Source organism: Methylobacterium sp. WL7 (assembly GCF_008040085.1).
Classification (GTDB): domain Bacteria; phylum Pseudomonadota; class Alphaproteobacteria; order Rhizobiales; family Beijerinckiaceae; genus Methylobacterium; species Methylobacterium mesophilicum.
Map to the genome: position 1 here is coordinate 1 of NZ_VRVG01000024.1, position 54,897 is coordinate 54,897.

Genomic DNA, 54,897 nt, shown 5'->3' on the forward strand with positions numbered 1-54,897 from the left:
GCCCCTCCCCCGCGCCGCCCGCGGCCCAGCCTCAAGCCGCCCAACGGCCGGCTTCGAGCGCCCGGGCCGAGCGCCGTCGGCGGTCCTATGCCGCCTGCAACCGCGCCTCTCACCAGCGCGCCCTGCGCGGCGGCAAGCGCCGCCGGTTCCTGATCCGCTGCCGGCTCGGCTACGAGCGCACGCATGGCCAGCCCGCGCAGCAGAATCCCGGCCAGCCGGCCCAGCCGGGCCGGAAGCCGTGACCGGTCGTCCCGGGCCGGATGCGGCGCGGCGATGAAGCTCATCGTCTTCGACGTCGACGGCACCCTGGTCGACAGCCAGCATCTGATCGTCGCCGCCCAGGGGCTCGCCTTCGCGGAGAACGGCCTTCCCGCCCCGGGCCGGCGCGAGGCGCTCTCGGTCGTCGGGCTGTCGCTGCCGCAGGCGTTCCGGCGCCTCGTCGGCGAGGACGGGCCGATCGCGGACCTCTCCGAGAGCTACAAGCAGGCCTACAATCGCCTGCGGGTCGACCCCGCCTACGAAGAGCCGCTGTTTCCCGGGATGGGCGACCTGCTGGCGCGTCTGCATGCCCGCGACGACGTGCTGATCGGGCTTGCCACCGGCAAGTCCCGGCGCGGGGTGGATCGCCTGATCGCCCATCACGGCTGGGCCGACTGGTTCGCCACCACGCAGAGCGCGGACGACGCGCCCTCCAAGCCCGACCCGACCATGCTGCAGCAGGCGATGGCGGAGGCCGGCTGCACCCCGGACGCTACCATCATGGTCGGCGACACGACCTTCGACATCGGCATGGGCGTCGCGGCCGGTGCCGTGGCGGTCGGGGTCGGCTGGGGCTACCACCCGGCCGGCGCCCTCTACGGGGCCGGGGCGGTCACGGTGGTGTCGAGCGCGGGCGCGCTGGAGGGGTTGTTCTCCGGGGGTGAGACTTAGCTTGCAACGAGGCTCGCCGACGTCCTGGAAAGCACCTATCTGGCATCCATGAGCGATGTGACGAACGAGTGGCTCGGCGAACCGGGCGACGGGGAACGCCCCGACCCGGTACGCGCGGCCCGCGGCCATGCCAAACCCGCCCTGCCCCGCCGGTTCTACAAGGAGGCTGGCTTCGCCGAAGGCCCGGACGGGTTCCGGTTGACCCTCGACGGCCGTCCGGCCAACACGCCCGCCCGCAACCCGCTGAGCCTGCCGACTCGGGCGCTGGCTGAGAAGGTCGCGGCCGAATGGGCCGCGCAGGACACGGTGATCGATCCGGCCAGAATGCCGCTGACACGGCTCGCCAATACCAGCATCGACGGTGTGGCCCCCCGGCACGCGGCCGTGGTTGAGGATCTCTGCGCCTATGCGGGCACCGACCTGATCGCCTATCGCGCCGGAGATCCGGAGCGCTTGGTCTCGGCCCAGGCTGCCGCGTGGGACCCTGTGCTCGACTGGGCTCGCGAGACCTTCGGAGCCCGGGTGATCCTCAGCGAGGGCGTGATGCATGTCGCGCAGCCGCCCGACACGGTCCGGTCGCTGTCCGATGCGGTCGCGGCGGTGGAAAGCCCGTTCCGGCTGGCCGGACTGCACACGCTGACTACGCTGACCGGCTCGCTGCTGATCGCGCTCGCGGTCCTGCGCGGCCGCCTCAGCCCGGCCGAGGCCTGGGATGCGGCCCATCTGGACGAGACCTACCAGGCGGACGTCTGGGGCCGGGATGCCGAGGCCGAGGCGCGGCTGGCGATCCGCCGGGCGGAGTTCGAGGCTGCGGCCGAGCTGATCGTTAGCGTCTGAGCCGGATCTGGGCGGATTGCGCAGATGCACTTGCGCAACATTCCTAGGCGCATTGGTGGGAGATCGTGTCGCCGGCTGACAGGCGGCGAGGATTGACTTAGGGTCCGGCTATTCCAGCCGTCGGACCAACCCATGCGCGCCGATCCTTGCCACGACAGTCGTTTCGAAGACGCGTTGGCTGCGCTCCTGGCCGACAGACAGTCTTCCGACGACGCCGCGGCGGGCCAGGCGCTGTTCGCGGCCCTGTCACGGTTGGAGCGGCAGGCGCTGATTGCCGGCGCCGCTGATACCACTCTGCACAGGATCGCCGAGGCCAGGTTTCTGGTCGGCATCCTGCGCGACGCGATGCGCCCGTCGCGGATCGCGCCGCTGCGGAGCCTTCTGCGGCTGGCGGCGGAGACTCGACGGCTGGCGGAGACCGATCTCGATCCCGTTTAAGGCTGGGCTCGAGTCGGGCGGCTGGCTTCGCCATCCCAGAGAAATGTTATTCGCGCGCGAATTTCGAAGTTTCCCAGGCGTTCGATCCCCCGCCCTGTCATCCCGGGGCCGCGAAGCGGAGCCCGGGATCCATAACCACCAACAGCTCAAGCACTTGCAATGCCGGCGGCGCTGGATCCCGGACTCGCCTGCGGCGCCCCGGGATGACAGAGTGATGGACGCGGTTTGCGTAGCAATACGGGTCTGAGGTGGGTCTCTGGAAACGCAGCAGCGGTCTCGAAAAGTCTCACCCCGCCGGCTGCGCCAGCGCTTCCCGGACCTTCCCCTCAAGCGAGGCGGGCTTGGCCGACGGCGCGAACCGGGCGATCACCGCGCCGTTCCGCGCGACCAGGAATTTTGTAAAATTCCACTTGATTGCCTTGGTGCCGAACAGCCCCGAGCGCTCCTGCTTCAGGTGGTCGAACAGCGGCTCGGCCTCCGGGCCGTTCACCGCGACCTTGCCGAGCACAGGGAAGCTGACGTCGTAGGTCAGCGAGCAGAAGCTCGCGATCTCGGCCGCGTCCCCCGGCTCCTGGGCGCCGAACTGGTTGCAGGGGAAGCCGAGCACCGTCAGGCCTTCGGCGCGATGGGCCCGCCACAGGGCCTCGAGCCCGGCATATTGCGGGGTGAAGCCGCATCGCGAGGCGGTGTTGACGATGAGCAGTACCTCGCCCCGATGCCGCGCGAGGGGATAAGGGCTGCCGTCCGCCGCCGGCACGGTGAAATCGTGAATCGTCGTCATGCCCGATCAGTCGGGCAAATGGCGGGATGCCGCAAGGGCGTTACGCGGCCTTCACCTTCTGCACGTCGAAGCTCGGACCCTGCGGGGTCATCCGGTCGTGCGAGACGATCCGCTCGTCCGGCCCCACCACCCCGAGGCTCACGTCGCGGTCGGGCAGGACGACAGTGGTGGTCTTGTTGACGTGTACCAGCACGTGGCGCCGGAGGGGCACCGAGGCCGCCGCCCAGCGCTTGAGCTGGCCGTAATAGGGCTCCCGGCGCCAGACATTCGCCTGGCCGGGATCGACCTGCACGTTCATGTTGCGGGACAGCGGGTCCAGGGTGAGCACCATCTTGGCGCGGTCGGGCTTCCATTCTGGGCCGAGCCAGCTCTCGGTCATCCAGAGGCAGTGGAACGCCCGGCAATGGTCGGGGCGCGTCGCGTGGATCGCACAGCCCTGGCCGGCCTTGGTGTGGCGGCACCACTGGCCCGCGACGCTCTCCACCGCCGGCACGTCGTAGACCTTGCAGCACAGGGTGCAGGCGCCGCAGGCGCGGCCGGGGGCCGGCTGCGCCACGAAGGTTTCCGGCGCGAGGGTGGGAGAAGGACCGGAAGTGAGCATGAATCGTGCGTCGCGCGGGTCAAACACGGGGGCATGCATCCGGCAAAGGCCGGGCGCAGGGCCGCAGGACTACCTGCACGGGCATCGGGTCGGTAGTGTGGCGGATCCCCTGGGCATGAGGACGGTGCGAACGATGCTCTCGAATCTCGCGACCCGCGACGTCGAAACCCTGCTCCACCCCTACACCAACCTGTCGGCTCACCGGCATACCGGCCCGCTGGTGCTGGAGCGCGGCGACGGCGTCCACGTCTACGACACGGAGGGCCGATCCTACATCGAGGGCATGTCGGGGCTGTGGTGCACGGCGCTCGGCTACTCGAACGCGGAACTGGTCGAGGCGGCCCGGATCCAGATGGGCCGGCTGCCCTTCACCCACCTGTTCTCCGGCCGCAGCCACGATCCGGGGATCGAGCTGGCCGAGACCCTGAAGGAGCTGATGCCGGTCCCGACCTCGAAGATCTTTTTTACGTCGTCCGGGTCCGAGGCCAACGATACCCAGGTCAAGTTGACCTGGTACTACAACAACGCGTTGGGCCGCCCGAACAAGAAAAAAATCATCGCGCGGCAGAAGGGCTATCACGGCGTCACCGTCGCCAGCGCCTCGATGACCGGGCTGACCGCGAACCATGCCGACTGGGATCTGCCGCTGCCGGGTTTCCTGCATGTGTCCTGCCCGCATTTCTATCGGGGCGCCGAGCCCGGCGAGACCGAAGAGGCCTACTCGGCCCGGCTCGCCGTCGAGCTGGAAGAGACGATCCTGCGCGAGGGGCCCGAGACGGTGGCCGCCTTCATCGCCGAGCCGGTTATGGGCGCCGGCGGGGCGATCGTGCCGCCGCGCGGCTATTTCGCGGCGGTCCAGGCGGTGCTGACGAAGTACGACGTGCGGATGATCGCCGACGAGGTGATCTGCGGCTTCGGCCGGCTCGGCACCTGGTTCGGCAGCGAGGCGCTGGGGATCCGGCCTGATTCGATCTCCTTCGCCAAGGCCCTGACGTCGGCCTACATGCCGCTCGGCGGCGTCAGCATCGACGAGCCGCTCTACGAGGCGATGATCGGCCAGAGCGAGAAACTCGGCACCTTCGGGCACGGCACCACCTATTCCGGCCATCCCGTGGCGGCCGCGGTGGCGCTGAAGGCGATCGAGATCTACCGGCGCGACCGGGTGATCGAGGGCGCGGCCGAGAAGGCGCCGCACTTCCAGCGCCGGCTCGCGGCGCTGGCCGAGCACGACATCGTCGGCGAGGCCGGCGGCATCGGGCTGATTGGCGGGCTGGAGATCGTCGCCGACAAGGCCAGCAAGCGCCAGTACGAGCCGAAGGCGGGCGTGGCTGCCCGCTGCGTCGCCTTTGCGCAGGGCGAGGGCCTGATCGTGCGGGCGCTCACCGGTGACCGGGTCGCCGTCTGCCCGCCGCTGATCATCAGCCCCGACGAGATCGACGCGCTGTTCGATCGCTTGAGCCGGGCGCTCGACCGCACCCGCGACTGGATCCGTGCCGAGGGGCTGGAGGCAATGCTGGGCTGAGGAGAGCCGGGCCGCGACACGCGCCCCTCTCTCCTGCACGGGCTACGATGTTCACACAACGCGTTGAGCGAGGCTCGACGCGCCCCCTCTCCCGTGCGGGAGAGGGCTGGGGTGAGGGACCAGGTTTTTCCGGAGAGGTCGCATCCCTCACCCTGTCCCTCTCCCGCACGGGAGAGGGGACCTGCGCCTCACCTGCCCGCGTGTTGCCCAGCCCGATGGGTGAGTCCAGTAGCCCGCAGAGGGAAGAGGGAAAGCGCGTGTTGGCCTTGGAGAGACTACGATCGAAACCTGTTTCGATCGTAGTCACCTCACACCGGGTCGCGCTGCGCCTCCGCCTGCGCGGTGGTCTGGATGCCGGTCGCGGTCAGCGGCGTGATCCGCAGGGTGGTGATCCGGTTCTTGGACTTCCGGATCACCTGGAAGCGGAAGCCGTGGAAGTTGAAGGCCGTGCCCTGGTCGGGGATGGTCCGTGCCTCGTGGATGACCAGGCCCGCGATGGTGGTGGCCTCGTCGTCGGGCAGGTTCCAGTCCATCGCCCGGTTGAGGTCGCGGATCGGGACGCCGCCATCGACGTTGACCGAGCCGTCGCCCTGCGGTCGCACGCCCGAGACGGTGACATCGTGCTCGTCGGCGATCTCGCCCACGATCTCCTCCAGGATGTCCTCAAGGGTGACGAGGCCCATCACCTCGCCGTACTCGTCGACCACCAGGGCGAAGTGGGTCTTCTTGGTGAGGAACGCCTTGAGCTGGGCGCGCAGCGACGTGGTGCCCGGAACGAACCAGGTCTCAAGCGCCAGGGCCTCGACCTTCAGGCCAGAGGCGTCGCCACCCGCCGCGTCCAGCGCCCGCAGCAGATCCTTGGCGTGGAGCACGCCCACGATGTTCTCGAGCGTGCCGCGCCAGAGGGGCATGCGGGTATAGGGTGAGGCCAGCACCGCCCGGACGATGTCCTCGGAGGGCTGGTCGGCGTCGATCGCCCGCATCTTGGTGCGGTGGACCATCACGTCCGAGACCGACAGGTTCGACAGGTCGAGCAGGCCGCCGAGCATGTCGCGCTCGGCCTTGGCGACGCCGCCCTCCCGGTGCATCAGCGCCACCTGCCCGCGCAACTCCTCGGAAGCGGTGAGGATCGACTGGTGCTCGCCGATGGTGATGCCGAACGGCTTCAGCATCAGCCGAACCAGGTGCTCGATGGAGATCGCCGCCGGGCCCATGATGGCGACCGCGAAGGCCACCGGCCTCGCCATCAGGAGGGCCGCCTTGTCGGGCTTGGAGATGGCGAGCGTCTTCGGCAGCACCTCGGCGAAGACGATGACCAGCACCGACATGCCGACGGTCGCGTAGATCACGCCGTTCTTGCCGAACAGGGCGGTGAGCACGCTGGTGGTGAAGGCCGAGGCGCCGATCGCCACGATGTTGTAGCCGATCAGCATCGCGCCGATGAAGCGCTCTCGGATCGCCAGGATGCGGTTCACGATCGCCGCCCGCGGGTCGCCCGCCTGTTCGAGGGCGTGCATCCGCGCCCGGGAGGCGGCCGTGAAGGCTGTCTCGGCGCCCGCGAAGAAGGCCGAGAGCAGCAGTGAGATCACCACGATGCTCGCGGCGAACCACAGGTCGATATGGGTGTCCATCGGTTCCAAGAGGCACGACTCGGGCAGCGGGAAGGCCGCCCATATAGCGTCTCGTTCGGGTTATTGCGCGCCGATCCGGCGCACCGTCCACGTCGCCCAGTAGACCGGCCGCCCGTACAGGGTCGAGGCATCGCGCCCTGAGGCCGTCGGCGCCAGGCGGTCGAGCCAGGTCAGGAGTCCGGCCTTGCCCGGGTAGATCGCCGGGGTGTCGAGGTTGCCCTGCGCGTCCGTCATCCAGAAATGCGCGCTGCGGTCGTAGCGGCCGGTGCCGTCGCCCCCTGAGCGCAGCCCGAGATAAGCCGGCGAGCGGCCGGCCTCCACCGGGTCGGCGTAGAGGGTGAGCGCCCCGATCCCGTCGAGGTCCATGTCGGGCGTGTATTGCAGGCAGATATCGGCCACGGGGCCCCCCGGGGCGTTGGCCGGCCGTTGGCAGGTGTAGGACACCGCCCAGCGCTGCATACCCTTGGCGCGCGCCACCCGCACGACGCTCCCGGGCGGCAGCGGCGCGGCGAGTTTCTTCGCAGCCGACCAGACCTTCGCGGCCGAGAGGTCCTGCGATGTGCGCAAGTAGAGCGCGGTGCGGCGCTTCTCGGGGGCGAGCCCGCAATCCTCGGGCAGCACGTCCGTGTAGACGTAGTGGTAGGTGCGGTCGACGATGCTGATCGAGCCGGCGAGCCCGTGGGTCTCGAAGGCCGGTGCCGGGCAGGACGAGGCGATCGGCTTGCCGGCCTCGTCGGCCACCGGGGCGGGGGTTGGCGGCGTGCCGCGGCCGCCCGGGGTGAACGGCGTCCAGGCCAGCCCGTAGCCGTCCGGGCTGCGCGTGCGGATCTCGAAGGTCTGGAAGTCGAGGGTGCGGGCCGCGATCTGCACCCGCCGCCGGATGTCGGCCGGCTGGTCGGCGGTCTCGTCCCGCTCGGACTTGCGGCGTCCGCGCCGCCGGCCCGCCGGCTCGGGGTCCGGAGCGCCGCCGACATTCACCCGCTCCTGCCCGAGCAGAAAGACGTAGCTGTAGGCTTCCCCGGCCCAATCGCGGCCCGAGACCGCGATCGGGTCGCGGGGGCCGATGCCCTCTGCGGTGGGAAGCGGCTCGGACCAGCCGCGGCCTCGCGCACGCTCCTCGGGGAGATCGACCCAGAACCGGTCGGCCGAAGGCGGCAGCGTCGTGGCCAGCGCCTCCGGGCTGCGCCCGGTGCGGAGCGACCCGCCGTCGCGACTGTCGGTGGCGCGCCGCTCCGGGCAGGGCTCGTCCCGGCGGCGCGACGCCAGCGGGCTCTGGCCCTGGAAGATCATCTGCAGCGGCCCAGGCGCCTCCGCGCGCGGCAGCCGCAGGATCTGGACCCCGCGCACGAACGCGCAGGGCGCGGGCGCGATCAGCACGCCCTCGGCCTCGGCCCCGTCGCGGCAGATCTCCAGCCCGCCGCCCCCGGTGACGTAGCAGCTCGGCGCGCTGGCCTCTGCGGCCCGAGCCTCGGCTGGACGCGGTGCTGCGGTGAAGCCGAGCGCCAGGGCGCCGAGCAGCGCCGCCGCCCGCGCCGGCAGGCACCGGGGCTTGTCGAGGTTGTTTGACTGACAATCCACGGTATCGACAGGCGTCGTCGCGGCGGCGTTCAAAGATGTCACGTCTATCGCCGCTGTCGTTCGGGTTGTTGGAAAGGTTCGGCAGCCTCTAGCCTATGGTCCGGCAAGCGGAAAGTGGCGCGGACCACGCATGCCCAGGCCGGCGACGCACCTGTCGCGTTCGGCGGAGCGAACCCGGCGGCCACTCGCCCGTTGTCGCGGCTTGAGGGCGGAAACGTCCGACCCCGTTAGAGTCCGGAGACCAGCGCATGGATATCGCCGTCGAGACCGTCACCGACATCGTTCTGCGGCTGCGCGCCATCGAGGTGAAGGAGGGCAACACGGATCCGGATTCGGGTTCGAACCCGATCGACGACGGCTCCACCGACGTGCTCACCTCGGGCACCGACGACGCAACGGAATCCGAGGTCCGCGGCGCCATCGCGGGCCTCGACGACGACGCCCGGGCCGAGCTGCTCGCCCTGCTGTATGTCGGCCGCGGCGACATGGAGCCGGAGGAGTGGGGCGAGGCGGTCCGCTTCGCCCGCGAGCGCGAGGCCGCCGGCGAAGGCGCGGTGAAAGAGTTGCTGAGCGCGCCCGATGCCGGCGACCTGCTGGAGGAAGGCCTCGACGCGATGGGGCTGACCCCCGAATTGCCGCAGGCCTGAGCCGCTCATCGGAGACCGGCCCCATGGCTTCCCGGGTCCGCCGCGGCGCCACCAAGGCTCTGCGGGTCCTAACCCGTCCGGTCCGCCGCGCCCAAGGGCACGGCGGCACCGGCCTCGGCGGGCTCGTCGTCGAGCCCTACCGCGGCTACGGCTCGCGCGACGAGATCTTCATGATCGGCCGGGTGTTCCGGCAATCGCCCGGGATCCCCGGAGAGGACCCGGATTCCGTCAGGGCGCAGTGGCGCGACCTGCGCCGGCGCATTGCCCGGCGCACGGTGGCGGGCGCTGCGATCACAGCCCGGTTCGGCGGGGACGCGACCCGGGTCGAGACCGACCGCGACGGCTATTTCCGCCTGCGCCTTCACCCCCGCGACCTGCCCGGCCAGCCCGGCGCCTGGCACCCGGTGGACCTCGTCCTGGAGGATACGACGCCGATTCCCGCCGAGGGCGCGGTGTTCATCCCGCCCGACGGCTGCCGCTGCGTGGTGATCAGCGACATCGACGATACGGTGATGCACACCGGCGTCGCCAACAAGCTGAAGATGCTCTGGCGGCTGTTCGTGGAGGATGCCGACAGCCGGGTCGCGTTTCCGGGCGTCGCCGCCCTGTACCGGGCCCTGCACGCGGGCGCCGGCGGGTCCGAGGGCAACCCGATGCTCTACGTGTCCCGCGCCCCCTGGGGCCTCTACGAGATGCTGTCCGAGTTCTTCCAGCGGCACGGCATTCCGGTGGGACCGGTGCTGTTCCTGCGGGAATGGGGCCTGTCCTGGACGCACCCGCTTCCGCGCCGGGCCACCGATCACAAGCAGGCGCTGATCCGCCACATGCTGTCGCTCTACCGCGACCTGCCGTTCGTGCTCATCGGCGACAGCGGCCAGCACGATCCGGAGGTCTACGCCCAGATCGTCGAGGAGCATCCCGGGCGGGTGCTCGCCGTCTACATCCGCAACGTCTCCAACGACGCCGCCCGGGTGGAAGAGATCGTTCGCCTCGCCGGGGCCGTGGCCCGGGCGGGCTCCAGCCTCGTGCTCGCCGCCGACAGCGTCGCCATGGCCGAGCACGCGGCCGGGATCGGGCTGATCACCGCGGACGCGGTGGCCCGGGTCGCCGACGAGCATGCCGGCGCCGACACCCCGCCGCGCCGCGAGACCGCAAGGATCACCGCCGAACCCGGCGAGACCACCAGCGAGACAGCGATCTCGCCCGACGCCGTTGCGGATGCCCTGGTCGGCGACGGAACCGTGCCGGCCACCGTCGTGGTCGAGCCGGAACGCCCGGCCTCCCTGCCCCGAGCGGCGCTGTGATGGTTTGGGGGCGATCAGGCGATCTCTCGGGCTTGCGGCAGCCCTCACCGTCATTGTGAGCATCGCAACCTGGTGCGGCGGTCGATCCCGGAATGTGCTGCGGCTCCGGTGCTGCCGGGCATGACTGAAGAGATCCGCGGCTCTGCCCGATCAACGGCGACTGCATCGGCCTGCCGACCGCAATCGTGATCGGCGGGATGCCCCACCTGTTCCCGTCGAACATGGTGCGAACGCATCGCGGGTTGCGCGCGGCCGGGATCGAGGCCGGTCTTCAACGGTTCGAGAGCCTATCGCACGCGCAGTACCTCGCGGCCCCGGGCACCCCGGAGACCAAAGCGGTGTTCGGCGAGATCACCCGGTTCCTGAACGCGCATCTGGCCCGCTGAGAGCCCGGGGCTCGGCACCTTGTGGTGAGGGACGCTCTCCCCATGTTGCAATGCAGCATTTCAGAGAACGCGCTTCTCGTTCCGAGCGGGCCTCCTAAGTTGGAGCGCTCGCGTGCCGGCCCCCACTCGTCTCGATCTCCGGAGCCCATCCGTGCAAACCTACACCCTCGCGATCGCCGATGGCGTGCTGTTCGCCTGCCTGCCCGACGAGGCCGACATCTCGGCTGCGATCACCGAGGCCGCGGCCACCAATTATGGCTTCGGCCTGAGCCTCGACATCGTCCGCGGGGCGACGCTCACGAACGCCAAGGCGCCGGAGGACGAGGTCGTCTGGCAGGAAGGCTCGGACAGCGAGCTGCTGGACGAACAGGGGCGCCGCTACCGCTACGCGGTCCGCCGCCACTCCTGATCGTCACTGCACCAGCACGGCCTGGCTGCAGAGGGTGCCGTCCATCTCGACATCCGCGTAGCCGATCCGCACGCCGAGGCTGCGCAAAACCTGATCGAGCACCAGGTCGAGGGGCGCGGCGGCGAGGCTGAGCGTCGCGGCGAGGGAGGTCTGGAGCAGCGGGGTCAGCCCGAAGCCGTTCAGGTTGAGGCTGAGATTGCCCAGCAGGCTGCCGGTCAGCGATTGGGCGACGTTACCCGACGAGACCGTGCGCGTGGTGTGATTGGCGATATCGGCCTCCGTGAAGGTCAGCGTCTGGGTCGTCGCGCCGATATTGGTCACCGTCCGGCCGCCGATGTTGATCAGCGGCAGCCCGATCAGTACGGCCGGCTGCGACAGGTCCGGGCTTGTGGTGCCCCCGTTGATCGAGGCGCGGTTCACCGCCGCGATCGCCAGGGTCGCGACGCCGGTCTGCACCTCGATGGTGGCCTGGCGTCCGCCGCCTGACCCTGAGCAGGTGAGCGTGCGCAGCGTCCCTTGAGCGGACGCCACCTCGGCATAGACCGGCAGGTAGATGGTTCCGAGCCCGAGCGGGGCCGAGACCGTAGCCTCGATCAGCAGCCGGGTCTGGGCGGTCTTCACCGTGGCGTTCGGGCTTCCCGGCCGGACCCAGCCGGAACTGCGGCGGCGTTCACCAATCGCCAGGGTCAGCCGGGTCGAGAGCAGTCCCGGCACGGTGGCGCCGAGATCGATCGCCACCTGGTTCTGCCCGTTGGCCAGGGACGCTGTGGCGGCCAGGAGATCCATCACCTGCACTGACGGGCCTGCCAGGCCGCGTCCGGGGGCCAAGGCCGCCACGTCGCCCAGCGCATCGACCTGGCCGACCGGCACGAGGTTGCCGGCGTTCGGCAGCGCGTTGAGGATGCTCGAGAGGGCCGCCACGGTAGCGGAACTGCCCTGCGCGGCGACCCGTATCGCCATCAGGATCTGCCCGACGCTGGCGTTGGCCTTCACGATGTCGGTGTAGTTGGCCGCCTGTAGGTTGAGGCTCGCCGCCAGCGCGTCGAGGACGCGCAGGCCGTCAACCTTGGCGCTGGCCAACGCGTTGTAATCGCTGACGCCCAGCGACAGCTTGGCCCCCAGCAGGGCCCCGAGGACGGCGTTGGCGATCCCGCCGCTCAGACCCGCGGTGCCCGAGCCGATCGTGAACGCCGCGAATTGCGCGCTGGCCGCCGTGCCGGTGACCCGGATCGGCACGCTGCCGGGCAGCCCGATCGCCCGGCCGAAGGTCACCGGGACCGTGGTCGACAGGCCGACCCGCACGGCGTTGGCCGGGCTCGCTCCGGGGTTGAACCGGCTACCGGGGGCGACGTTGGGGGCGCTGGCGTCGTAACCGCCGGTCGCCACCGTCGCCTGCGCGGTCCCGTAGCCGTTGTCGCCCAGCGAGCGGCGCGCCACCGTGTCCGCCTTGGCCGGGTCGACGGCGGCGAGCATCGCGGCGATGTCGGCCGCGCCCTGCGCCTTGCGGCGAGCCTGGAACACCTGGCCGAGATCGATCCCCACGGCGCCGGCGCCCATCAGGAGGGAGCTGCCGAGCGCCACGAGGATCACCACGTTGCCGCCCCGGGCCTGGCCGAAGCGCCGCGCCCGTGCGACCGCCCACCATAGTCGGCTCACAGGCCGCCCTTCCGGACGCTGATGCTGCTGCGCAGGACGCTGGGCAGCATCGGGATCAGCTTTGAGAAGACGTTGATCCCCAGGGTGTTGGCGTCCAGCGTGACGGTGACCGTGTAGATCGTTGCGTCGCTCGGATCGGGCCCGACCTGCACGGCGACGCTTCCCGGGCGGAACATCGCGCCGCCGCTAAGGCTGCGGTTCACCATGGTCTGCGCCAGGGTTGCGCGCTCGACATCGGTGACGCCCGCGATGGAGGCGCGGGCCGCCTCGGCCGCGATCTGACGCAGGTTGTGGATGGCGCCCAGGCAGATTCCGAAGGCGGTGATGCCGGCAAACAGCATCAGCAGCAGCGGCGCGACGAGGGCGAACTCCACCGCCGAGCTGCCGCTCCTGCAGGCTAAACCGGACCGACCGCCACACCGAAGCCTTTGGAGCAAGCCCATCGAAACGCCCTCCGGGTGCCGAGCCGCCGCGGCGGCTGCACAACCCATGGTCGCATCGATCCTCTAATCAAAGGTTGTGGTCATCGTCCGAATTCCAGTGTTTCCGGGCGAATACGGACGATTAAATTTCTACCGTCGGTCGCAGCGTTCCAATTCCCGACGGGTCGAACGTCGCGCTCTTGATGATGACGTGAACGGGGCGTCCGGGGGTCAAGCCCAGTTCGCGGACCGCCGCCGCCGTGACCCGCGCGGCCACCAGCGCGCCGTTGCAATCGATCTCCACCGCGACGTCGGCGCCGCTCGGGGTCACGGTCGCGACTTGGCCGGAGAGGATATTGCGGGCGCTCAGGCCTCGAGGCCGCTCGGTCGCCACCAGCACGTCGCGGGCCGGGATCCGTACGCGCAGCCGCGTTCCGGGCGGACGCATCGCCAGGCCCGGCACCAGCAGCTGCCCGGCCGTGCCGGTCAGGCGGGTCAGCCCGGTTTCCGGATCGGCCCCCGCCACGACCATGTCGAGGAGCGCGCCGGCTTCCGCCTCGTGGACCGGCACCAGATCGGACCGGCGCAGGATCGCCTCGGCGGGGCCGGCCGCCGCCACGCGCCCGGCTTCCAGCACGATCACCGTGGTCGCGAGCCGCGCCACCTCGGCCACCGCGTGGCTGACGTAGACGACCGGCACGCCGGCCTCGTCACGCAGGCGCTCGATGTACGGAAGGATCTCGGCCTTCCGGGCCTCGTCCAGGGCCGCCAGCGGCTCGTCCATCAGCAGCAGGCGCGGCTTGGCGAGCAGCGCCCGCCCGATCGCGACCCGCTGGCGCTCGCCCCCCGACAGGCCGACGGGGCGGCGGTCGAGGAGATGGCCGATCCCCAGCATCTCGGTCACCGCGGCAAAGCCGGCCGGGTCGGCGGGCCGGCGCGCGAAGATGCGGCCGTAGCCGAGATTGCTCCGCACGCTCAGATGCGGGAACAGCCGGGCGTCCTGGAACACCACCCCGACACGGCGCCGGTGCGGCGGCAGGAAGACGCCCGCCGCGGTGTCGACGAGCGTCGCCCCGCCGGCGACGATCCGACCACGATCCGGCCGGGCCAGCCCGGCGATCAGGTCGATCAGCGTCGTCTTTCCCGATCCCGAACGCCCGAACAGGGCGGTCAGTCCCGGGCCCGCGGCGAAGGCCGCATCCAGCGCGAAGGCGCCGCGCCGGAGCTGTACGTCGACGGTGATACTCATAGCCCGTACCTCCCGCGGCACGGGCGGCGGCGCAGCGCGTTGGCACCGGCTACGGAGCTTGCACGATGATCACGGTCCACCACCTCGAGAACAGCCGTTCGCAGCGCGTGCTGTGGCTGCTGGAGGAACTCGGCCTCCCCTACACGGTGAAGCGCTACGATCGAGATCCGCAGACCATGCGGGCGCCTCCGGACCTCATCGCCCTCCATCCGCTCGGCAAGGCGCCGATCATCACGGAGGAGGAAACGGTGGTGGCCGAGACCGGCGCCATCGTCACCTACCTGACCGACCGGGCCGGCGGCGCTCTGGTGCCCGCCCAGGGAACGCCCGAGCGCGGGCGCTACACCTACTGGCTGCACTACGCCGAGGGCTCGGCCATGCCACCGCTGCTGCTCAAGCTGGTGTTCGGTCGCTTGGCTCCGCAGAGCCCCTGGGCCTTGCGGCCCCTGGTCCGCGGGATCGCCGACACGGTGCTCAAGAGCTTCGTCGATCCGGATCTGCGGCGGCACGCGGCGTTCTGGGATGGGGAACTCGCCGACAGGCCGTTCTTCTGCGGCGGGGAGTTCACCGCGGCCGACATCATGATGAGCTTCCCGCTGGAGGCCTTCGCAGCCCGCGGGACCGGGACCGGGCCGCGGGTCACGGCCTGGCTCGCGCGGATCCATGCTCGCCCGGCCTACCGAGCGGCGCTGGAGCGGGGCGGCCCCTATGCGTACGCCTGAGCGGCGGTTGCACGGGGCGGCGGTCTGGCGTCTCGCCATCAGCCCGCCTGCAACCGGCGCGCAGCGCGGGACGCCAGGAACTCCGAGACCAGCAGGGCCGTCACCGACAGGGCGACCGAGATCAGGGTGAGGCGCAGGGCCGGCCCCTCCCCGCCCGGGACCTGGGTCAGCGTGTAGATCGCCGAGGGCAGGGTCTGGGTCTCCCCGGGGATGTTCGACACGAAGGTGATCGTCGCCCCGAACTCGCCCATCGCCTTGGCGAAGGCCAGCACGGCACCCGCAATGCAGCCCGGCAGGCTGAGGGGCAGCGTGACGGTGAGGAATACGACGAGCGGGCTCGCCCCGAGGGTGCCGGCCGCCTGCTCGAGTCTGGGATCGACCGCCTCGATCGACAGCCGCATCGCCCGCACCATCAGGGGGAATCCCATCACCGCGCAGGCGAGCGCGGCCCCGGTCCAGCGGAAGGCGAAGACGATGCCGATCTCCGCGAGCGCGCTCCCGAGGAATCCACGCCGGCCGAGCGCCAGCAGCAGCAGGTAGCCTGTCACCACCGGCGGCAGGATCAGCGGAAGGTGGACCAGCCCGTCGAGCAGCGCCCGCCCGGGGAACCGGCGTCGCGCCAGCAGCCACGCCACCGCGAGCCCCGGCAGCAGGCTCGCGAGGGTCGCCACGCTCGCCACCCGTAGGCTCAAGGCGACGGCGTTCCAGGCGTCGGGGGGGAGGTCGAACACGACCTTGGACGCGGGCGGCTACTGGCTGGCGCCGGGCTTGCCCATCACCCTGAAGCCCTGGCGCTCGAAGGAGGCCTTTGCCGCCGGGCCGCGCAGATACGCCAGCAAGGCGGCTGCATCGGGGTTGCGCGAATCCTTGATCAGCGCGGCCGGATAGACGATCGGCGGGTGGCTGTCGGACGGGAAGGTCGCGACCACGTGGACGCCCGGCTCGGCGGCGGCGTCCGTGGCGTAGACGATGCCCAGCGGCGCCTCGCCGCGGGCCACCAGCAGCAGGGCCGCGCGCACGTTCTCGGCCTGGGCGACCTGCCCCTTCACGGCGTCCCAGGCCCCGAGCTTCTCAAGGGCGGCCTTGCCGTACCTGCCCGCCGGGACGGCATCGATCGTGGCCATCGCCAGCTTGCCGCCGCCGAGGATCCGGGTGAGCGTCGAGCCGAGGTCCGGCGCCAGGGCGATCTCCGGGTCGGAGCCGGCATCCTTCGGCCCGGACGCGATCAGCACCAGGGCGTTGCGCAGGAGGTCGACGCGCGAGCCGGGCTTCAGGCTGCCGGCCTTCTCTGCGTCGTCCATCCAGGCCTGGTCGGCCGAGATGAACAGGTCGGCCGGCGCCCCGGCCTCGATCTGCTTGGCCAGGGCGTTCGAACCCGCATACGCGATCCGGGTGTTCGTACCGGTTTCCTTCGTCCAGCTGGCCGCCGCGTCGTCCAACGCGTTCTTCAAGCTCGCTGCGGCGAAGACGACCACCGGATCGGCCGCTCGGGCCGGCCTTGTCGCCGGGACGAGGGCCAGCACGGCGAGCAGCGTCAGGATCCGTCGGGTGGGTGGCATCGGCTCGGGCATCCCCTGGCGCGACCCGTGAACCGGCCGCCTGCGCCCGGGACCTTAAGTGCGGCGCCCCGGCGGGCCAAGCGCCGTTCAGTTGCGCGACGTCTCCCGGCGCTCCCGTGGCGCCGCCTCGGCCCGGTGAAGCCGGCTCAGCAGCACCAGCAGATGGCCCGGCAGCGGGCCGTCCGGCGCCGGTCCGCCGAAGAGCCGTTCACGGGGTAAAGGGCGGACCGCCCCATCGTTGACGATGACGGGCTCGCGCGGTCCGGAACGCCTGGGCTTGGTCACGCTGTACGCACCCTGCTTGATCACGCAATCTGGCGGAAGCCGGCAAAAACGTCGGCCCCAGTCGCCAGTTCCGTGGGCGATCTGTGGATTCTGTGGTTAACGCTTGGACACCCTGCCGCATTCCTAGGCGCCGCCCGCAGCGAATCCGGAGTGCGTGGACCGCCTCACCAGGTCCGAATGTCGCGCCGCCCGTGCTGCTCGGCTTCGGGCGCCGGACTCATCCCGGCCGCGACCAGGATGGCCCACAGCGTGGCCACGAGGGTCGTCGTGAGCGTGACGGCGACGCTGACGAGCAGGGGTGAATTCATGGCGACGCTGTCATCTGTCAAAACGGGCGCGCCGGCACACGAAGCGCGGCGCGCCAGAGTTGAGGGTCTGGCCTTGGGGAAGCCGAGACTGTTGTAATCAGCGAAATCCTGCACGGAAACTGATTTAAATCGATTTCGGTCCGGCGATTGTCAGATGTGTCGACGCAGCAACAAATCGGCAATCCTCGCCTCCGACGTGGCGAGATCGCGGCGCCGGATGCGGTTTTTTTCGCATCTGCCCCTGTGATGCGGCGCGCTCCGGGGCTACAGCCCGGCACCATGCTCGAAGGTCTGCCACCCCACCGCCCGACTCACATCCTGCGCCTGACGACCGATGAGCGGTCGGCCCGGGCCATGACCGATCTGCTGGGCGAGATGTTCGATCCCACCGAGACCGCCGTGGCGGCGTTCGAGGATGCGGATGGCTTCACCTGGCGGCTCGAGGCCTACTTCGCGGACGCTCCGGACGAGGATTACGTCCGCGATCTGATCCGTCCGGTGATCGGGGACGAGGCGGACGTCGCCGAATTCCGCACCATCGAGGAGCGGGATTGGGTCCGGACATCCCTGGAGGGGCTGAATCCGGTCCGGGCCGGCCGCTTCCTCGTCCACGGCGCACATGACCGCGATGCGGTGCGCGGCAACGACCTGCCGATCGAGATCGAGGCGGCCCTGGCGTTCGGCACCGGCCATCACGGCACGACCCTCGGTTGCCTGCGGGCGCTGGTCGCGGAATTGAAGCGACGGCGTCCGGCGCGTGTCCTGGATGTGGGCACCGGGACCGGGATCCTGGCTTTCGCGGCCGCCAAGGCGTTGCGGCAGCCGGTGGTGGCGGGCGACCTCGACGGCGAGGCGGTCCGGACCGCCCGGGAGAACGCCCGCCTCAATGGCCTCGGACCCTATCTCAAGCTCTACGAGGGCCCCGGCGTGCGCCATCGGCTCGCAGACCGGACCCGGCACTTCGACCTCGTCTTCGCCAACATCCTCGCGCGGCCCCTGCGCCGCCTCGCCCCGACCCTGTCGCGTGTGGTCGCCCCCGCGGGCGTGCTGGTCCTGTCCGGCCTGATCGAACGCGACGTGTCTGGTGTGCTCTCGGCCTATCGCCACCAGGGCTTCCATCTCGTGAGAAGCGGCCTGATCGAGGGCTGGGTCGCCCTGGTGCTGACCCGCGGCGGTGCGGCGAAGCGGCCCCGGCGCTGAACCGGGATCCGGGCCGCGCATTGCCCGGGCATGAGCCAGATTCCGCGTCCCGATCCGCCATCCGATCCCATCACCGAGGGCGCGCAGGCCCGGGCCCGGGGCCGACCGAAAGATTCCTGTCCTTACCCGGCCGACTCATCCGATCGCATCGCTTGGCTGGAGGGTTATAACGGCGTACCCTCCGGCAAAGCCCCGGATCTGCCGATCGCCGACGCCTGATTCCGGCGCCCCGCCGGAAATCCCAGGCAGTCCCTGCGCTATCGCGCGGTCCGGAGCCGTCCCGGCCCCCTCCATCCTTCCGGCAACGTCTCGGCGACCGGGCTGTCCGCACCGTCCGCGTGTGCGACCGGGGCGCCGAGCGCGGCCATCAAGACACGCAGACCCTCGACCCACTCCTCCGCCTCCGCGAGCGACGCGAAGCCGTCGCGCCGGATCACCGTATCCGGCTCGATCGTGGTGATGGCGTCGAAGAGACCGTCGGGTCTGTCGCTGATCCGGTAGAAGACGCGGCGTGGCATGACCTGGGAGATAGGGCAAAGAACTGGCGTGATAAGATTGCGCGCGACTCTAAACCATAGGTTACGCCTGCGAGCATCATCCGAAAGGTGGGTGGACGGTTCGAAAAGCGGGGCTGCGCGCGATCCGCGCGTCGATTCCGCCCGGTTGCGACGATGGACCGGCCGGCGATAGGGTCCGCGCATGACAGAGCCAAGCCCGACCCGCCCCCGGTTCCAGACCTTCGACGACCCGAGCCATCGCAAGGGTGCGGAGCGGATCGAGGCCCTGCGCGCGGCCCTGCGCGAGACCGCCGTCGACGGGTTCGTGGTGCCCCGGGCCGACGAGCACCAGTCGGAATACGTGCCGGCCGACGCGGAACGGCTGGCGTGGCTCACCGGCTTCACGGGCTCGGCCGGAACCGCCCTGATCCTGATCGAGTCGGCCGCCCTGGTCGTCGATGGGCGCTACACCCTGCAGGCACCCGAACAAGTCGATACCGGGGTCGTCACCGTGGTGCCGCTGGCCGAATCGACCGCGGAGGCCTGGATCGCCGACAACCTCAAGCGCGATCAGGTTCTCGGCTACGATCCCTGGCTGCACACGTCGGACGGCGTCGCCCGCCTGGAGCGGGCCGCCGTGAAGGCGGGCGGGTCGGTGCGGCCCGTGCCGAACCTCGTGGACGCCGTCTGGGCAGGCCGTCCGAAGCCGCCGGCCGGGCCGGTGGTTCCCCATCCCCAGGCGTTCGCGGGTGAGTCGGTCGCCGACAAGCTCGCCCGGGTGCGCACGGCCCTGGCCGAGGGCGGCTGCGATGCCCTTGTGATCTCCGACCCGCACAACCTCGCCTGGGCGTTCAACCTGCGCGGCTCCGATGTCGGCCATACCCCTCTGGCGCTCGGCTACGCGATCGTTCCGCGCGAAGGGCGGGCACGGCTGTTCCTGGTCTCGCCAAACGTCGATCCGGCTCTGCGCACGGCCCTGGCGCCGGTCGCCGAGATCCTGTCGCGGGCCGACCTCGACGACGGGCTCGGTTCGCTCAGCGGCGTGCGCGTGCGGGTCGATGCCGCGACGGGCGCCGTCGCCCTGAAGGAGAAGATCGAGGCCGCGGGCGGGACCGCCGATGTCGGCAAGGACCCGATCACCGCCATGAAGGCGGTCAAGAACGCTGCCGAGATCGAAGGCGCCCGCGCCGCCCATATGCGCGACGGCGAGAGCGTCGTGCGCTTCCTGGCTTGGCTCGACGGCGCCGCCGCCGCGGGGGGCTTGAGCGAGATCGCCGCCGTGGAGGCCCTGGAAGACTTCCGCGCAGCCGGCGGCGACCTGCGCGACGTGTCGTTCCCAACGATCTCGGGCTCCGGCCCGAACGGCGCGATCGTACATTACCGGGTCACCCGTGCCAGCGACCGGACCGTGCGGGCTGGCGAGCTGTTCCTGATCGATTCCGGGGCGCAATACCCGGACGGCACCACCGACATCACCCGGACGGTCGCGGTCGGCGAGCCGACGGAGGCGATGCGCGAGCGGTTCACCCGTGTGCTGAAGGGGCACATCGCCATCGCCCGGGCGGTGTTTCCGAAGGGCACGACCGGCGCCCAGATCGACGCCTTCGCCCGCGCGCCGCTTTGGCAGGCGGGACTGGATTTCGACCACGGCACCGGCCACGGCGTCGGCGCCTTCCTGTCGGTCCATGAGGGGCCGCAGCGCATCGCCAAGACCGGGACCGTGGCGCTGGAGCCCGGCATGATCCTGTCGAACGAGCCAGGCTACTACGCGCCCGGCGCCTACGGCATCCGGATCGAGAACCTCGTCCTGGTCGAGCCGCGCGCGATCCCTGGTGGCGAGCGCCCGATGCTCGGCTTCGAGACCCTGACGCTCGCTCCCTACGACCGGCGGCTGATCCGCCCGGACCTGCTCGCGCCGGAGGAGCGGACCTGGATCGACGCCTATCACGCCCGGGTGCGCGACACCCTGGCACCGCTCGTCGATGCCGGAACCCGCGTGTGGCTGGAACGCGCCACCGCGCCGCTGGCGGGTTGAGGGCGGGGAGGCTTTGCTGGGCGCGCCCTTGTGCAGGCGCAGGCAGCACGACAGAGTAGACAGACCGCTTGGTGGACCTCGTTCGCTCAAGCAACGCGCGGCCAAGCTTTTCGAGGGTGCTTGACCATGCCCCGACGCTCACAGGATCTCGCCGAGGTCGCGAAAAAGGCTGCCAATGCGTCCTTCGGGAGCGCTCTGGTGCAGAAAGTTTGCCTCGGCGATATGGAAGGGTCTGACGGCGAAGACGTCAGGCGCGTCCAACTGATCGTCTCGGACGACGCGACGGACCAAGTCGACGGCGACAAGCTGCTCGATGCCGGCCTAGCTATCAGCCAAGCTTTGCGGAAGGCGGGCGAGCCGTTGCGTATCGTCGTCCAGTACGCTGAACAGCGCGAGCTTGACGAACTTGACGCTGATTAATCCTGACCATCTGTTCGTACAGGCAGATGCTTTTCTTCTTCAAATCGATCGTGGCTCGTTACGTCAAGCCGAGTTGCGTCGGGCATTTTCGAATGTCTACTACGGATTGTTTCACGCGATCTTGACTGCCGCAGTTGATGAGGTGGTCGGCAGAAGCGTGCGAGGAAGTCCTATTGGGACCCTGGCCTATCGCTCAATATCCCATCAGCGATTGAGAATTCTATGCGAATAAATTGAAAAAATCTCGAACAGAAGATCAAATCTTGCGAACCCATCGGCGGGTTCGATGTTTATATGCGAACGATAGCCCGGCCGGTAATTGAGTTGCAGGACAAGCGGCACGCCGCCGACTACGATCCGTCCCTGTCGTTCTATGCAAACCGACGCGCGGGCGGCCCTCCAGACGGCCCGATCCGCGGTCAACCGGCTGGCCCATCTGAGGGCGGATCAGCGACGGGCGTTCCTCAATCTCATCCTGTTCGAGCCCCGCTGAGCGATCCCAGCGGCGTCATGGTCTCGGCCTCACCGCGCTGAGCGGAGGACAGGGCGCTGACCCCCGCGCTATAAGAGGCCTCGTCACGGAAAAGCCCGCGCCGGTCCCGAAGACATCCGGGTGAAACCGCGACGGCCCCGCGCGCGAAGGGACAGCATGATCCGCCGCCTCGCCTTCCTGCTCCTGATGCTCGCCGCGAGCCTGTCGGCTGCGTCCGCGCAGGGGTTCCGCACGCCGCCCGACCTCGTGCGGGCGAGCCTCGTGGCCGAGCCGGTCGCGGTGGCCGGGGCGCAGCCGTTCACCCTGGCGGTGCGGATGCAGGTGAAGCCGGGCTGGCACGTCTACTGGCGCAATCCGGGCGATTCCGGCCTGCCGCCGGAGGTGACGTGGACCCTGCCGGCGGGCTTTAACGCGGGCGCGATCCGGTGGCCGGCCCCCGAGCGCATCGCGATCGCGACGCTGATGAACTACGGATACGAGGGCGAGGTCACCCTGCTCGTGCCGGTCACGCCGCCGCCGAGCCTCGACCCGGCCGATCCGGTGCGGATCCAGGCCAAGCTGACCTATCTGGTCTGCGAGACCGAATGCGTCCCGGGCTCCGCCGACCTCGCCCTCACCCTGTCGGTGGGCGAGCCCCGGCCCGATGCCGAGCAGGCCGCCCTGTTCGAGCGCGCCCGCACCGCCTTGCCCACCCCGGCGCTCTGGCCGCTGCAACTCTCGAGTCAGGGCGACACCCTGCAGCTCGACTTCGCCGCGCCCGGCCTCAAGCCCGAGACCATCAAGGCCGCATCGTTCTTCCCCTATTCCGAGACCGCGATCGATAACGCCGCCGCCCAGGTGATGCGCGTCGACGAATCCGGACTGCACCTCACCCTCGCCCGGAGCACCCCTACGGATCCGGCACCGGCGGCCCTGCCGGGCGTGCTCACCGTGGACGAGGAGACCGGCGGCGGCACGCACCGCCTCGCCTTCGCGTACGGGGACGAGCCGGTGCTGCCGGCCCCTGCGGCTGCGCCCGAGGCTTCCGCCGCAGCCCAACCGGTCGCCCCGGTTTTCGACGCGCTGACCCTGGCGACCGCGGCGGGCCTGGCCTTCCTGGGCGGGCTGATCCTCAACCTGATGCCCTGCGTCTTCCCCGTCCTGTCGATCAAGGTGCTCGGCCTCGTGCGGCATGCCGGCGAGAGCGCGGCGCGCGTGCGCCTGCACGGCCTCGCCTACACGGCGGGCGTGCTGGCGAGCTTCCTCGGCCTCGCCGGCCTGCTGCTCGCCCTCAAGGGCGGCGGGGCCGCGATCGGCTGGGGTTTCCAGCTGCAATCGCCTTCCGTGGTGGCCGGGCTCGCCTATCTGCTGCTCGCCATGGGCCTGAGCCTGTCGGGGGTGGTCCATGTCGGCGGACGGCTCGCCGGCATCGGCGACGGGCTGGCCCGGCGCTCGGGCCTGAGCGGCTCGTACTTCACGGGCGTGCTCGCGACCCTGGTCGCGACCCCCTGCACGGCGCCGTTCATGGGCTCGGCCGTGGGTTTCGCGCTGACCCAGAGCGCCGGCGTCGCGCTTGCGGTGTTCGCCTGCCTGGGCCTGGGCCTCGCCCTGCCCTTCCTAGCGCTGACCCTGTGGCCGCCGGCCCTGCGGGCGCTGCCGCGGCCGGGGGCCTGGATGGAGACCCTCAAGCAGGTTCTGGCCTTCCCGGTCTACGCCACGGTGGCGTGGCTGATCTGGGTCCTGGCCCAGCAGGTCGGCCCGCAGGGGCTGCTGGCGGCGCTGATCGGCCTCGTGCTGGTGGGCTTCGCGGCCTGGGCCTGGGAGCACGGACGCGCCGCGGCCCCGCGGGTCGGCCCCATCGTCCAGGGCGTCGCGCTGCTCACGGTCGCCGCCGTCGCGGCGCTGACCCTGAGCCTCGATCGCGACCGGGCCGTGCCCGCCGCCCAGGCCGCCGCCGACGGCGTCGAGCCGTTCACGCAGGCGCGTCTCGACGCCCTGGTGAACGCGCGGCGGCCGGTCTTCGTGAACATGACCGCCGCCTGGTGCATCACCTGCGCGGTCAACGAGACGACCTCGCTGTCCACGAAGGCCGTGCGGGCCGCCATGAAGGATCGGAGCGTCACCTACCTGAAGGGCGACTGGACCAACCAGAACCCCGAGATCACCCGCCTGCTTGAGGCGCATGGGCGCAGCGGCGTGCCGCTGTACCTACTCTACACGGGCGCTGGGGAGCCGCAGGTGCTGCCGCAGATCCTCACCGAGGGAACGGTGCTGGCGGCCTTGGAGGCGGTGCCGGCCGCGTCCGGCAAGAGCGCGGCGCTGGTGCGCTGATTGCGACGAGCAGGAAGGGTTCAGGCTTCGAGGGAAAACGTTTCGTCGAAGGCATAGCCCGAGCCCCGCACGGTGCGGATCGGGTCGGCCTGCCGCGGGGCGTTGAGCGCTTTGCGCAAACGCCCGACATGCACGTCCACGGTGCGCTCGTCGATATAGACGTCGTGGCCCCAGACTCCATCGAGGAGCTGTTCCCGGGAAAACACCCGGCCCGGCGCCAGCATCAGGAATTCGAGCAGCCGGAATTCGGTCGGTCCGAGATGGAGTTCCTCGCCGGCGCGTCGGACCCGGTGGCCGGAGCGGTCGAGCTCGATGTCGCCCGCGGCCAGACGGTCGGCGACGTGGGCCGGCTTGGCCCGGCGCAGCAGCGCCCGAACCCGGGCCAGCAGTTCCGGCACCGAGAACGGCTTGACGATGTAGTCGTCCGCGCCGGTCCCGAGCCCGCGGACCCGGTCGCCCTCCTCGCCGCGAGCGGTGAGCATGATCACCGGCAGCCGCTCGGTCTCGCGTCGGGCCCGGATGCGACGGCACAGCTCGATGCCGGAGAGGCCGGGCAGCATCCAGTCGAGCAGGACCAGGTCGGGCGTGCGCTCGGCCAGGAGCAGTTCCGCGTCGTCACCGCGGCTCGCCGAATCTACCAGGAAGCCCTCGGCCTCCAGGTTGTAGCGCAGCAGGGTGGTCAACGCCTCCTCGTCCTCGACGATCAGGACTTGCATGCTCACGTTCGATAACCTGTTCCGAATTCGGCACGCATCGACTCAACCGCGCCGGAGGGCCCGGACGCGCCGATGGTGCAGTAGGCGCCGCAATCCCTCAACCCACGCGCCACTCCACTCGGGATTTGTCCCACGAGGTGGAGTGCGCGCTGCAGAGGCACCGCGACCCGCATGTCACGGGGCCGGGGCGGAGGGCCCGACCGTCGCATAGTTCGACGCGTCGTTCTTCGGCCGCTCCCCCGCCAGCGTCTCGCCGGTGGCGAGGTAGTGGATCGTCTCGGCGATGTTGGTCGTATGGTCGCCGATGCGCTCGACGTTCTTCGCGCAGAACAGCAGGTGCGTGCAGAACGAGATGTTGCGCGGATCTTCCATCATGTAGGTGAGGAGTTCGCGGAACAGCGAATTGTACAGGGCGTCGATCTCGCCGTCCCGCTCCCAGACATCGTAGGCCGCCTTGATGTCGCGGCTGGCATAGGCGTCGAGGATGTCCTTGAGCTGGGCTTCCGCCAGGTCGCTCATATGGCGCACGCCCAGCACGATCTTCTGCGCGGGCGCCTGATCGGAGATCGCGACGACCCGCTTGGCGACGTTCTTGGCGAGATCGCCGATCCGCTCCAGATCGCCGGAGACGCGGATCGCCGAGATGGTCTCGCGCAGATCGATCGCCAGCGGCTGGCGCCGGGCGATGAGCAGGACTGCCCGCTCCTCGATGTCGCGCTGGAGCGCGTCGAGGCGCTTGTCGGCGAGGATCACCGCCTGGGCGAGCGTATCGTCCCGGCGGACCAGGGCGTCGGTCGCCTCGGCGGCCATCTTCTCGGCGACGCCGCCCATCTCGGAGATCGAGCGGCGGAGGTCATCCAGGTCGGTGTCGTAAGAACTGACGATATGGCCGGGCATGGTGGATCCTTCGATGGCGTCCCGCAAACCTTGATCCGCGAGGTCTGGCGGAAACCCGCCGCTGCGATCACGGATACCGATGTGCGTTTCCCGGTACCCAGTCCCTTGCGTAGTTCACGTCATGATGCGGAGCGGATCGGCTTTCGGTATGCGACGACAAACAATCGGAATAGGCCGATGTTCCCAGATCAACGCAGCATGTCTCGGAGTAGCGCCCGGTCGTCTTCCGATCGGGCGCGGCCCCTCGTCTTGAAATCGGCGGGTCGACATGTGCCGATCCGGTACTCAACTCTTAAGCGAATTGCTTAGCCGAACCGGCCGGTGATGTAATCCTGGGTGCGTTGCTCGACAGGATTCATGAACATCCGGTTGGTCGGGCCGAACTCGATCAACTCACCCAGATACATGAAGGCGGTGAACTGCGAGATGCGGGCAGCCTGCTGCATGTTGTGCGTGACGATCACGATGGTGAATTCGTCGCGCAGTTGCTCGATCAACTCCTCGATGCGGCCCGTGGAGATCGGGTCGAGCGCCGAGGTTGGCTCGTCGAACAGGATAACCTCCGGGCTCTGGGCCACGGTGCGGGCGATGCACAGGCGCTGCTGCTGGCCGCCGGAGAGGCCGGTGCCGGCCTGGCGCAGCTTGTCCTTCACCTCGTCCCAGAGGGCGGACTTGCGCAAAGCCTGCTCCACCCGCCCGTCGAGCTCGGATTTCGGCAGCTTCTCGTAAAGGCGCAGCCCGAAGGCCACGTTGTCGTAGATCGACATCGGGAACGGCGTCGGCTTTTGGAAGACCATGCCGATCCGCGCGCGCAGATCGTTCAAGTCGACGGACGGATCGAGCACGTTCTGGCCGTCGAGCATGATCTGACCCTCGGCCCGCTGCTCCGGGTAGAGGCTGTAGATCCGGTTGAAGCAGCGCAGCAGGGTGGACTTGCCGCAGCCGGACGGTCCGATTAGGGCCGTGACCTGCCGGTCGTGGAAGTTGATGTCCACGTTCTTCAGCCCGTGGAAGCTGCCGTAGTAGAAGTTGAGGCCCTTCACGGCGATCCGGACCGCACCGCCCTCGTTGGCGTGGTTGCGGGTGAGATCGACCGTGGGGATCGCGGAGGCGGCGTTCATCGTCGTGTCCTCGAGAAGGGTCTTAGCGCGACATCTGCGGCTTGATGACGAGACGGGCGATGATCGACAGCACCAGGATCGTCGCGGTGATGAGGAGCGCCCCGGCCCAGGCGAGGCTCTGCCAGTTCGGATAGGGCGAGAGGGCGAACTGGTAGATCATGACCGGGAGGTTCGCGACGCCGCCCATCAGGTCGGGCGAGAACCACGAATTGTTGTTGAGCGCGGTGAACAGGAGCGGCGCCGTCTCGCCGGCGATGCGGGCCAGCGCCAGGATGATCCCCGTGACGATGCCGGCCGAGGCCGCCCGCCAGGTGACGCTGATGATCACCGTCGAGGGCGGGGCGCCCAGCGCAGCCCCGGCCTCGCGCAGGGTGCCGGGCACCAGGCGCATCATGTCCTCGGTCGTGCGCACGATCACCGGCACCGCGATGATGGCGAGCGCCACGCCGCCGGCCCAGCCCGAATAGGTCCCCATCGGCCGGACCATCAGGGTGTAGACGAACAGGCCGATCAGGATCGACGGTGCCGAGAGCAGGATGTCGTTGAGGAAGCGGATCAGCCCGGCGATCTTGGAGAACCGGCCGTACTCGGCCAGGTAGGTCCCGGCCATGACGCCGATCGGCGTCGCGACCGTGATCCCGATTCCGGTGAGCACCAGGCTGCCCAGGATCGCGTTGGCGATGCCGCCGCCCTCGGAGCCGGGCCCCGGGGTCGGGTGCATGAACATGGCGGGCGTGAAGCCCTGCACGCCCTGGATGATCAGCATCAGCAGGATCGAACCGAGCACCACGGCGCCCACGATCGTGGCGACCAGGCAGGCGGTGCGCAGCACGCGGTCGGCGATCCGCCGGCTGGGGCGGACACGTCCGGAGCGGCGCGGCGCGGCGGTGTTGAGGGCCATGGGGTTGGACGCGTCCATCGTGAGCCCTCCTCAGGCAGCTTTGACGCGGCGCGTCAGCAGCCGGGCGATGATGAGCACCACGAAGGTGATGACGAAGAGAATGCAGCCCAGGGCCATCAGGGCGTTGAGCTGAAGTCCGTCAGCCTCGTTGAACTCGTTGGCGATGCGCGACGCGATGGTCGAGCTCGGGTCGAAGATCGAGGCCGAGAGGCGGTTGGCGTTGCCGATCACGAAGGTCACCGCCATCGTCTCGCCGAGGGCGCGCCCGAGGCCGAGCATGATCGCGCCGATGATCGAGACGGAGGCCTGCGGGACCAGCACGTGGCGGACCACCTCCCAGGTGGTGCAACCGATGCCGTAGGCGCTCTCGCGCAGAACGGTCGGGATCTGGTCGAGCATGTCCCGGGCGATCGAGGCGATGAACGGCACGATCATGATCGCCAGGATGATGCCTGCGGTGAACACGCCGACCCCGGACGGGACCCGGGCGTAGAACAGCGTGCCGACGATCGGCATGCCCTCGACGATGTTCGACACCGGGATCTGGACGAAGCGCGCGAAGAGCGGCGCGAACACGAACAGGCCCCACATGCCGTAAATGATGCTCGGCACCGCGGCGAGCAGCTCGATGGTCATCGCCACCGGCTTGCGGGCCCAGCCCGGGCAGAGCTGGGTAAGGTAGACGGCGATCCCCAGGGAGACCGGGACGCCGATCAGGAGCGCCAGGGTGGCCGAGGCCACGGTCCCGATCACGGCGACCAGGGAGCCGTACTGCTCGGTCCCGACGTTCCAGGCGCTGGAGGTCAGGAAGGCGAAGCCGAATTCCCGGAAGGCGGGCCAGCCGCCATAGAGGATCGAGCCCAGGATTCCGGCAAGCACGATCAGCACGAACAGGGCGGCCCCGTAGGAGCAGACCCGGAACAGGGTGTCGAGGCTCCGGCTCGGTCCCTTGCGCGCGGCAGCGGCGCGAGGTCGGGCGAGGGCAATCGTCTCGGTCAAAGCGGACATCCGCGATTCTCTGCGAAGGGAGGCGTGGTAGCGCGGTGCGGGCCGCGATGCGAGGGAGGGGGCTTCAACCCCCTCCCTCCTCTTACTCACATGTTGAAGACGGGCTTACCGTCCTTACCCTTCACGGTTTTCCATTCTTCGTGGATCAGGGCGACGACATTGTCCGGCAGCGGCACGTAATCGAGGTCCGCGGCGAGTTTGTCGCCGTTCTTATAAGCCCAATCGAAGAACTTCAGCGTATCTGCGGCCTTTGCCGCGTCGGCCGATTCCTTGTGGACGAGGATGAACGTCGCCGCCGTGATCGGCCACGCGTCGTCGCCCGGCTGGTTGGTCAGCGAGATGCCGAAGCCCGGGGCCGACTTCCAGTCGGCGCTGGCGGCGGCGGCCTGGAACGCCTTGTCGTCCGGCTGCGGATACTTGCCGGCCTTGTTCTGCAACAGGGCGTAAGCGAGCTTGTTCTGCTTGGCGTAGGCGGATTCGACGTAGCCGATGGCGTTCGGCACCTGCTTGACGGTGGCGGTGACGCCCTCGTTGCCCTTGCCGCCCTGCCCGACCGGCCAGGAGATCGTCGTGGCCGCGCCGTATTCCTTCTTCCAGGTCTCGGAGGCCTGGGACAGGTAGGTGGTGAAGATGTTGGTCGTGCCCGAGGCGTCCGACCGGTAGACCGGGGTGATGGTGGCGTCGGGGAGCTTCACGCCGTCGTTGAGCTTCGCGATCCGCGGGTCGCTCCACTTGGAGATCTTGCCGGCGTAGATGTCTGCCAGGATGTCGCCGGTGAGCTTCAACTTGCCGGGCTCGAGGCCGGCGATGTTCACCACCGGCACGACGCCGCCCATCACGGTGGGGAACTGGACGAGGCCGTCCTTGGCCAACTGCTCGCCCTTGAGCGGGGCGTCGGTGGCGCCGAAATCGACGGTCTTGGCCTGGATCTGCTTGATGCCGCCGCCGGAACCGATCGACTGGTAGTTCAGTCCCGAGCCGGTCTCCTTGCGGTAGGCTTCGGCCCACTTGGAGTAGACCGGGAACGGGAAGGTGGCGCCGGCTCCCGTGATGTCGGCAGCGAGTGCGGCGGACGCCAGCTGGACCGTCGCGAGGCCGACGGCGAGCGCGTAAGCAAAGGGTCTCAAGGGAATCTCCGTAGCCGTCGGGCGAGAGCCTGCGCCTCTCTGCCGGCAAGCCCATGCCCGCGGCAGAGCTGTGCGGCCGGTCTTCCAAGAGACCCGGCGCCGGCCGCCCGATGGGCCGGGCGTTACGACAGGGAGATGACATCGGCATGACATCGCGCCGCAGACACGAAGGCACGGTTTGGGGCGCTGGCGCGTTCAAGCCCGGTGGCGGCGTCTCGGCGATGCCGTCCGCGCGACCAGGAAGGCAGTCGGATCGTGGATGATCAGGGGACCGACGCACAGGAAGGTCCCGATGCGGCATGGCTTGCCCTGCACGCCGACCGCGAGGCCGTGGAGCGCGCGCTGACCCTGGCGCAGGCGCGCCAGCGCTACGGCACCGACGCCGAGGCGATCGCTCAGGCGCGCCGCGAGGAGGCCGAACTTCTGGTGGATCTCGACCGGATCCTCACGCAGATCCGGGCCGCGGAGTATCGCCGGCGGCCGGGCTCGCGGCGCTGGTAGCGCAGGGCGAAAGCAATCTTGGCCGGGGCGAATATGGATTCGGTCGCGGCGCGGCTTCAGCCGACCCGGCGCAGCTCCCGCTCTTTCTGGCGCAGGCGCAGGAGCAGTTCGACGTGGGTGTCGGTGATCGGCTGCGTGTCGACGCTGCCCTCATAGACCGTACGAAGCGTCAGCCCGAGCTGATGCGTGTCGATCGCCTGCTTGAGGGCTCGACCGGGATGCCCGCGCCCCTCGGACGCGACGATGGACGGCTTCATGTTTTCCTCCCGCCCTTCAACCGCGTGCTCCTGAACCACGGTCCCGGGATGGGATCAGTCTCGCCAAGAATGGTTAACGAAACGTTACGCGCAACAAACGGTTAAGGTTGATGCGCGTTCATGCATCTGCGCCTTGCAGCAGCCTGGCCGCCGCGGCCCGGGCCTCATCGGTCACCGTGGCGCCGGCCAGCATCCGGGCGATCTCCTCGCGGCGCTCCGCGACCGGCAGGCTCGCCACTCGGGTCGCGACCCGGCCGGCGCCTTTCACAGGGGCCTTGGCGATCAGGAAATGCGTGCTCGCGCGGGCTGCGACCTGGGGCGCGTGGGTCACGGCCACCACCTGGACGGTGGCGGCGAGCCGGGCCAAGCGCAGGCCGATCGCGTCGGCCACCGCGCCCCCGACCCCGGTGTCGATCTCGTCGAAGATCAGGGTCGGGGCGGAGCCCTTGTCGGCGAGCACGACCTTCAGGGCCAGCATGAAGCGCGACAACTCACCGCCGGAGGCGACCTTCATCATCGGGCCGGGCTTCGTGCCGGGGTTGGTTTGCGCCCAGAACTCGACCCGGTCGATGCCGGCGGGATCGCGCGCCTCCGGGTCGGTGACGATCTCGGTGATGAACCGGGCGCGTTCCAGCTTCAGCGGCGGCAGCTCGGCCTTCACGGCCGCGTCGAGCTGCTTGGCCGCCTTACGGCGCCCGGCGCTGAGCTTCTCAGCCGCCTCGGCGTACTGCGCCTCGGCCTTGGCCCGCGCCTGTTCCAGGCCCTCCAGAGCCGCCTCCCCGGCATCGAGGCTCGCGACCTCGCCGGCGTAGCGCTCCGCCAGGGCGGCGAGGTCGTCGGCCGGGACGTCGTATTTCCGCGAGGCGGCGCGCAGCGCGAACAGCCGCTCTTCCGCGCGCTCCAGGTCGCGCGGGTCGAATTCGGTCTCGGAGACGGCCGCGTCCAGGACCGCCCGGGCCTCGTCGAGGGCGACCATGGCGGCGTCGAGGGCGTTGACGCAGGGATCGATCAGGGCGGGGAGCTGCCCGGCCCGGCGCTCCAGCTTGCGCAGGGCGGCCGAAATGTGCGGCACGCCGGAATGCGGTCCGCCGACGGCGTCCAGCGCCTCGTTCAGCTCGCGGGCGACCTTTTCCGATTGCTGCATGACGCTGCGACGTTCGGCAAGCTGGGCCTCCTCGCCGTGCTGGGGCGCCAAGGTGGCGAGTTCCTCCACGGCGTGGCGCAGGAAATCCGCCTCCTTGCGGGCCGCCTCGATGCGGGCCCGGTGCTCGGCGAGTTCCGTGCGCGCCGTGCGCACGGCCTTGGCCGCCGTCGCGACCTTCGCGAGCTGCGATTGCAGGCCCCCGAAGGCGTCGAGGATCGCCCGGTGGGAGGCCGGGTCGGCCAGCGCGCGGTCGTCGTGCTGGCCGTGGATCTCCACGAGCGCGGCGCCGATCGCCCGCAACACCTGCACGCCCACCGGCTGGTCGTTGACGAAGGCGCGGGTGCGGCCGTCGGCCATCTGGGTCCGGCGCAGGATCAGGTCGCCCTCGGTGTCGATCTCGGCCTCGGTCGCGATTCGACGGGCCGGATGATCCAGGGGGAGGTCGAACACCGCGGTGACGCCGCCCTGCGGCTCGCCATGGCGCACGAGTCGACCGTCGCCGCGACCACCGAGGGCCAGGGCGAAGGCGTCGAGCAGGATCGATTTGCCCGCACCCGTCTCCCCGGTCAGGACGCTGAGGCCTGTCCGGAAATTCAGTTCGAGCCTGTCGATCAGAACGATGTCGCGGATCGCGAGCTGCGCCAGCATGCGGCGGCGGGGATTCCTGAGGACGGGACCGCAGACATAAGGCCGCTGCGGCGCGGATTCACCCCAAAAATGCGCCGCGGCGCATCTCCGGTGACGCGGGTCTGCGCGGACGAGAAAGGCCCGGAGCGTCGGCTCCGGGCCTTGGGACATCTGGCGGCAGGCCGAAACCCGCCGGATCGATCACTCGGCCGAGGCGGTCTTGCCCGTGACGGTCCGGTAGATCTTGGACAGGAACGAGGTCTTCTCCTCGCGGGGCTCGACGCCGCCCTTGGCCAGGAGCGCGTGCGCATCCTTGTACCAGGGGCTGTCCGGGAAGTTGTGCCCGAGCACCGCCGCGGAGTTCTGTGCCTCCTGGGTGATGCCGAGCGCCCAGTACGCCTCGGTCAGGCGCTCCAGCGCCTCTTCCGCGTGGCGGGTGGTCTGGTACTTGGCGACGACGTCGCGGAACCGGTTGATCGCGGCCGGGAAGTTGCGCCGCTCCAGGTAGTAGCGGCCGACCTCCATCTCCTTGCCGGCGAGCTGGTCGCGAGTGATCTGGATCTTCGAGCGTGCGTCCGTCGAATACTCGGAGGTCGGGTACTTCTGGACCAGTTCCTGCAGGGCCACCAGCGCCTTCTCGGACCGGTCTTGGTCGCGGGTCACGTCCGGGATCTGCTTGTAGTTCGACATCGCCATCAGGTACTGCGCGTAGGCGGCATCCTTGCTGGCCGGATGGCGCTGCAGGTACCGCTTCGCTGCGCTGATCGCGTCGTCGTACTTTTGGCCTTCGTAGTTGGCGTAGGCCGTCATGAGCAGCGCCTTCCGGGACCACTCGGAATACTGGTACTGCTTGTCGAGGCTATCGAATTTCTTGACCGCGCCCTCGTAGTCGCTGTCCTCCAGCTTGGCCAAGCCCTCGCTGTAGAGCTTGTCCGCGGGGACATCCGGAACGACTTCGGGCTTGTACTTTTCGGCGAACAGGTTGGTCGGATCGAAGTCGCAGCCGCCGAGGCCCAGGCCGAGAACGGCCACGAGAGGCGCCATGAAGGCAGCCGCCCGGCGATGACGAATGGTGACAGGCATCTGGCGCTCTTTCCCGGGACCGGCGCACGTCCCGCGCCGTCGTGCCATCGCGTGAGTGGATCCGGCCCGACCGGGCCGTGCCCGTCGTTCACGGACCGTTAAACCCTGACGGTTGATTCGGGCACGAAAGCGGCAAGGCCGCGGCAGACCGTATCGGTTGCCAGCTGTGTCCCGCGGGTCACAGAATGGGGGGTCAGAGATCGCCCGCGAAGGCGGCGATGCCGAGGCCGACGCCGAGTTCCGACAGGACGGCTTCGCGGCGCGAGCCCTGCGCCTCGATGATGGCGTAGTTGGACCGGTCCGCGAACAGGGCAGAGAGCACGCCGACATTCATCCGGTGGCCGCCGCAATAGGAGCGATAGGCGCCCTGGATCGGCAGTCCGGCCAGCGCGAGGTCGCCGACCGCATCGAGGATCTTGTGGCGGACGAACTCGTCCGGGAAGCGCAGGCCCTCGGGATTGACCACCGCGGTCTCGCCGACCGCGACAGTGTTCTCCAGCGAGGCACCGAGCGCGAAGCCGGCTTTCCAGTAGCGCTCCACGTCCTTCATCATCCCGAAGGTGCGGGCGCCGGCGATCTCGCGGCGGTAGGTGGCGGGCGACAGGTCCATCGCCTTGCGCGAGCGGCCGATCACCGGGCTGTCGAAATCGATCTCCACGTCGAGGCGGAAGCCCCGGTCGATCGGGCGCAGTTCGGCGAAGGCGCGGCCGGTCTCGATGCGGACGTGCCGCAGGATCTTCAGCCAGCGGCGCGGGGTGCCGCAGGAGGCGATCCCGGCCGTGTCGATGGCCTGAACGAATTGGAGAGCGGACCCGTCGAGGATCGGCATTTCCGGTCCGTCGATCTCGACCAGGGCGTTGTCGACCCCCAGTCCGTAGAGGGCCGACATCAGATGCTCGATGGTGGCGACGGCACCGGTCTCGACGTCACCGATGACGGTGCAGAGTTCGGTGGCGGAGACGAGGGCGTGGTGGGCCTTGATCAGGCGGTCGTTGCCGTGGGTGGTGCTGGTACGAAGAAACGCGATGCCGTGATTGGCTGGCGCTGGGCGGATGGTGATCTCGGCCGGGTTCCCGGAATGGACCCCTACGCCCGAGAGCGTTACCGGCCCCTTCAGGGTCGTCTGTTTATGCGTTCGCATTCATTAGCCCCCGGCCGCGATCAGGTCCGCCATCCCGACCGGGGATGGTGAGGAAACTGTCCGATCCGTCCGCTGCTTGAAGCCCCTACCCGCGCTATCAGGTTGTGTCCCGAAGCGCGTCTCATTGGTCTGGAAGTGTCTATAGCTGCACCGCACAGGGCAGCCAAATCACGGATTCTTACGCTCTGTTACAGACACGCTTGTTGTTCGGAGCGGTTAAAAACCTGATGGCACAAAGGCTTAAAGCTTGGTTAATGCGTGGCTAACCGATGGCCGTTCTGTGGCGTGGATGCATCACGCAGCTGGGGATAGCGTCTCAAACGTTAACCCTGCTGTGACCCCAGTCCTCACATTTCGCAACCAAGGGTTGCTTCGCTGCAGCGCGAAGGGCCGGCGGTCTCCCGCCGGCCCCTTTTCCGTCGTCGCTCGCTCCGAGCGGTCAGTTCGCCTGGCGGCGGAGGAAGGCCGGGATCTCGAGCTGATCGTCGTCCATCATCCGGGACTGGGGTGCGACGCGTCCCTGGGCGTCGAGGCCGCCCTGGGCCGGCCGGTACTGCGGCGCCGCGGGAAGCGGAGCGCGCGGGGCAGCCGGCACGTGCGGCTGGTTCGGCTGGGGCTGGGCCAGCTGGGGCTGAGCCATATGCTGCTGACCTTGGTGCGGCTGCGGCGCCACCGGGCCGGCGGCCCGGGGAGCGGGCACGCCCTCCATGTCGTCCCGCCGTCCGCCGAAGCCGACGGTGGCGAGACGGCGCAGCAGCGAGGTCCGCTTGGATTCCGGGGCGGCTTCCTCGGCGGCCCGATTCGCCAGGATCTGGTTCTGGGCGATCGGCGGCAGTTCGTGGATCTGCGGCATGCGCGGGGCGCGGGCGAGCGGCGCGGCCGCGGGGGCGGCCGGACGCGGGGGCACGAACGGGCCGGCCTGGAACTGCGGCGCCGGCTCGGCCTGCTGCGGAGCGGGGGCCGGGACGAACGGCGCGGCGGCCCGCGGCTGGGACGGGGCGAGGACGACCTCGTCGCGGGCGACCGGGGCGGGAGCCTCGAAGCGGGTCTCGGCGCGCATCTCGGGGGCCGGCTGCGGGGCGGCCGGCGCCTGATGCTGCGCGGGGGCCTGGGCGATCGAGTCCGTGCGGATGCTCGGAACCGGCGAGGTCGCGCGGGCGCGGGCCTCGGCGCGCAGGCGCTCGGCGACTTCAGCGATGCGCTGCTCGGTCTCGGCGATCGCCGGGTTGTTCGGCGAGTTGGCCGAGATCAGCAGCGGCTCGATGCCGGTGGCCACGACAGACACCCGGATGATGCCATCGAGGCTTTCGTCGAAGGTGGCGCCCAGGATGATGTTGGCGTCCTGGTCGACCTCCTCGCGGATGCGGGTGGCGGCCTCGTCGAGTTCGTACAGGGTCAGGTCCGAGCCGCCGGTGATCGAGATCAGCAGGCCGCGGGCGCCCTTCATGGAGACGTCGTCGAGGAGCGGGTTGGCGATGGCCGCCTCGGCGGCGCGGTTGGCGCGCTTCTCGCCCGACGCCTCGCCGGTGCCCATCATGGCCTTGCCCATGCCGCGCATGATCGCCCGGACGTCGGCGAAGTCGAGGTTGATCAGGCCTTCCTTGACCATCAGGTCGGTGATGCAGGCGACGCCGGAGTAGAGCACCTGGTCGGCCATCGCGAAGGCGTCGGCGAAGGTGGTCTTCTCGTTGGCGACCCGGAACAGGTTCTGGTTCGGGATCACGATCAGGGTGTCGACCGCGGCCTGCAACTCCTGGATGCCGCTCTCGGCGGTGCGCATGCGGCGCACGCCTTCGAACTGGAACGGCTTGGTCACGACGCCGACCGTGAGGATGCCCATGTCGCGGGCGGTCCGGGCGATGACCGGCGCTGCGCCGGTGCCGGTGCCACCGCCCATGCCGGCGGTGATGAAGCACATGTGGGCGCCCGAGAGCTGGTCCCGGATCTCGTCGATCACTTCGTCGGCGGCGGCCGAGCCGACCTCCGGGTGGGAGCCGGCGCCGAGGCCCTGGGTGACGCCCAGGCCCATCTGGATCACCCGCTCCGCCTTCGAGGAGGTGAGCGCCTGCGCGTCGGTGTTGGCGACCACGAACTCGCAGCCGAGCAGGCCTGATTCGATCATGTTGTTGACTGCGTTGCCGCCTGCGCCGCCGACACCGAAGACGGTGATGCGGGGCTTGAGTTCCCGGATGTCCGGCGCCTGGAGGGTAATGGCCATGGTGTCGAGCCTCTCGCTTACTCTGCTTTCCGTGCGGCGCTGCGGCGCCGATATTTTTTCGATCCCCCGCCCGTGAAGGCGGCGGTGAAACCCTAGAAGCTCTCTCGGAGCCAGCGCCCGACCCGGCTGATGTACCGGTCCGATCCCGTGGCCGCGAAGGCGCCGTGCCCCCGCGGCTCGAAGTGCTCGGCGTGCGCCACCTGCGGGTAGACCAGCAGGCCGACGGCGGCCGAGAAGGCCGGTCCCTTGGCCGCCTCGGGCAGGCCGCGGATCCCCAGCGGCCGGCCGATCCGGACCTGACCCTGGAGGACGCGCCGGGCGACTTCCGGCAGGCCGACGAGCTGGCTGGCGCCGCCCGTCAGCACCACCCGCCGGCCGGCCTGGGCGGCGAAGCCGGCATCCCGCAGGCGGTCGCGGACCAGCTCGACCACCTCCTCGACCCGCGGCTTGATGATCCGCACCAGCTGCGAGCGCGGGATGTGGGCCGGGGCCTCGCCCTCGTCCTCGCCGACCCCGTGCACGGCGATCATGTCGCGATCGTCGGACGGGGTGGAGAGGGCCGAGCCGTAAAGGGTCTTCAGCCGCTCGGCCGCGGCCATGCGGGTGGAGAGCCCCCGGGCGATATCCATGGTGACGTGGTGTCCGCCGACCGCCACCGCGTCCACGTGGACGAGGTGGCCGCCCGAGAACACGCCGACGCTGGTGGTGCCGCCGCCCATGTCGACGACGCACACGCCCATCTCGGCCTCGTCGTCCACCAGGGCCGAGAGCCCGGCGGCGTAGGGCGTGGCGATCACCGCCTCGACCCCGAGGTGGCAATGCTCGACCGCCAGCATGACGTTGCGGGCGGCGGCGAGTTCGCTCGTCACGACATGCAGGTCGACCCCGAGGGCCTCGCCGATCATGCCCGACGGATCGATCACGGCACCCTGCCCGTCCAGCGCGTAGCCGGTGGGCAGGGCGTGCAGCACGGCCCGTCCGGGGCTGACGCCGTGGGCGCTCGCCGTCTCCAGCACCCGCTCGACATCGCTGCCGGTGACGGTGCCGGAGCGGGTGTTCACCCGGGCCTGGAAATGCTGCGAGGCGAGCCGGCCGCCCGACATGTTGACGATGACCGACTGGACCTCGACCTTGGCCATCCGCTCGGCGGCGTGGACCGCCTGGCGGATCGCGCCCTCGGCGGCGGCGAGATCGACGATCGCCCCACCCTTCAGCCCCAGCGAGCGCTGGTGGCCGATGCCGATGATGCGGGCGAGGTGCGTCCGGCCGCGCAGGGTCGAGAGCGCCTCGGCCGGCTGCAACTCGGCGATGAGGCAGACGACCTTGCTGGTGCCGATGTCGAGCACCGACAGGGTGGTCGAGCGCCGGGCGGAGAGCGGCTTCAGGCGCGGCGTGAGGCCGTGTTGGCTGTGCATTGACACTACCGGACGCAGAAGGCGGGACGGGCGGAGATCGAGGTTAAGGGCATCAGCTGGCCGCGCCCTTCTTCTTCGCCTTCTGGGCTTCCGCGCGGGCGGCGGCGGCCTCCTCGGTCAGGCGCACCACCAGGCGGTCGGGCATGCGCAGGTCCACCGCGATGATGTCCTTTTCGAGCAGGCCGGCCTCGCGCTCGAACCGGACGAGACGCGCGAGCGCCGCGGCTGGGTCGATCTCGGGCAGGCGCACGTCCACGCCGTCGAGCTTGAGGGTCCAGCGCCGGCCCGAGACGTAGGTCCCGGCCTTGATCCGCTCGGAGAGCGGACCGGCGGCGGCGATGAGGGCGAGATATTCGGGCAGCTTGTTATTGGCGTCGTCGCCCACGACGAGCGGCAGGCTGGCGTAGCGGTCGTCCCGCATTGCGTCGATCACGGTGCCGTCGGCGGCGATCACGTTGATCTCGCCGTTCTTCTGCCAGAGGGCGGCGGGCTCGCGCTCGACCTGGGTGATCGCGATCTCGTTCGGATAGATCTTGCGGACCGAAGCCTGGGCGATCAGCGGCACGGCCAGCAGCTTCTCGCGCACCGCCACGACGTCCAGGAACGGGACCGAGGAGCGCCAGTCGATGCCGGCTGCCGACAGCACCTCGCGCTCGTACATCCGGGAGATGCCCGAGATGGTCACGCGCTCGACGCCGAAGCCGAGGACCCGCGCTGCGATGTCCAGGGGCCGACCCTGCTCGGCGACGAAGGACTCGTAGCGCCCGCTCGCCACGAAGCCGGCGAGCGCCACGGTGGCGAGGGATACGGAGACGCCCACGGTGCCGACGCCGCGCGGCAGGCGCTGAGTCAGGAGCTGGCCCCTGCGGGACCGGCGCACCGAGAGGGAGCGGGCGGGAGCGCGTCCGGTGAGCCGATCCAGCGCGGCGCCGACGAGGCGCGCGGGAAGGCTGCGACCGGCAGCGTCACCGCCGCTCAGCGATTCAGAGAAGCGTCCTCCACCATCCATCGGACGAGCTCACCGAAACCAAGACCCGCATGGGCCGCCATCTCCGGCACAAGGCTCGTCTGGGTCATGCCGGGTTGCGTGTTGACCTCCAGGACGACGAGCAAACCGGTTCCACCCGGTGTGTCGTCGTAGCGAAGGTCGGCACGGCTGACGCCCCGGCAGCCCAGTGCTTGATGCGCCGTTAACGACAGTTCTTGGACACGCTGGTAAACATTTGGTTTAAGTTCGGCCGGCAGCACGTGGACCGACCCCCCCGGGGCGTACTTCGCGTCGTAGTCGTACCAGTCCCCCGTGGCGGCCTTCACCTCGATCACCCCGAGCGCCTTGTCGCCCATCACCCCGCAGGTCAGTTCGCGACCGGCTATGTAAGGTTCTGCAAGGACTTGCTCGCCGAAGGTCCAGTCCTCCGAGGCGAGGATCTGGGGCGGGTGCGACCGGCCGTCGCGGACGATGATGACCCCCACGGACGAGCCCTCAGCGATCGGCTTGACCACGTAGGGCGGCGGAAGCGGGTGGTTTTTCGCGGCCTCGAAGCGGTTAACGATCCGACCCGCCGGCACGTCCACGCCGGCTGCGTGCAGCACCGTCTTCGCCCGCTCCTTGTTCATGGCCAGCGCCGACGCGAGCACGCCCGAATGGGTGTACGGAATCTTCAGGATCTCCAGCAGCCCCTGGATTGTCCCGTCCTCTCCGTCCGGACCGTGCAGGGCGTTGAAGGCCACGTCCGGCCGCAGCTCGGTGAGCACCGAGGCGATGTCGGGCCCGACGTCGACGCGGGTGACCCGGTACCCCTCCCCTTCGAGCGCCGTCGCGCAGGCCGCGCCGGAATTGAGCGAGACCTCGCGCTCGGCGGAGGTACCGCCCAGGAGGACGGCGACGTGCTTGGACATGGTGGGCTCCGGGGAAGTCTGGGTCGAGGATCGGGTCACGTTGGGCCGACCAGGTCATGGATCGCGGCGAAGACCGCCGCCGCAATGGCCGGCGGCAGAGCGCCGATGCGGCGCAGGATGCGGCCGGGTTCGATGCAGGCGATCTTCAGCGGACGGACCGTGGAGGCGGCGCCGAGGCCCGCTGCGGCGAAATCCCTGATCGGGATGTCACCGCTCATGCCGGCGTTTCGGGCGCTCGTGATCATCGCAATCCGCACGTAGCCGGCCTGCGCGACCGCGGCTCCGGAGACGGCGGGGCGTCGCTTCTCGGCCACGCGGTCCGAGTAGGGGAACTTCACGACCACGACGGAGCCGGCCGAAAAGCTCGCGGCCTCAGAGGTCGGCATAATCTTCGTCATCGATGAGGCCGCCCCATTCCATGAAGGCGACGAACGGATCCTCGCCCTCCGGGGGCGCCTTGTCGATGCGGACGCCGTCCGGTGAGATCCGGTAGCGCAGACGATCCCCCGGGCCGATGGCGAGGCGCTCGCGTACCTCGGCGGGCAGCACGGTCTGGCTCTTGACCGAGATCTTCGAGTAGGCGGTGCGGGCGGACTTGCCGGGCATGGCCGATACCCCTTCAACGCGACTTACAACTTACTGACTTACCGCCGCCGAATCCACGCCGATCCGCCGGATCTCCCAGCGCAGCGTGACGCCGCTGGTCTCCCGAACCCGGCGCCGGACTTCCTCGCCCAGTCCCTCGATATCGGCAGCGGTGGCGCCGCCGGTGTTGATCAGGAAGTTGCAATGCATCGGCGAGACCTGGGCGCCGCCCCGGGTCAGGCCGCGGCAGCCGGCGGCGTCGACGAGCTGCCAGGCTTTGCCACCCTCCGGGTTGGCGAAGGTCGAGCCGCCGGTGCGCTCGCGGATCGGTTGTGCGGCCTCGCGGGCCGCCGTGACCCGCTCCATTTCGGCTTCGATCGCGGCGCGGTCCCCGGGTGTTCCGCGGAACAACGCGCGCGTGAAGATGACGTCCTCGGGCGCGTCGGAATGCCGGTAGGAAAAACCCATCTCGGCGTGGCTGAAGCGGCGCAGCGCCCCGGTCCGGTCGATGCCATGCGCCTCGACCAGCACGTCGGTGGTCTCGCCGCCATGGGCGCCGGCGTTCATCCGCAGGGCGCCCCCGATCGAGCCCGGAATGCCCCGGTAGAACGCGAGTCCGTCGAGCCCGGCCTCGGCGGCCGCCTTGGCGAGGCGCATGTCCGGCACGGCGGTGCCGACCTGCAACGTCTCGCCGTCGATCGCGATACCGCCGAACGCCTTGCCGCCGAGCCGGATGACCACGCCCGGCACGCCGCCGTCGCGGACGATCAGGTTGGAGCCGAGGCCGATCACGGTGACCGGCACATCGGGTTCCAGGGCGGCGAGGAGGTGCGCGAGATCCTCCTCGTCCGCCGGGGTGAACAGGACCTCGGCCGGACCGCCAACGCGGAACCAGGTCAGGTCGGCCAGCGGCTGGTCGGCGAGCAGGCGCCCGCGCAGGGCCGGCGCGGCGGCGCGGATTCGGTCGTGGAGCGATGCGGTCATGGGGTAATCTCCCCTCTCCCCACAGGCGGGACTACGGTCTTCATACAGTTCAAGAGGTGACGCTGGTCCCCTCTCCCCGCGCGCGGGGAGAGGCCCGCATGGACCTTGTCGTCCGTGCGGGAAGCGCAGGCGAAGCCGGAGCGGAGGTGAGGGGGCGTGAACGGATGAGGCTCATTCGGAGCCGCCCCCTCACCCTCGGCTGCCGCCTCGCTCCGGCGACGACAAGGTCGTCGCGGCCCTCTCCCCGCACGCGGGGAGAGGGGGGCAGCGCGGCCAGGATGGTGTCCAGAACCGCACCAATATTGTCCGCGATCTCGGGATTCCAGAAGCGGAGGACGTGGTAGCCCTGTGCGGCCAGCCATTCGTCCCGAATGCGATCGCGTACATTGTCCGCGTGCTGGCTGCCATCGATCTCGACGATCAGGCGCGCCTCGCGACAGCAGAAATCCGCGACGTAGCGCCCGATCGATTCCTGCCGCACGAACTTGAAGACGGCAAGACGTCGATCGCGCAGGCGATACCAGAGGCGACGCTCCGCCTCCGTTTGAACGAGGCGCAGATGGCGCCGAAACCGGGTACGTTCCGCCTTGGCCGATCGCATCTCCCCATTTCCCCGCGCGGCTCGATCTACGGCTAGGATGCTGCCCGTGACCATCGTCAGAACCCGGACGCCTTCCGGCGAGGCCATCGTGATCCTGCCGGAGGCGGAGCTCGAGCGGCTGCGCGAACTGGCGGACGACACGCTCGACACCTGCGTCATCGACAAGTCGCAGAGCCGCCTGAACGCCGGCGACGAAGAACGCCTCGATGAGTCCGATCTCGATGCGTTGCGCGCGGCCCCGAGCCCCCTGGCGTTCTGGCGCGCCCGGCGAGGGATGACGGTCGCCGCGCTGGCGCGCGACGGCGCGGTGCCCGAGGTGCAACTCACCGATCTGGAAACGGGCGCGGGCACGGCCGATCCTGCCGTCTACGAACGGCTGGCGCGGGCACTCGACATCGATGTCGAAGACCTCATGCCTGACTCAGCCTGATCGACGCCCATCCGCTCACTTACCTCGCGCGGCGAGTTCGCCCGGCAGCGCGTAGGCCCATTGCGTGATCGTGCCGGCGCCGAGGCACACGACGTAGTCGGTGGGCTTGGCGAGTTCGGCGACGATGCCGGCCAGTTCCTCGGGCCGCTCCAAGGGGCGGGCGTCCCGGTGGCCGCGGGAGCGCAGGCCCGCGACCAGGGCGTCCCGGTCGGCGCCCTCGATCGGCGACTCGCCGGCCGTGTAGACCGGGGCGACGATCACCGTGTCGGCGTCGTTGAAGCAAGTGCAGAAATCGTCGAACAGCGACGCGAGCCGGGTGTAGCGGTGCGGCTGCACCACCGCGATGACGTTGCCGTCGGTCGATGCGCGGGCGGCCTTGAGCACCGCCTTGATCTCCACCGGATGGTGTCCGTAATCGTCGAAGATCGTCGCCCCGTTCCACTCGCCGGTGCGGGTGAACCGGCGTTTCACGCCACCGAACCCGGCGAGCGCCCGGCGGATGGCGTCGTGCGAGACGCCGAGCTCGTTGGCGACGGCGAGCGCTGCGGTGGCGTTGAGCGCGTTGTGCTTGCCCGGCATCGGCAGGACCAGGTCTTCCATCTCCATGCGGAAGCCCGGGCGCCGGTCGCGGATCATGACGCGGAAGCGGCTCTGGCCGCCCTTCAGGTCCACGTCGAGCAGGCGCACGTCGGCCTGAGGATTTTCGCCGTACGTGATGATGCGCCGGTCCTCGATATGGCCGACCATGTCCTGCACCACCGGGTGGTCGGTGCACATCACCGCGAAGCCGTAGAACGGGATGTTGTCGATGAAGCGCCGGAACGCGTCCTTCACCGCCTCGAACGAGCCGAAATGGTCGAGATGCTCGGGGTCGATGTTGGTGACGATGGCGACGTCGGCCGGCAGCTTGAGGAAGGTGCCGTCGGATTCGTCGGCCTCCACCACCATCCAGTCGCCCTCACCCATCCGGGCGTTGGTGCCGTAGGCGTTGATGATGCCGCCGTTGATCACGGTCGGGTCGAGGCTGCCGGCGTCGAGCAGGGTCGCGACCAGCGAGGTCGTGGTGGTCTTGCCGTGGGTGCCCGCGATGGCGACGCAGGACTTGAAGCGCATCAATTCGGCCAGCATCTCGGCGCGCCGAACTACCGGAAGGCGACGCTCGCGGGCGGCCTGCAGCTCCGGGTTGTCCCGACGGATCGCGGTCGAGACCACCACCAGGGCGGCCGCGTCGACGTTCTCGGCCTGATGGCCGACGAAGGTGCGGATGCCCTTCTCGGCCAGCCGGCGGACGTTGGCGTTGTCCGAGGCGTCGGAGCCCTGGACCGTGTAGCCGAGGTTGCTCATCACCTCGGCGATGCCGGACATGCCGATGCCGCCGATGCCGATGAAGTGGATGGGGCCGAGCTTGTCGGGCAGCTTCATCTGTCGTCGTACCTTCCGTAAAGTCATGGTTTCAAAAGGTCTGGGACCTTTTGCGGGTGCAGGGCGGAGCCCTGCTGTCGGGCCTTGCCCAACGCATCAGGGCTCCGCCCTGACAACCCGCCAAAGGGCTGAGCCCTTTGGAAACCCGATTGCTAACCGCTTCTGGCAGTCTGGATGACGACCTCGGCCAGCCGCTCGGCGGCGTCGTGGATGCCCGCGCTTCTGGCCGCATCGGCCGCCGCGGTCAATTTTGCCGGCGTCTCGAAGCAGGCGACCAGCTCGGCCGCGAGGCGATCCGGCGTGAACGCGGTCTGCTTCAGGGCCAGCGCCGCGCCGATCGCGTCGAGGGTCGCGGCGTTGGCGGCCTGGTCCTGATCGAGGGAGCCGGGCAGCGGCACCAGGATCGACGGCCGGCCGATCGCGGACAGCTCCGAGACCGTCGAGGCGCCCGAGCGCGAGACCACGAGGTGGCTCGCGGCCATGCGGGCCGGCAGGTCCTTGAAGAACGGCGCGGCCTCGAGGCCGGCGAGCCCCATGGCGAGGTAGCGGTTCTGCACCGCGGTCAGGTCCTCGGGCCGGACCTGTTGAATGAGGTGCAGGCGGGCGCGCAAGTCGGCGGGCAGGCGCTCGATCGCCTCGGGCACGACCTCGCCCATGACCAGCGCGCCCTGGCTGCCGCCGAACACGAGGAGCCGCAGGGCGTCGCCGTCGCCGAACGCGGGATACGGGATCTTGGCCGCCTCGATCACGGCCGGGCGGAGTGGGTTGCCGGTGTGGATGCGCGGCGCGCGCGCCTTGTCGGGTACGCCGCGGACATCCTTGAAGCCGGTGGCGATGGTGCGGGCGCCTCGAGCCAGGAAAGCGTTGGCCCGGCCCATCACGGCGTTCTGCTCGTGCAGCACCGTCGGCACCCGCAGGATCTGGCCGGCGAGCACAGGCGGCACGGTCGGGTAGCCGCCGAAGCCGACGATCGCGGCCGGGTTGATCCGCCGGATCTCCCTGGCGGCGACGCCGAAGCCGCGGCCCAGCGTCAGCACGGCGCCGGCCCGCTTCAGGGGCGAGCGGCCCGAGGGCGTCGCGGAGGCGATCGTGATCACCTCGGAAGCCGGGAACTCGCCCGAGATCGCGTCGACCCGGGCGTCGGTGGCGAGCGCCACCCGGATGCCGCGGGCGCGGAGAGCATGGGCGAGGCTCTCGGCCGGGAACAGGTGGCCGCCGGTGCCGCCCGCGCAGAGCAGGATCGTGGGGGTGAAGACCGTCACCGCATCACCCCGGCGACGGTGGCCGACGCGGTGCCGGGCGGCTTCTGGCTGAGCAGGACGGTGCGCGGACGTTTGCGGGTCAAGGCGACCAGGAAGCCGGTGCCGAGCGCCAGCGAGATCATCGACGAGCCGCCGAAGGAGACGAACGGCAGGGTCATGCCCTTGGCCGGCATCAGCTGGGTGTTCACCGCCATGTTGATGCAGGCCTGGAGTCCGAACAGGGTGGTCAGTCCGGTGATCGCCAGCCGCGAGAAGGTGTCGTCGGTGCGCCGGGCGAGCTTGAGGCCGCGCAGCACGATGAAGGCGAACAGGCCGACGAGGCACAGGCAGACGATCACGCCGAATTCCTCACCGGTGACAGAGAAGATGAAGTCGGTATGTGCGTCCGGAAGGTGGCGCTTGGCCACCCCCTCCCCCGGGCCGGTGCCGAACCAGCCGCCCGAGCGGAATGATTCCCGCGACCAGAAGTCTTGGAAGCCGCCGCCCGAATCGCGGTCGAGGAACTTGTTGAAGCGCTCGCGGACGTGATGGAAGAACAGGTAGGCCGCGAACACGCCGCCGAGGCCCAGAACGCCGAGCAGCGCCACCCAGATCAGGTGCAGGCCGGCGACGAAGAACAGGGCGCACCACACCATGGTGATCAGCATGGTCTGGCCGAAATCCGGCTGCAGCAGCAGCGGCACGATGGTGACCGGCAGGAGCAGCATCGCCAGGAAGCCGCCCGGCATATCGCGGCGCTGGGCGCCCTCCGAGAACGCCCAGGCCGCCACGACCACGAAGGCCGGCTTGACGAATTCCGACGGCTGCAAGCCGATCGGTCCGAACTGGATCCAGCGATGCGCGCCCTTGATCTCCGGGCCGAACTTGCCGGCGAGCAGGCAGAGCGCGACGCCGCAGATCCAGGTGACCAGCGCGAGCCGCCGGACCCCGCGCAGGGACAGGAACGACACCGCGCAGATCAGCAGGATGGTCGGCGCGAGGTAGAGCGCCTGCCGGTTGAGGAAGTAGAAGGTCGGCAGGCCGATGCGCTCGGCGACCGGTGGGCCGCCGCCCATCAGGAAGACCAGGCCGGCCACCATCAGCGCGAACAGCGCCGCGAGCAGCCCGCGGTCCACCGTCCACCACCAGTCGGTGAGGGGTGTGCGTTCCGCGCGTGAGATCATGCCGGGCAACGACTCCAGGCCGCGCGGAGGCCGGTCCGCGTCGGTCGGGCCGATCCTGTGGGGGAATGGTAAACGGAGCCTTATGGCCGGATGACCCTGGCGGCACCTGGGATTCCTCGGCGCGGAAGAACTACCGTATTCGTCCGAGGTATACTGTCGACGATGTCATCGAATGTTAATTCTCATTGTGCAACTTGGAGGTGTATCCCCACCAGGATCGGAGAGCGGTGCGATGCGTGCCCCGCTCTGCCAGGCCCGATCCGCACAGCAGAAGCCGGTCCGACATGTTCGCTGCTCTGAAGGTCCGTGAAGCGCAGGCCAAGCTGGCGGCCCTCGACCGCGTCCAGGGGCTGATCGAGTTCGATCTCGACGGCCGCATCCTGTCGGCGAACGGCAATTTCCTCGACGCGGTCGGCTACACCCTGCCCGAGGTGGTCGGGCAGCATCACAGCCTCTTCGTCGATCCGGAATACCGGGATTCAGCGGATTACCGGGCGTTCTGGGAGCGCCTGCGCGGCGGCGCGTTCGAGTCGGGCCAGTTCCGTCGGGTCGGTCGCGGCGGGCGGACGATCTGGATCCAGGCCTCCTACAACCCGATGCTCGACGCCCGGGGCCGGCCCTACAAGGTGGTGAAGTTCGCCACCGACATCACTCGGCAGCGCACCGAGGAGGCCGACCGCGCCGGCCAGATCGCCGCGATCCACAAGGTCCAGGCGGTGATCGCCTTCGACCTCGACGGCATGGTCCTCGAGGCTAACGACAACTTCCTCGCCGCGATGGGCTACGGCCGCGACGAGGTGGTCGGGCAGCATCACAGCCTGTTCGTCGAGGCGGGCTACCGGGACAGCGAAGCCTACCGGGCGTTCTGGGCGGCCTTGCGCAACGGCACCTATCAGGCTGCCCAGTTCCGCCGCCTCGGCAAGGACGGGCGGGAGATCTGGATCCAGGCCTCCTACAACCCGATCCTCGACGCCGGTGGCCGGCCCTACAAGGTGGTGAAGTTCGCCACCGACATCACCGATCAGGTCCGCCTGCTGGCCGACCTACGCAGGTTGATCGACAGCAATTTCGGCGCGATCGAGCACGCGGTCATGCATTCCACGGACGCCGCCCGCCTGGCCTCCTCGGCGGCGGACTCGACCTCCGGCAACGTCCAGACCGTGGCGGCGGCGGCCGAAGAGCTCGCCGCCTCCGTCGCCGAGATGTCCCAGAGCATCGTGCGCTCCCAGGGCGCCACCGACACCGCCTACGCCTGCGTGCGCGAGGCGGACGGCCACACCAAGCGGCTCGCCGACAGCGCGACGGCGATGTCCAGCATCGTCGGGCTGATCCAGAGCATCGCCGGCCAGATCAATCTGCTGGCGCTCAACGCCACCATCGAGGCCGCCCGGGCCGGCGAGGCGGGCCGCGGCTTCGCGGTGGTGGCCAGCGAGGTGAAGGCGCTCGCCGACCAAGCGGCCCGCGCCACCGGGCAGATCAACAGCGAGATCGCCAGCGTCCAGCAGGTCTCGCAGGAAGTGGTGGTCGCATTGGGCTCGATCGGGGCCTCGGTCTCGGTGATGCGCGAGACCGTGGTGTCCACCGCGGCGGCGATCGAGGAGCAGAGTGCGGTGACCCGGGACCTCGCCGAGAGCATGCAGAGCGCCGCCGGTGCGGTCACGGCGATTACCGGCAATATCGGGGCGATCGCGCAAGCCGTCGCCGACGTCTCCGAGGCGGTCGCCACCACCCGCGATGCCGCCAAGGTGCTGGCGCGCTGACCGGCCCGGACCGGGTTTCCAAAGGGCTCAGCCCTTTGGCTGGGTTCGGGGGCGGAGCCCCTGATGCATCGGGCGAGGCCCGACAGCAAGGCGCCGCCCTGCACCCGCAAAAGGTCTCGACCTTTTGAAACCCTGAAGACCGAAGCCCTCAGGGCAGCGCCTGCACCAGTTCCCGGAACCGGTCGCCGCGGATCTCGAAATTGCGGAACTGGTCGTAGGAGGCGCAGGCCGGCGAGAGCAGCACCACCGGCTCCGGGGCGCCCGAGGCGGCGGCGTTCTCGGCGGCCTTGGGGACCGCGACGTCGAGGGTCTCGCAGCGCGTGTAGGGCACGACGCCCTCCAGGGTGGCCGCGAAGGCGTCCGAGGCCGCGCCGATCAGGTAGGCGTGGGCGACCCGCTGGAAATACGGCACCAATGGGAAGATCCCGCCCTCCTTGGCCTTGCCGCCCAGGATCCAGTGGATGTCCCTGAAGGCGGTCAGCGCCTTCTCGGTGGAATCCGCGTTGGTCGCCTTGGAATCGTTGACGAACAGCACGGCGCCGCGTCGCCCGACCTGCTCCATCCGGTGCGGCAGCCCCGGGAACGAGGACAGGCCGGCCCGGATTTCTTCGCCGGTGAGGCCGAGGGCTCGGGCGACCGCCACCGCCACGGCGGCGTTCTGCCAGTTGTGGGCGCCGCGCAGCGAGCCGATGCCGTTGACGTCGGCGAGCGCTGTCCCGTCGGGGTCGCGGACGATGCCGTCGCGCACCGTCACGGCGTCGGCGCAGAGCGCGTCCCCGGTGGGTACGTGGACCCGCACGAGGTCACCGGCGCGCCGCTCGGCGATCGCCCGGCTCGGGCCGTCGTCGATCCCGACCACCGCCAGCCCGGCGCCGGCGATCAGGCGCTCCTTGATGGCGGCGTACTGCTCCATGGTGCCGTGGCGGTCGAGATGGTCCGGCGTGATGTTCATCAGCACGCCCACCGTCGGGTCGAGGCCCGGGGTCAGGTCGATCTGGAACGACGACATCTCGATCACGTGGACGCGGCCGGCATCCGGCGGCGCCAGCGACAGGATCGCGGTGCCGATGTTGCCGCCCATCTGCACGTCGCGCCCGGCCTGGGCGAGCACGTGGGCGATCAGCGCCGTGGTGGTCGACTTGCCGTTGGTGCCGGTGATCGCCACGAACGGCGCTTCGGGCGCCAGCGCCCGGCGCTCCCGGCAGAACAGCTCGATGTCGCCGACGATCTCGACTCCGGCCTCGCGGGCGAGCCGGACGGTCCAGTGCGGCTCCGGATGAGTGAGCGGCACGCCGGGGCTGAGCACCAGGGCCTTAAAGCCGGACCAGTCGGAGTCCCGCAGATCCTGCGTGCCGATGCCCGCATCCTGCGCACGCGCACGCGCAACGCTGTCGGCATTGTCGTCCCAGGCAACGACTTCAGCGCCGCCGGCCTTCAGCGCATTGGCCGTGGCCAGCCCCGATCCGCCGAGCCCGAACAGGGCGACCTTCTGGCCCGCGAAGACGGTGACGGGTGTCATGGGAAACTCAATTCAACGTGGGAACATCGCCGATCCCACCCAACCCCCTCATCCTGAGGTGCCTGCGCCAGCGGGCCTCGAAGGAGCCCTCCAGGGGTCACGCGGCCGGCTGGAGGGCTCCTTCGAGGCGCCCGCTTCGCGGCCGCACCTCAGGATGAGGGCCCGATTGGGATCGGCCGTAGTGATACATAGTCTAGCACAGTTTCTCAGCGCAGCTTCAGGGTCGCGAGGCCCGCGAGCGCCAGGATGACCGCGATGATCCAGAACCGGATCACGACCTGCGGCTCCTTCCAGCCCTTCTGCTCGAAATGGTGGTGTATCGGCGCCATCCGGAAGACGCGCTTGCCGGTGAGCTTGAACGACGCGACCTGGATGATCACCGACATCATCTCCAGGACGAACAGGCCGCCGACGATGGCCAAGACGATCTCATGCTTGGTCGCCACCGCGATGGTGCCGAGCAGGCCGCCCAGCGCCAGCGAGCCGGTGTCGCCCATGAAGATCTGGGCGGGCGGCGCGTTGAACCACAGGAAGCCGAGGCCGGCTCCGATCACCGCGCCGCAGACGACCGCGAGTTCGCCGCTGTCGCGGACGTAGTTCACCTGGAGGTAGCTCGCGGTGAACGAGTTGCCGACGAGATACGCGATGATCCCGAACGTGCCGCACGCGATCATCACCGGCACGATCGCCAGACCGTCGAGGCCGTCGGTCATGTTCACGGCGTTGCCGGCGCCGACGATCACGAAGGCTCCGAACAGGGCGTAGAACCAGCCGAGGTTCAGCAGCGCGTCCTTGAACACCGGAAAGGCGAGCTGGTTCTGCAGGGCGGCCGGTGAATAGACCGAGACGATCGTGCAGGCCGCGATGGCGATCATCGCTTCCAGGGACAGCCGGAACTTGCCGGAAAAGCCCTTGTGGGACTGCTTCGTCACCTTGAGGTAGTCGTCGTAGAAGCCGATCGCCCCGAAGCCCAGGGTCACGGTTAGGGTCACCCACACGTAGTGATTGCGCGGATTGGCCCAGAGCAGGATCGCCACGATGGCGCCCGCCAGGATCATCAGCCCGCCCATGGTCGGCGTACCGCGCTTGGTCAGCAGGTGGGTCTGGGGACCGTCCTCGCGGATCGGCTGGCCCTTGCCCTGGCGCAGGCGCAGCAGGGAGATGATCCACGGCCCGAACCAGAACACGAACAGGCCCGCCGTGAACAGCGCGCCGCCGGTGCGGAAGGTGATGTAGCGGAAGACGTTGAGCGGCGAGAACGTGCCGCTCAGTTCCGAGAGAAGGTACAGCATCCGGGCGCTCGGCCCCTTTGTTCAGGCGCGGGTTTCGGGGGGCGGCACCGATCGTCGCGAACGCTCGGGCGTGCCGATCATGGGGCGGATCAGGTCCGGATCACGGGGCGGCGGCCATTCCGCGCCGCGCCGGGTCGACCGCGTAGCGGGCTTTCAGCACATCGACAATCCGCCCCATGCGGCTGCCGTTCGATCCCTTGACCATCACGGCGTCGCCGGACCGCAGGTTGCGGGTCAGCGGCTCGATCAGGTCGGCGGCGGTGTCGGCGACGCCGCCGCGGCGGCTCACCGGCAACGCCTCGAACAGGTGGCGCATCAGCGGCCCGGAGGCGAAGACCAGGTCGATCCGAGCGGCCTCGATCGCCTCGACGAGGCCGCGATGCAGGTCGGGGGAGGCCGCGCCGAGTTCCAGCATGTCGCCCAGCACCGCGATGCGGCGGCCGCGCGGGCCGGTCTCGATGCCGGCGAGCGTCGCGATCGCGGCCCGGACCGAGGCCGGGTTGGCGTTGTAGCTCTCGTCGACCAGGTAGGCGGTGCCGCCGTCGATCTCGAGGGCGGTGCGCTCGCCGCGCCCGACCGGCGGACTCAAACCCGCCAGCGCCAGGGCCGCCTCGGCGAGATCGGCCCCCAGCGCGTGGACCACCGCCATCACGCCCAGCGAGTTCAGCGCCGCATGCCGCCCGGCGGTGCCCAGCTTGTAAGTGACGGGCTGCCCCATCACGACGGCGTCGACCACCGACAGGTCGGGGCGCAGCACGATTTTCTGCGCCCGCACGTCGGCTTCCGGATGCTCGCCGAAGCTGACGATCCGGCCGGCCCGCGACGCGCTCGCATGGGCGACCAGGCGGTCGTAATGCGCGCTGTCCCGGTTGATGATCGCCACGCCGCCGGGTTCCACGCCGGAGAAGATCTCGCCCTTGGCGTCCGCGATGGCCGAGACCGAGGCGAAATGCTCGACATGCACCGGCTCGACCGTGGTGATCAGCGCGATGTCGGGCCGGACCTGCGCGGTCAGCGGCACGATCTCGGCCGGGTGGTTCATGCCGATCTCGAACACGCCGTAGCGCGTGGTGCGCGGCATCCGGGCGAGCGTCAGGGGCACGCCCCAATGGTTGTTGTAGGAGGCCGCCGAGGCGTGGGTGTCGCCCTGCCCGGCCAGGACGTGGCGCAGGGCCTCCTTGGTCCCGGTCTTGCCGACCGAGCCGGTCACCGCCACGATCTGTGCGTCGGTGCGCGCCCGGGCGGCTTCGCCCAGGCGGGTCATCGCGGTCAGGACCGGGTCGGCCCCTGAATCCGGGACCGCCAGCACGGGGCCGTGGGCGGCCAGATCCTCGGCGCGGGCCTCGCTGACCACGGCGGCGGCGGCGCCGCGCCCGAGGGCGCTCGCGACGAAGTCGTGGCCGTCGCGCGCCTCTCCCTTGATGGCGAAGAACAGGTCGCCCAGCTGCAGCGTGCGGGTGTCGATCGACGCGCCGCCGATCGGGCGGTCTGCGCCGATCAGGCGTCCGCCGGTGGCGGCTTCGAGCTCGTCACGGGTCCAGAGTGCGGTCATGTCAGCCCCCGGTCACCATCCGGCCGCGCCATCAACGTGCGGCCCCGGCGATGGCGGCGCGCAGGACCTCATGGTCAGAGAACGGCAGCGTCCGATCTCCCACGATCTGGCCGGTTTCATGGCCTTTGCCGGCCACGACCAGCACGTCGCCGGGGCCGAGTCGCCGCACGGCCGAGCCAATCGCCTCGGCCCGGTCGCCGATTTCTTCCGCGTTGGGCGCTGCCGCCAGGATCGCCCGCCGGATCGCTTGGGGTTCCTCCGTGCGGGGATTGTCGTCGGTGACGAACACAACATCCGCCAGGCGCTCGGCGATAGCCCCCATCAGCGGGCGCTTGCCCCGATCGCGGTCGCCGCCGCAGCCGAACACCACGACCAGCCGGCCGGACGCGAACGGGCGCAGCGCGGTCAGCACGCTCTCCAGCGCCTCGGGCTTGTGGGCGTAGTCGACCAGGCACAGGCCGCCCCGCGCCTCACCGATCCGCTCCATCCGGCCGGGCACGCCGGTGAGGTGGTCGAGGGCCGCGAACACGCCGCCCGGATCTGCGGCGCCGGCCGGGGTCGCGAGCGCCAGGCCGGCCGCCACCAGGGCGTTCTCGACCTGGAAGTCGCCGACGAGGGGAAGACGCACCGTGCGCGTCACGTTTCCATGCAGGAGCGTGACGGCCTGGGCGAAGCCCTCGGTCCTCGCTGAGACGAGGCGGATGTCCGTGCCCGACCGTCCGACCGTGCGGACCGGCCGCCCGGCGCCCTCTGCCGCCGCGATCACCCGGTCGGCATAGGCGCCGTCGATGTTGACGATCGCCGGGCAGCCTGCGGGCAGCAACTCCGTGAACAGGCGCAGCTTGGCCGCGAGGTATTCCTCGATGCTAGCGTGGTAATCGAGGTGGTCGCGGCCGAGATTGGTGAAGCCGGCTGCCACGAGACGCACGCCGTCGAGGCGGCGCTGCTCGATCCCGTGGGAGGACGCCTCCATGGCGAGCTCGGTCACGCCCTCCCGGGCGAGGCGCGCCAGGGTCTGGTGCAGCGTCACCGGGTCGGGAGTCGTGAGCGAGCCGTATTCGGCGCCACGGTTGGTGACGATCCCGACGGTGCCGAGGCTCGCGGCGTCACGACCGAGCCGGGCCAGGATCTGGCGCACGAAATCGGCGACCGAGCTTTTTCCAGCCGTGCCGGTGACCGCGACCACGGCCCCGGGCTGCGCTCCGGCGAGCCGGGCTGCGGCGAGGGCCAAGGCCCGGCGGGCATCCGGAACTGCGATCCACGCCACCGCCTCGGGTAGGTCGGCTGGGCGCTCGCCCTCCCCGGCCACCGCGACGGCGCCGCGTCCGGCGGCCTGGGCGGCGAACAGGCGGCCGTCCGCCTGGGTGCCGGGCACCGCGACGAACACGCCGCCCGGCACGACCTGCCGGCTGTCGGCGGTCAACGCCGACACGGTCAGGTCGGCGGCCGGGCCGGCGGCCTCCGGGAAGAGCTCGGCGAGGCGCGCGTTCACGGGCCGCCCAACTGGTTGACGTGGTAGGCGTTGAGCTTGACCATCTGGGGGAACGGTCGCACCGGCGGCTCGAATTGCGGCGGCAGGCCCAGGATCGGGGCGACCCGCTCGATCACCTTGCCGGTGACGACGCCCGAGTTCCACGCAGCCGTGGCGTAGCCGCCCGATTCCGGAAGGCCCTGCGGCTCGTCCATGATGGTGATGAACAGGTACTTCGGGTCGTTCATCGGCGCCGCCGCCATGAAGGTGGTGAACAGGCGGTTGTGGATGTAGCGCCCGCCGATCACCTTCTCGGCCGTGCCGGTCTTGCCGCCCACGAAATAGTACGGGACCGCCGCCTTCTTGGCAGAGCCCTCCGCCGCGTTGAGGCGCATGATGTAGCGCATCGCCTCGGAGGTCTGACCGGAGAGGACGTGCGTGGCGCGGGCCTTGTCGTCGGGCGCCGCCTTCAGGAAGGTCGGGGTGATCAGGTCGCCGCCGTTGGCGATCGCCGCCACAGCGGCCGCGGCCTGGATCGGCGCCACCGCGATGCCGTGGCCGAACGCGATCGTGATGGTGTT

54 protein-coding genes and 3 pseudogenes are annotated in these 54,897 nt (G+C 69.9%); 19 read left to right on the forward strand and 38 right to left on the reverse strand.

Annotated features, from left to right (window positions below; translation table 11 throughout):
• From FV233_RS09015 to FV233_RS09030, 4 genes and pseudogenes are all read left to right on the forward strand, one after another.
• A pseudogene (locus FV233_RS09015) lies at positions 1–242 on the forward strand (hypothetical protein); the annotation flags it as partial.
• Between the two features lie 31 nt (positions 243–273).
• Positions 274–930, forward strand: coding sequence for an HAD-IA family hydrolase (locus FV233_RS09020; RefSeq protein ID WP_147855358.1), 657 nt, complete (start codon positions 274–276; stop codon positions 928–930).
• A gap of 48 nt (positions 931–978) precedes the next feature.
• Positions 979–1,767 (forward strand): ATP12 family protein, encoded by a 789-nt coding sequence (locus FV233_RS09025; RefSeq protein WP_147897278.1) that lies wholly within the window; start codon positions 979–981, stop codon positions 1,765–1,767.
• Between the two features lie 132 nt (positions 1,768–1,899).
• Positions 1,900–2,205 (forward strand): hypothetical protein, encoded by a 306-nt coding sequence (locus tag FV233_RS09030; protein WP_147897279.1) that lies wholly within the window; start codon positions 1,900–1,902, stop codon positions 2,203–2,205.
• A 286-nt stretch (positions 2,206–2,491) separates the two neighbouring features.
• Here the strand turns inward: FV233_RS09030 and FV233_RS09035 are convergent, their stop codons facing one another.
• On the reverse strand, positions 2,492–2,986 hold the full coding sequence (locus FV233_RS09035; RefSeq protein ID WP_147897280.1) for a glutathione peroxidase: 495 nt from the start codon (positions 2,984–2,986) through the stop codon (positions 2,492–2,494).
• Between the two features lie 40 nt (positions 2,987–3,026).
• A complete protein-coding gene (locus tag FV233_RS09040) occupies positions 3,027–3,587 on the reverse strand; it encodes a hypothetical protein (protein WP_147897281.1) in 561 nt (186 codons plus the stop codon).
• A 133-nt stretch (positions 3,588–3,720) separates the two neighbouring features.
• On the opposite strand from FV233_RS09040, the gene FV233_RS09045 reads away from it, so the two are divergent.
• A complete protein-coding gene (locus tag FV233_RS09045) occupies positions 3,721–5,109 on the forward strand; it encodes an aminotransferase (protein WP_147897295.1) in 1,389 nt (462 codons plus the stop codon).
• Positions 5,110–5,417: 308 nt separating this feature from the next.
• Here the strand turns inward: FV233_RS09045 and FV233_RS09050 are convergent, their stop codons facing one another.
• Positions 5,418–6,740, reverse strand: coding sequence for an HlyC/CorC family transporter (locus tag FV233_RS09050; RefSeq protein WP_147855363.1), 1,323 nt, complete (start codon positions 6,738–6,740; stop codon positions 5,418–5,420).
• Positions 6,741–6,800: 60 nt separating this feature from the next.
• Positions 6,801–8,246 (reverse strand): hypothetical protein, encoded by a 1,446-nt coding sequence (locus tag FV233_RS09055; protein ID WP_187278082.1) that lies wholly within the window; start codon positions 8,244–8,246, stop codon positions 6,801–6,803.
• Positions 8,247–8,566: 320 nt separating this feature from the next.
• Between FV233_RS09055 and FV233_RS09060 the strand changes: the two genes are divergently transcribed.
• From FV233_RS09060 to FV233_RS09075, 4 genes are all read left to right on the forward strand, one after another.
• On the forward strand, positions 8,567–8,965 hold the full coding sequence (locus FV233_RS09060) for a DUF3775 domain-containing protein (RefSeq protein ID WP_147855922.1): 399 nt from the start codon (positions 8,567–8,569) through the stop codon (positions 8,963–8,965).
• Between the two features lie 23 nt (positions 8,966–8,988).
• Positions 8,989–10,269, forward strand: a complete 1,281-nt coding sequence (locus tag FV233_RS09065) for a phosphatase domain-containing protein (RefSeq protein ID WP_147855921.1) — start codon at positions 8,989–8,991, stop codon at positions 10,267–10,269.
• A 197-nt stretch (positions 10,270–10,466) separates the two neighbouring features.
• Positions 10,467–10,655, forward strand: coding sequence for a hypothetical protein (locus tag FV233_RS09070; protein WP_187277805.1), 189 nt, complete (start codon positions 10,467–10,469; stop codon positions 10,653–10,655).
• A 151-nt stretch (positions 10,656–10,806) separates the two neighbouring features.
• The gene (locus FV233_RS09075) at positions 10,807–11,064 is read left to right on the forward strand and encodes a hypothetical protein (RefSeq protein ID WP_147897283.1); all 258 of its coding nucleotides are present in this window, start codon (positions 10,807–10,809) and stop codon (positions 11,062–11,064) included.
• Positions 11,065–11,067: 3 nt separating this feature from the next.
• Here FV233_RS09075 and FV233_RS09080 read toward each other — a convergent pair whose 3' ends face one another.
• From FV233_RS09080 to modC, 3 genes are all read right to left on the reverse strand, one after another.
• Positions 11,068–12,720: a TadG family pilus assembly protein gene (locus FV233_RS09080; RefSeq protein WP_147897284.1), complete on the reverse strand. Its 1,653-nt coding sequence runs from the start codon at positions 12,718–12,720 to the stop codon at positions 11,068–11,070.
• The gene (locus FV233_RS09085) at positions 12,717–13,094 is read right to left on the reverse strand and encodes a TadE/TadG family type IV pilus assembly protein (RefSeq protein ID WP_238260034.1); all 378 of its coding nucleotides are present in this window, start codon (positions 13,092–13,094) and stop codon (positions 12,717–12,719) included. The genes FV233_RS09080 and FV233_RS09085 overlap by 4 nt, the downstream gene beginning before the upstream one ends.
• 190 nt (positions 13,095–13,284) lie before the next feature.
• Positions 13,285–14,391: a molybdenum ABC transporter ATP-binding protein gene (gene modC / locus FV233_RS09090; protein ID WP_147897285.1), complete on the reverse strand. Its 1,107-nt coding sequence runs from the start codon at positions 14,389–14,391 to the stop codon at positions 13,285–13,287.
• A 65-nt stretch (positions 14,392–14,456) separates the two neighbouring features.
• Between modC and FV233_RS09095 the strand changes: the two genes are divergently transcribed.
• A complete protein-coding gene (locus FV233_RS09095; RefSeq protein ID WP_147854799.1) occupies positions 14,457–15,113 on the forward strand; it encodes a glutathione S-transferase in 657 nt (218 codons plus the stop codon).
• Positions 15,114–15,151: 38 nt separating this feature from the next.
• Here the strand turns inward: FV233_RS09095 and modB are convergent, their stop codons facing one another.
• The 4 genes from modB to FV233_RS30220 all read right to left on the reverse strand — a co-directional run bounded on the left by modB (position 15,152) and on the right by FV233_RS30220 (position 17,265).
• Entirely contained in the window at positions 15,152–15,844 is a 693-nt protein-coding gene (modB, locus tag FV233_RS09100) for a molybdate ABC transporter permease subunit (protein ID WP_147854800.1), read from the reverse strand.
• A gap of 18 nt (positions 15,845–15,862) precedes the next feature.
• Positions 15,863–16,672, reverse strand: coding sequence for a molybdate ABC transporter substrate-binding protein (gene modA, locus FV233_RS09105; protein WP_147854801.1), 810 nt, complete (start codon positions 16,670–16,672; stop codon positions 15,863–15,865).
• Positions 16,673–16,759: 87 nt separating this feature from the next.
• Positions 16,760–16,981: a hypothetical protein gene (locus tag FV233_RS09110; protein WP_246689943.1), complete on the reverse strand. Its 222-nt coding sequence runs from the start codon at positions 16,979–16,981 to the stop codon at positions 16,760–16,762.
• Between the two features lie 140 nt (positions 16,982–17,121).
• The gene (locus FV233_RS30220) at positions 17,122–17,265 is read right to left on the reverse strand and encodes a hypothetical protein (RefSeq protein WP_187277708.1); all 144 of its coding nucleotides are present in this window, start codon (positions 17,263–17,265) and stop codon (positions 17,122–17,124) included.
• Positions 17,266–17,544: 279 nt separating this feature from the next.
• On the opposite strand from FV233_RS30220, the gene FV233_RS09115 reads away from it, so the two are divergent.
• Entirely contained in the window at positions 17,545–18,465 is a 921-nt protein-coding gene (locus FV233_RS09115; protein WP_147854803.1) for a 50S ribosomal protein L11 methyltransferase, read from the forward strand.
• A 30-nt stretch (positions 18,466–18,495) separates the two neighbouring features.
• Complete coding sequence (locus FV233_RS31100) at positions 18,496–18,684, forward strand: Rmf/CrpP family protein (RefSeq protein ID WP_147854804.1); 189 nt, start codon at positions 18,496–18,498, stop codon at positions 18,682–18,684.
• Positions 18,685–18,722: 38 nt separating this feature from the next.
• Here the strand turns inward: FV233_RS31100 and FV233_RS09125 are convergent, their stop codons facing one another.
• Positions 18,723–18,983, reverse strand: a complete 261-nt coding sequence (locus FV233_RS09125) for a hypothetical protein (RefSeq protein ID WP_147854805.1) — start codon at positions 18,981–18,983, stop codon at positions 18,723–18,725.
• A gap of 181 nt (positions 18,984–19,164) precedes the next feature.
• Here FV233_RS09125 and FV233_RS09130 point away from each other — a divergent pair, with 181 nt between their 5' ends.
• The 3 genes from FV233_RS09130 (at position 19,165) to FV233_RS09140 (ending at position 24,220) form a co-directional block, all read left to right on the forward strand.
• The gene (locus FV233_RS09130) at positions 19,165–20,997 is read left to right on the forward strand and encodes an aminopeptidase P family protein (RefSeq protein ID WP_147897286.1); all 1,833 of its coding nucleotides are present in this window, start codon (positions 19,165–19,167) and stop codon (positions 20,995–20,997) included.
• Positions 20,998–21,117: 120 nt separating this feature from the next.
• On the forward strand, positions 21,118–21,417 hold the full coding sequence (locus FV233_RS09135; protein ID WP_147897287.1) for a hypothetical protein: 300 nt from the start codon (positions 21,118–21,120) through the stop codon (positions 21,415–21,417).
• A gap of 649 nt (positions 21,418–22,066) precedes the next feature.
• Positions 22,067–24,220 (forward strand): protein-disulfide reductase DsbD domain-containing protein, encoded by a 2,154-nt coding sequence (locus FV233_RS09140; protein ID WP_187278080.1) that lies wholly within the window; start codon positions 22,067–22,069, stop codon positions 24,218–24,220.
• Between the two features lie 20 nt (positions 24,221–24,240).
• Here the strand turns inward: FV233_RS09140 and phoB are convergent, their stop codons facing one another.
• From phoB to pstS, 6 genes are all read right to left on the reverse strand, one after another.
• A complete protein-coding gene (gene phoB / locus FV233_RS09145) occupies positions 24,241–24,936 on the reverse strand; it encodes a phosphate regulon transcriptional regulator PhoB (protein WP_147854464.1) in 696 nt (231 codons plus the stop codon).
• A 174-nt stretch (positions 24,937–25,110) separates the two neighbouring features.
• Entirely contained in the window at positions 25,111–25,833 is a 723-nt protein-coding gene (gene phoU, locus FV233_RS09150; RefSeq protein WP_147854454.1) for a phosphate signaling complex protein PhoU, read from the reverse strand.
• Positions 25,834–26,138: 305 nt separating this feature from the next.
• Positions 26,139–26,954 carry a phosphate ABC transporter ATP-binding protein PstB gene (gene pstB / locus FV233_RS09155; RefSeq protein WP_147854455.1) on the reverse strand — a complete coding sequence of 272 codons (816 nt, stop codon included), beginning with the start codon at positions 26,952–26,954 and terminating at the stop codon, positions 26,139–26,141.
• A gap of 22 nt (positions 26,955–26,976) precedes the next feature.
• Positions 26,977–27,873 (reverse strand): phosphate ABC transporter permease PstA, encoded by an 897-nt coding sequence (gene pstA, locus FV233_RS09160; RefSeq protein ID WP_147854456.1) that lies wholly within the window; start codon positions 27,871–27,873, stop codon positions 26,977–26,979.
• 12 nt (positions 27,874–27,885) lie between these two features.
• Positions 27,886–28,863 (reverse strand): phosphate ABC transporter permease subunit PstC, encoded by a 978-nt coding sequence (pstC, locus tag FV233_RS09165; RefSeq protein ID WP_147897288.1) that lies wholly within the window; start codon positions 28,861–28,863, stop codon positions 27,886–27,888.
• Positions 28,864–28,949: 86 nt separating this feature from the next.
• A complete protein-coding gene (gene pstS, locus FV233_RS09170) occupies positions 28,950–29,990 on the reverse strand; it encodes a phosphate ABC transporter substrate-binding protein PstS (RefSeq protein WP_147897289.1) in 1,041 nt (346 codons plus the stop codon).
• Between the two features lie 255 nt (positions 29,991–30,245).
• On the opposite strand from pstS, the gene FV233_RS09175 reads away from it, so the two are divergent.
• Positions 30,246–30,491: a hypothetical protein gene (locus FV233_RS09175; RefSeq protein WP_147854459.1), complete on the forward strand. Its 246-nt coding sequence runs from the start codon at positions 30,246–30,248 to the stop codon at positions 30,489–30,491.
• Between the two features lie 56 nt (positions 30,492–30,547).
• Here FV233_RS09175 and FV233_RS09180 read toward each other — a convergent pair whose 3' ends face one another.
• The 11 genes from FV233_RS09180 to murB all read right to left on the reverse strand — a co-directional run bounded on the left by FV233_RS09180 (position 30,548) and on the right by murB (position 41,844).
• Positions 30,548–30,748, reverse strand: coding sequence for a hypothetical protein (locus FV233_RS09180; protein WP_147854460.1), 201 nt, complete (start codon positions 30,746–30,748; stop codon positions 30,548–30,550).
• A gap of 118 nt (positions 30,749–30,866) precedes the next feature.
• On the reverse strand, positions 30,867–32,540 hold the full coding sequence (recN, locus tag FV233_RS09185) for a DNA repair protein RecN (protein ID WP_147897290.1): 1,674 nt from the start codon (positions 32,538–32,540) through the stop codon (positions 30,867–30,869).
• A 180-nt stretch (positions 32,541–32,720) separates the two neighbouring features.
• Positions 32,721–33,602, reverse strand: coding sequence for an outer membrane protein assembly factor BamD (locus FV233_RS09190; protein ID WP_147854462.1), 882 nt, complete (start codon positions 33,600–33,602; stop codon positions 32,721–32,723).
• Positions 33,603–33,795: 193 nt separating this feature from the next.
• Positions 33,796–34,743, reverse strand: coding sequence for a UDP-3-O-acyl-N-acetylglucosamine deacetylase (gene lpxC, locus FV233_RS09195; protein ID WP_147854463.1), 948 nt, complete (start codon positions 34,741–34,743; stop codon positions 33,796–33,798).
• A gap of 439 nt (positions 34,744–35,182) precedes the next feature.
• Positions 35,183–36,961 (reverse strand): cell division protein FtsZ, encoded by a 1,779-nt coding sequence (ftsZ, locus tag FV233_RS09200; protein WP_147897291.1) that lies wholly within the window; start codon positions 36,959–36,961, stop codon positions 35,183–35,185.
• Between the two features lie 92 nt (positions 36,962–37,053).
• A complete protein-coding gene (gene ftsA, locus FV233_RS09205) occupies positions 37,054–38,376 on the reverse strand; it encodes a cell division protein FtsA (protein WP_147897292.1) in 1,323 nt (440 codons plus the stop codon).
• Between the two features lie 52 nt (positions 38,377–38,428).
• Positions 38,429–39,385 carry a cell division protein FtsQ/DivIB gene (locus tag FV233_RS09210; protein WP_147854197.1) on the reverse strand — a complete coding sequence of 319 codons (957 nt, stop codon included), beginning with the start codon at positions 39,383–39,385 and terminating at the stop codon, positions 38,429–38,431.
• The gene (locus FV233_RS09215; protein ID WP_147854198.1) at positions 39,352–40,275 is read right to left on the reverse strand and encodes a D-alanine--D-alanine ligase; all 924 of its coding nucleotides are present in this window, start codon (positions 40,273–40,275) and stop codon (positions 39,352–39,354) included. The genes FV233_RS09210 and FV233_RS09215 overlap by 34 nt, the downstream gene beginning before the upstream one ends.
• Before the next feature lie 35 nt (positions 40,276–40,310).
• A complete protein-coding gene (locus tag FV233_RS09220; RefSeq protein WP_246689944.1) occupies positions 40,311–40,619 on the reverse strand; it encodes a type II toxin-antitoxin system PemK/MazF family toxin in 309 nt (102 codons plus the stop codon).
• A 28-nt stretch (positions 40,620–40,647) separates the two neighbouring features.
• A complete protein-coding gene (locus FV233_RS09225; RefSeq protein ID WP_147854200.1) occupies positions 40,648–40,881 on the reverse strand; it encodes an AbrB/MazE/SpoVT family DNA-binding domain-containing protein in 234 nt (77 codons plus the stop codon).
• Positions 40,882–40,911: 30 nt separating this feature from the next.
• On the reverse strand, positions 40,912–41,844 hold the full coding sequence (murB, locus tag FV233_RS09230; RefSeq protein ID WP_147854201.1) for a UDP-N-acetylmuramate dehydrogenase: 933 nt from the start codon (positions 41,842–41,844) through the stop codon (positions 40,912–40,914).
• Positions 41,845–41,912: 68 nt separating this feature from the next.
• On the opposite strand from murB, the pseudogene FV233_RS31105 reads away from it, so the two are divergent.
• Positions 41,913–42,106 (forward strand): annotated as a pseudogene (locus FV233_RS31105) (hypothetical protein); the annotation flags it as partial.
• Between the two features lie 63 nt (positions 42,107–42,169).
• Here FV233_RS31105 and FV233_RS31740 read toward each other — a convergent pair.
• Positions 42,170–42,604, reverse strand: a pseudogene (locus tag FV233_RS31740) (endonuclease domain-containing protein); the annotation flags it as partial.
• Between FV233_RS31740 and FV233_RS09240 the strand changes: the two are divergent.
• Positions 42,492–42,875 carry a helix-turn-helix domain-containing protein gene (locus FV233_RS09240; protein ID WP_147854202.1) on the forward strand — a complete coding sequence of 128 codons (384 nt, stop codon included), beginning with the start codon at positions 42,492–42,494 and terminating at the stop codon, positions 42,873–42,875. The pseudogene FV233_RS31740 and the gene FV233_RS09240 sit on opposite strands and share 113 nt — an antisense overlap.
• A 15-nt stretch (positions 42,876–42,890) precedes the next feature.
• On the opposite strand, the gene murC is transcribed toward FV233_RS09240, so the two are convergent.
• The 3 genes from murC to FV233_RS09255 form a co-directional block, all read right to left on the reverse strand.
• Positions 42,891–44,297, reverse strand: coding sequence for a UDP-N-acetylmuramate--L-alanine ligase (murC, locus tag FV233_RS09245; RefSeq protein WP_147854203.1), 1,407 nt, complete (start codon positions 44,295–44,297; stop codon positions 42,891–42,893).
• 152 nt (positions 44,298–44,449) lie between these two features.
• Positions 44,450–45,559: an undecaprenyldiphospho-muramoylpentapeptide beta-N-acetylglucosaminyltransferase gene (gene murG / locus FV233_RS09250; protein WP_147854204.1), complete on the reverse strand. Its 1,110-nt coding sequence runs from the start codon at positions 45,557–45,559 to the stop codon at positions 44,450–44,452.
• Positions 45,556–46,722, reverse strand: coding sequence for a putative peptidoglycan glycosyltransferase FtsW (locus tag FV233_RS09255; protein ID WP_147854205.1), 1,167 nt, complete (start codon positions 46,720–46,722; stop codon positions 45,556–45,558). Before FV233_RS09255 ends, murG begins: the two co-directional genes overlap by 4 nt.
• Before the next feature lie 284 nt (positions 46,723–47,006).
• Here FV233_RS09255 and FV233_RS09260 point away from each other — a divergent pair, with 284 nt between their 5' ends.
• On the forward strand, positions 47,007–48,482 hold the full coding sequence (locus FV233_RS09260) for a PAS domain-containing methyl-accepting chemotaxis protein (RefSeq protein ID WP_147854206.1): 1,476 nt from the start codon (positions 47,007–47,009) through the stop codon (positions 48,480–48,482).
• A 148-nt stretch (positions 48,483–48,630) separates the two neighbouring features.
• Here FV233_RS09260 and murD read toward each other — a convergent pair whose 3' ends face one another.
• From murD to FV233_RS09285, 5 genes are all read right to left on the reverse strand, one after another.
• Positions 48,631–50,001 (reverse strand): UDP-N-acetylmuramoyl-L-alanine--D-glutamate ligase, encoded by a 1,371-nt coding sequence (murD, locus tag FV233_RS09265; protein WP_147854207.1) that lies wholly within the window; start codon positions 49,999–50,001, stop codon positions 48,631–48,633.
• A gap of 206 nt (positions 50,002–50,207) precedes the next feature.
• Positions 50,208–51,293 (reverse strand): phospho-N-acetylmuramoyl-pentapeptide-transferase, encoded by a 1,086-nt coding sequence (gene mraY / locus FV233_RS09270; protein WP_147854208.1) that lies wholly within the window; start codon positions 51,291–51,293, stop codon positions 50,208–50,210.
• A 100-nt stretch (positions 51,294–51,393) separates the two neighbouring features.
• On the reverse strand, positions 51,394–52,845 hold the full coding sequence (locus tag FV233_RS09275) for a UDP-N-acetylmuramoylalanyl-D-glutamyl-2,6-diaminopimelate--D-alanyl-D-alanine ligase (protein WP_147897293.1): 1,452 nt from the start codon (positions 52,843–52,845) through the stop codon (positions 51,394–51,396).
• A 31-nt stretch (positions 52,846–52,876) separates the two neighbouring features.
• A complete protein-coding gene (locus tag FV233_RS09280) occupies positions 52,877–54,337 on the reverse strand; it encodes a UDP-N-acetylmuramoyl-L-alanyl-D-glutamate--2,6-diaminopimelate ligase (protein WP_147897294.1) in 1,461 nt (486 codons plus the stop codon).
• Positions 54,334–54,897 (reverse strand): penicillin-binding transpeptidase domain-containing protein (locus FV233_RS09285; protein WP_281407995.1); only part of this gene is annotated, 564 nt, incomplete at its 5' end. The genes FV233_RS09285 and FV233_RS09280, both read right to left, overlap by 4 nt.

What these genes read in the sequence shown, in the direction of transcription:
- FV233_RS09260 (WP_147854206.1), top strand. Translation starts at nt 47,007, where the DNA reads ATGTTCGCTGCTCTGAAGGTCCGTGAAGCGCAGGCCAAGCTGGCGGCC.
- FV233_RS09020 (WP_147855358.1), top strand. Translation starts at nt 274, where the DNA reads ATGAAGCTCATCGTCTTCGACGTCGACGGCACCCTGGTCGACAGCCAG.
- murD (WP_147854207.1), bottom strand. Translation starts at nt 50,001, where the DNA reads ATGACACCCGTCACCGTCTTCGCGGGCCAGAAGGTCGCCCTGTTCGGG.
- recN (WP_147897290.1), bottom strand. Translation starts at nt 32,540, where the DNA reads ATGCTGGCGCAGCTCGCGATCCGCGACATCGTTCTGATCGACAGGCTC.
- mraY (WP_147854208.1), bottom strand. Translation starts at nt 51,293, where the DNA reads ATGCTGTACCTTCTCTCGGAACTGAGCGGCACGTTCTCGCCGCTCAAC.
- FV233_RS09140 (WP_187278080.1), top strand. Translation starts at nt 22,067, where the DNA reads ATGATCCGCCGCCTCGCCTTCCTGCTCCTGATGCTCGCCGCGAGCCTG.
- FV233_RS09030 (WP_147897279.1), top strand. Translation starts at nt 1,900, where the DNA reads ATGCGCGCCGATCCTTGCCACGACAGTCGTTTCGAAGACGCGTTGGCT.
- lpxC (WP_147854463.1), bottom strand. Translation starts at nt 34,743, where the DNA reads ATGCGAACGCATAAACAGACGACCCTGAAGGGGCCGGTAACGCTCTCG.
- FV233_RS30220 (WP_187277708.1), bottom strand. Translation starts at nt 17,265, where the DNA reads ATGAATTCACCCCTGCTCGTCAGCGTCGCCGTCACGCTCACGACGACC.
- FV233_RS09215 (WP_147854198.1), bottom strand. Translation starts at nt 40,275, where the DNA reads ATGTCCAAGCACGTCGCCGTCCTCCTGGGCGGTACCTCCGCCGAGCGC.
- FV233_RS09190 (WP_147854462.1), bottom strand. Translation starts at nt 33,602, where the DNA reads ATGCCTGTCACCATTCGTCATCGCCGGGCGGCTGCCTTCATGGCGCCT.
- FV233_RS09255 (WP_147854205.1), bottom strand. Translation starts at nt 46,722, where the DNA reads ATGATCTCACGCGCGGAACGCACACCCCTCACCGACTGGTGGTGGACG.
- modA (WP_147854801.1), bottom strand. Translation starts at nt 16,672, where the DNA reads ATGCCACCCACCCGACGGATCCTGACGCTGCTCGCCGTGCTGGCCCTC.
- FV233_RS09050 (WP_147855363.1), bottom strand. Translation starts at nt 6,740, where the DNA reads ATGGACACCCATATCGACCTGTGGTTCGCCGCGAGCATCGTGGTGATC.
- FV233_RS09065 (WP_147855921.1), top strand. Translation starts at nt 8,989, where the DNA reads ATGGCTTCCCGGGTCCGCCGCGGCGCCACCAAGGCTCTGCGGGTCCTA.
- pstC (WP_147897288.1), bottom strand. Translation starts at nt 28,863, where the DNA reads ATGTCCGCTTTGACCGAGACGATTGCCCTCGCCCGACCTCGCGCCGCT.
- murB (WP_147854201.1), bottom strand. Translation starts at nt 41,844, where the DNA reads ATGACCGCATCGCTCCACGACCGAATCCGCGCCGCCGCGCCGGCCCTG.
- ftsA (WP_147897292.1), bottom strand. Translation starts at nt 38,376, where the DNA reads ATGCACAGCCAACACGGCCTCACGCCGCGCCTGAAGCCGCTCTCCGCC.
- modC (WP_147897285.1), bottom strand. Translation starts at nt 14,391, where the DNA reads ATGAGTATCACCGTCGACGTACAGCTCCGGCGCGGCGCCTTCGCGCTG.
- FV233_RS09095 (WP_147854799.1), top strand. Translation starts at nt 14,457, where the DNA reads ATGATCACGGTCCACCACCTCGAGAACAGCCGTTCGCAGCGCGTGCTG.
- FV233_RS09025 (WP_147897278.1), top strand. Translation starts at nt 979, where the DNA reads ATGAGCGATGTGACGAACGAGTGGCTCGGCGAACCGGGCGACGGGGAA.
- FV233_RS09035 (WP_147897280.1), bottom strand. Translation starts at nt 2,986, where the DNA reads ATGACGACGATTCACGATTTCACCGTGCCGGCGGCGGACGGCAGCCCT.
- ftsZ (WP_147897291.1), bottom strand. Translation starts at nt 36,961, where the DNA reads ATGGCCATTACCCTCCAGGCGCCGGACATCCGGGAACTCAAGCCCCGC.
- FV233_RS09040 (WP_147897281.1), bottom strand. Translation starts at nt 3,587, where the DNA reads ATGCTCACTTCCGGTCCTTCTCCCACCCTCGCGCCGGAAACCTTCGTG.
- FV233_RS09070 (WP_187277805.1), top strand. Translation starts at nt 10,467, where the DNA reads ATGCCCCACCTGTTCCCGTCGAACATGGTGCGAACGCATCGCGGGTTG.
- FV233_RS09275 (WP_147897293.1), bottom strand. Translation starts at nt 52,845, where the DNA reads ATGACCGCACTCTGGACCCGTGACGAGCTCGAAGCCGCCACCGGCGGA.
- pstA (WP_147854456.1), bottom strand. Translation starts at nt 27,873, where the DNA reads ATGGACGCGTCCAACCCCATGGCCCTCAACACCGCCGCGCCGCGCCGC.
- phoU (WP_147854454.1), bottom strand. Translation starts at nt 25,833, where the DNA reads ATGCCCGGCCATATCGTCAGTTCTTACGACACCGACCTGGATGACCTC.
- FV233_RS09180 (WP_147854460.1), bottom strand. Translation starts at nt 30,748, where the DNA reads ATGAAGCCGTCCATCGTCGCGTCCGAGGGGCGCGGGCATCCCGGTCGA.
- phoB (WP_147854464.1), bottom strand. Translation starts at nt 24,936, where the DNA reads ATGCAAGTCCTGATCGTCGAGGACGAGGAGGCGTTGACCACCCTGCTG.
- FV233_RS09225 (WP_147854200.1), bottom strand. Translation starts at nt 40,881, where the DNA reads ATGCCCGGCAAGTCCGCCCGCACCGCCTACTCGAAGATCTCGGTCAAG.
- FV233_RS31100 (WP_147854804.1), top strand. Translation starts at nt 18,496, where the DNA reads ATGAGCCAGATTCCGCGTCCCGATCCGCCATCCGATCCCATCACCGAG.
- pstB (WP_147854455.1), bottom strand. Translation starts at nt 26,954, where the DNA reads ATGAACGCCGCCTCCGCGATCCCCACGGTCGATCTCACCCGCAACCAC.
- FV233_RS09060 (WP_147855922.1), top strand. Translation starts at nt 8,567, where the DNA reads ATGGATATCGCCGTCGAGACCGTCACCGACATCGTTCTGCGGCTGCGC.
- murC (WP_147854203.1), bottom strand. Translation starts at nt 44,297, where the DNA reads ATGAAGCTGCCCGACAAGCTCGGCCCCATCCACTTCATCGGCATCGGC.
- FV233_RS09210 (WP_147854197.1), bottom strand. Translation starts at nt 39,385, where the DNA reads ATGGATGGTGGAGGACGCTTCTCTGAATCGCTGAGCGGCGGTGACGCT.
- FV233_RS09045 (WP_147897295.1), top strand. Translation starts at nt 3,721, where the DNA reads ATGCTCTCGAATCTCGCGACCCGCGACGTCGAAACCCTGCTCCACCCC.
- FV233_RS09125 (WP_147854805.1), bottom strand. Translation starts at nt 18,983, where the DNA reads ATGCCACGCCGCGTCTTCTACCGGATCAGCGACAGACCCGACGGTCTC.
- FV233_RS09115 (WP_147854803.1), top strand. Translation starts at nt 17,545, where the DNA reads ATGCTCGAAGGTCTGCCACCCCACCGCCCGACTCACATCCTGCGCCTG.
- FV233_RS09130 (WP_147897286.1), top strand. Translation starts at nt 19,165, where the DNA reads ATGACAGAGCCAAGCCCGACCCGCCCCCGGTTCCAGACCTTCGACGAC.